The organism is Streptomyces sp. NPDC056373 (assembly GCF_042262425.1).
Classification (GTDB): Bacteria; Actinomycetota; Actinomycetes; order Streptomycetales; family Streptomycetaceae; genus Streptomyces.
This window is the reverse complement of record NZ_JBHJPX010000015.1, coordinates 162,561-220,231: the sequence shown is the minus strand read 5'-3', so window position 1 is coordinate 220,231 and position 57,671 is coordinate 162,561. Positions and strand designations below refer to the sequence as shown.

Below are 57,671 nucleotides of genomic sequence, written 5' to 3'. Positions count from 1 at the left end.
CCCTACCCGCAGTTCGCCAAGGGCTCGGCCTGGGTGAAGCTGCTGGACGCCTGCGGCAGCAAGGCCGGTGTGAAGGTCAAGCGGACCGGTTTCGACACCAGCGACCTGGCCAACAAGACGCTGCTCGCGGCCCAGCAGGGCAACTCCCCGGACGTCCTCATCGTCGACAACCCGGTGGTGTCCACCCTCGCCGAGGCGGGCGTGCTCACCACGACCGACGAGAACAAGCTCGACACCTCCGCCGTGGACCCCAACCTCCTCGCAGCCGGCCAGTCGGACGGCAAGACCTACGGCACCCCGATCGGCGCCAACACCCTCGCGCTCTACTACAACAAGAAGGTCCTCGAAGAGGCCGGTGTCGACATCGCCTCCGTCAAGGACTGGAAGTCGCTGACGGCAGCCCTGGAGAAGACGAAGAAGGCCGGCAAGAAGGGCATCACCTTCTCCGCGATCGGCACCGAGGAGGGCAGCTTCCAGTTCCTGCCGTGGTTCTGGGGCTCCGGCGCCGCCCTGACCGACCTCGGCTCACCCGAGGCCGTCTCCGCGCTGTCCCTGTGGAAGGGCTGGCTGGACAAGGGCTACGCCCCCAACTCCGTGCTCAACAACACCCAGACCACCAGCTGGCAGGAGTTCGCGAGCGGCGACTACGCCTTCGCCGAGAACGGCACCTGGCAGCTCGCGGCCGCCAAGAAGGCCGGCTTCGACTACGGCGTCCTGCCCATCCCGGCCACCGGCGGAGGCAGCGCCGCGGCCCCGACGGGCGGCGAGTTCGTCACCGTCCCCGTCCAGAGCGACACCGCCCGCTACGCCACCACGAGCAAGCTCACGGCCTGCCTGACCAGCACCACCAACCTGTACGACACGGACACCACCCTCTCCTACGTCGCCCCCACCGAGGAGGTCCGGAAGAAGCAGGTGGCGGCAGACCCCGCGCTGAGGCCGTGGGTCGAGGCGGTCAAGGCGGCCAAGGGCCGTACCAGTGACGACCTGGGCACCAAGTACCCCAAGATCTCCGAGCAGCTGTGGAAGGCCGTGCAATCCGCCCTCAGTGGATCCAAGTCGCCCAAGGACGCGCTGACCTCGGCGCAGGCCGCGGTCAAGTGATGTGGGTCCGATGAAGCAGACCGTCCGTCCGCCGGACCACCGGTCGGTGCGTCCGCGGAGCGGGGCGGCCCACGCCGCCCCACCCCCGGCCCGCACCGCGGAACGCCGCCGGCCCGTCTCCACGCAGTGGGCCGCCTGGGCCTTCCTCACCCCGGTGACCCTCTATCTCGCCCTCTTCTACGCCTATCCGCTCTACCGCAATCTCGACCTGAGCCTGCGCAACTACACCGTCCGCTCCTTCGTCCAGGGCAACGCGCCGTTCACCGGCCTGGAGAACTACCGGAAGGTCTTCGACGACCCGGCCTTCGCCCCGGCACTGCTCCACACCGTGGTCTTCACCGGCGTGTGCCTGGCCTTCCAGTACGCCATCGGCCTGGCCCTCGCGGTCTTCTTCAACCAGCACTTCCGGCTCTCGGCGACCCTGCGGGCCCTGTTCCTCGTCCCCTGGCTGCTGCCGCTGATCGTGTCGGCCTCGACCTGGTCATGGATGCTCAACAGCGACTCCGGCATCGTCAACGCGGCACTGCACGCCCTCGGTATCGGCCCCGTCAACTGGCTGACGTCGCCGTCCTGGTCGCTCACCTCGGTGATCATCGCGAACATCTGGATCGGCGTCCCGTTCAACCTGGTCGTGCTCTACAGCGGCCTGCAGTCCATCCCCTCCGGCCTGTACGAGGCGGCCGCCCTCGACGGGGCGGGAGCCTGGCGCCGCTTCTGGAGCATCACCTTCCCGCTGCTGCGCCCCGTGTCCGCGATCACGCTGCTCCTCGGGCTGGTCTACACACTGAAGGTCTTCGACATCATCTGGATCATGACCAAGGGAGGCCCGGCCGACGCCTCCACGACCTTCGCCACCTGGTCCTACCAGCTCGGCTTCGGCAACCTGCTGCCCGCCTTCGGTCCGGGCGCGGCCGTCGGAAACCTGCTGGTGGTGGCCGCCCTGGTGTTCGGCCTCCTCTACATGAGGGTCCAGCGAAAGCAGGCGTACTCATGAGAAGCCGACGCACCTGGGGAAAGACGGCCGTCGGTGTCCTGCTGACCGCGATCATGCTCTTCCCGGTCTACTGGATGCTGAACGTGTCCCTCACCCGCGACCAGGACATGCGCAAGTCCCCGCCCGGCCTGTTCCCCGTGCACGGCACCCTGGCCGGCTACCGCACCGTCCTCGACGAGCAGTTGCCCTACCTCGGCACCAGCCTGGTCATCGGCCTGGGCACCGTCGCACTCACCGTGGCCCTGTCCGCGCCCGCCGGCTACGCCCTGGCCAAACTGCGCCCGCGCGGCGGAGGAGTGCTGAGTTTCCTGCTCCTCGCGGCGCAGATGATCCCCGGCATCATCATGGCGATGGGCTTCTACGCCATCTACCTGCAACTGGGCCTGCTCCAGTCCGTCCCCGGACTGATCGTCGCCGACTCCACCCTGGCCGTTCCCTTCGCGGTGCTCATCTTCACCGCGTTCATGTCCGGCATCCCGGGCGAGATGCTCCAGGCGGCCCGGACCGACGGCGCCGGGCCCGTGCGCACCTTCTGGTCGATCGTCCTGCCGATGAGCCGCAACGCCGTGGTCACGGTCTCGCTCTTCGCGTTCCTGTGGTCCTGGTCCGACTTCGTCTTCGCCGGCACCCTCGTCAACGGCGGGGCGCACGAGCCGATCACCCTCGGCATCTACCACTACATCGGCAACAACAACCAGGAGTGGAACGCCATCATGGCCACCGCCGTCGTGGCCTCGCTGCCCGCCGCGGTCATCCTCGTCCTGGCCCAGCGCTACGTCGCCGCCGGCGTGACGGCCGGCGCGGTCAAGGACTGACCCTCCCCCCTGCTCGAGAAACGAGTGACACCTCATGACCGCCGACCGCTCCGGCCCGGCCTTCTCCGTCCAGGACATCCCCTTCAGCACCTACGGATCCTGGTTCGGCATCTCGCCCGTGGTGGCGGAGAAGACGTACGCCGAGGATCTCCACCTCGTCTCCCACCAGAACGGCATGCACGCCGTCCTGAGCCTGACACCCCTGGACCCGGTCACCGGAGACCGGGCGGAGACCCGCGTGGAGGCGAGACCGGACCTGCTCAGCTGGATCGGCACGCAGGGGCGTGTCGACCTCGCCTACGAGTCGCCGGACACCGTGCGACTGCGGGGGAGCGGCCTGGGCATGGCCGTAGGGGCGGCCGCCCCGGTCCTGACGCCGTTCAGCGGGACCTACTTCTTCCACGACGCCGCCGCAGGCGGCCATGTGTTCACGTCCTACGAGACGGGACGCCGGTACCGCGTCACCGCGCTGTCCGGCACCCTCCACGCGACCGGCGCCCAGACGCTGGGCAGCGCCGAGCGGGGCCTTGCCACGGCCGCGGCGGCCGACGGGGCCTGGGAGATCGCGATCGAGGAACTCGACGCCGCCCGCCCGCCGTACACGTCCGCGGCGGCCTTCGACGGCATCGCGGCATCCGCGCAGGCCTCGTTCGCCCGGTTCGTGGACAGGGTGGCTCCCTGGCGCTCGTCCGCCACCCCGGCCGCCGAACTCGCCGCCTACGTCGTCTGGTCGGCCACCGTGAACCCGACCGGCCTGGTCACCCGGCCCGCGGTGCTGATGTCCAAGCACTGGATGGACAAGGTGTGGAGCTGGGACCACTGCTTCAACGCCCTTGCCCTGGCGCCCGGTTGTCCGGAACTGGCGCGGGACCAGTTCGCCCTGCCCTTCGACCACCAGGACGCCGGCGGCGCCCTGCCCGACTCGGTGACCCACTCCGAGGTCCTCTACAACTTCGTCAAACCGCCCATTCACGGCTGGGCCTTCGGCCACCTGCGCCGCCGCCTGCCGACACCCCCCGGCCCGGCCGAACTGGGCGAGACCTACCGGCGGCTGGAGCGCTGGACGAACTTCTGGCTCACCGCCCGGCGCGCACCCGGCGCCGCCTTCCCCCATTACCAGCACGGCAACGACAGCGGCTGGGACAACGCCACCACCTTCGACCCCGAGCGGGTGGTCGAGACGGCGGACCTGTCCGCCTTCCTCGTCCTCCAGCTCCACGAACTCGCCGATCTGGCAGGGGAACTGGGCCGCGAGGAGGAAGCCCGCCGCTGGGCGCGGGCCGCCCGGGAGACCCAGGCGGCACTGCTGGACCAGCTCTGGAAGGACGACCGGTTCGTCGCCCGGGGCGTCGGCACGGGGGACACCTGGAGCAGCGCCAGTCTCCTCGACCTCATGCCCATCGTGCTCGGCGAGCATCTCCCCGCCCACGTCAGCGGCGCCCTGGCCGACCACATCAAGGCCCACCTGACCCCCTACGGCCTCGCCACCGAACTGCCCACGTCGCCCCACTACCTCGACGACGGCTACTGGCGCGGACCCATCTGGGCTCCCGCCACCGTCCTCGTCGAGGACGGTCTGCGCCGCGCCGGACACCACCGGCTCGCGGACGACATCAGCAGCCGCTTCCGCGCGCTGTGCGAGGCCCACGGCTTCGCCGAGAACTTCGACGCCCTCGCCGGAACGGGCCTGCGCGACCGCGCCTACACCTGGACCGCCAGCAGTTATCTCCTTCTCGCGGAGGCGTACGTGCTCCGAGGCGACCATGACCTGACGTGAACCCCGTGGGCGTGCTCAGGGCCGGGCGAGACGCGCCACCCGGTCATGGAGGCGCCGCACATGGTCCTCGGACTCCGGCTTCATCAGGACACTGCGCAGGATGCGGGCGCCGTCGGCGTCGGCGGTGACCCGCGGGTGGCGCGCCGTGAAGGCGTCCCGGTCGGCTTTGAGGGTGCTCAGGAAAACGGGATCGGGGCCGGTCATGCCGTCCGTCAGGACGCGTGCCGATGCCGCGTCGACAGCGCTGAGGGTGGCGGGCTCCACCGCGGGGAAGTAGCCGACGATGTCCAGCTCCGGCTGCTGGTAAAGCTCCAGCTCGTCCGAAGCGGCGATCAGTTCGGCCCAGCGCAGGGCGGCCCGTCGCCCGGCCCCGAGGACACGGCCCAGTCCGTCGGGGGTGGGCGGGAGCACCTGGAAGGTGAGCCACAGGGCCGCGGCCGAGGCGCCGGCCCGCGAGCACTCCAGGCTGATCTCGCCGAGGTGCAGTTCGCCGGAGGTGAAGTAGGTGTAGGGCGAGTCGTGCAGGTAGAAGCGGCCCACCTCGGGGTCGCGGAAGAGGACGGCACCGCAGCCGTAGGGCTGGAGTCCGTGTTTGTGCGGGTCGACGACGACCGAGTCGCACCGGGCGATCGCCCGCCAGGGCTGCGGGGGGAGTCCCTCCGGTCCTTCGGCGCCGGCGAGCAGGGTGAAGAAGCCGCCGTACGCCGCGTCGACGTGGAGCCGGACGCCGTAGCGCTCCTTGAGGGCGAGGGCGTCGTGGACCGGGTCGACCGCTCCGAGGCCGGTGGTGCCGGTGGTGAGCACGACGGTGCCGACCTCTCCCGTGCGCAGGAGGTCCTCGAGCGCGTCGAGGCTGATGCGGCCGCGGTCGTCGGTGGGGATCGGGTACCCCTTCATGCCCAGGACGTGGCACATGCGGCCATGGGTGTAGTGGGCGTCGGCGCTGTAGGCGATGCCGCGGCCGGGGTGGAGCTCGCGGGCGACGAAGAGGGCCTCGAGGTTGGCGATCGTGCCGCTGGTGGTGAGGTGGCCGAGGTGGGTGTCGAAGCCGAACATCGTGGCCAGTTGCGCGACGGCCTCCCGTTCCATGCGGGCGGTGGCGGGGCCGCCGTCCAGGGCGTGGTTGTTGGGGTTGATCAGCATCGTGGTGAGGTGGCCGACGATCGCCGCCGGGTGCGGGGGCTTGAGCATCTGCCCCGCGTAGCGCGGGTGGAAGAAGGGATAGTTCTCCTTCAGCCTCCCGGTCAGCTCCTCGAAGGCGGCGGCGAAACGGTCGTCGTCGACGAGGAGGGACGGGTGCTGCTCATAGGGGCCGAAGGTGTCGGCCCACTGCTGTATCGCGTCGTCGGCCCGGCCGAGCCAGTGCTGAAGGTCCACTGACTTTCCCTCTCTGTCGATGTCCCGTGCGGTGGGTCCGTGCGGTGGTTCCTCACTCCAGGAGTTCGTTGACTACTCAGCAATTGATTGCTCAGTAATTGAGATGGCAGTAGGTGAAGAAGCAGTAAAGTCGGCCGGGTGAACACCGCGAAGCACGAGAACGACGAAGCCGCACGAGCCGCCGGCAGCCCGCTCGTCCACGACTTCGGCCTGCTGATCAAGGCCGCCACCCGCCTGGAGCGGCGGATCGACACGGCGCTGCGCAAGGAGTGCGAGATCAGCCACACGATGTTCGAGGTCCTCATCCGGCTCTGCCGGCATCCGGACGAGGAGATCTCGCAACGCCGCCTCGCCGACGACCTCACGCTCACCAGCAGCGGCGTCACCCGCCTGATCGACCGTATGGAGGGAGCCGGCCTCGTGCGGCGCGTGCAGGCTCCCGGGGACCGCAGAAGCGTCCTGGTCGAACCGGCCGAGCAGGGTCGTGCGGTGTTCCTCCGGGCGGCCGCGGTCCATGCGTCGGTCGTCGAGCGGTACTTCGTGGCACCCCTCGCCCCGGCCGACTACGGGACGCTGACCCGCTCGCTCGGCGAGATCGAGCAGGCGCTGCGCGACGCCTGACCGGTCGGGGCCGTCACGGTTGCGTGATTACGCAATCGATGAACTTTCGTGATGTGATCGGAGGAGGGATCCACCGACACGTGACGAAGTAAGAGGTGTTCTGGTCTGTCCGGGCTGCAACCGCAAGGAAACGCCGGATCGCGCACGCTGCCCCCGCGCGGCGACCGAGAGACACGGCACTCGCCACCAGAAGTCCCCCGCGCCGCGCGCGGCCGGGCGACCGGCGACCGGCCGGCGGCCCCCGCGGCCAAGCCCAGAGACTCGTTCTTCGACAACGCCAAGTACCTGGCCATCGTCCTGGTGGCCGTCGGACACGCGTGGGAGCCGCTGCGCGAGGGCAGCCGCGCCGTCACCGCGCTCTACACCCTCGTCTACGCCGTCCACATGCCGGCGTTCATCATCATCTCCGGCTACTTCTCACGCAGCTTCGACGCCGGCCCGGAGCGGATCAAGCGCCTGGTCACCACCGTGGTCGTGCCGTACGTCGTCTTCGAGGTGGCGTACACCTACTACACCCGCTGGACGAGCGGCGACCCCGACCGCGCCATCAGCCTGCTGAGCCCCCTGTACCTGACGTGGTTCCTGGCGGCCCTGTTCATCTGGCGGCTGACCACCCCGATCTGGAAGCTCCTGCGCCGGCCCCTGCCGGTCGCCCTCGTCGTCGCGGCCCTGGCCACCCTCTCGCCGTCCATCGGCGACGACCTCGATCTCCAGCGCGTCCTGCAGTTCCTGCCCTACTTCGTGCTCGGTCTGCTGCTGAAGTCCGAGCACTTCCGGCTGGTGCGCCGACGGGAGATGCGCCTGCTGTCCCTGCCCGTCTTCGCCGGCGCCCTCGCCGGGGCGTACTGGATCACACCCGGCTTCGACTACGCGTGGCTCTTCCACCGCTCCAGCGCCGAGGAACTGGGCGCACCCGGCTGGTACGGGCCCGTGATGACTCTGGCCCTCTTCGGCTGCTCCCTGCTCCTCGTCGCCTGCTTCCTCGCCTGGGTCCCGGGACGGCGCACATGGTTCACCGCCCTCGGCGCGGGCACCCTGTACGGCTACCTGCTGCACGGCTTCGCCGTCCAGGGGGCCAAGCACCTCGACTGGTTCGGCCCCGACTGGATCCATGGTCCCGTCGGCGAGATCACGGTCACCCTCGTGGCAGCCGGTGTCATGACCGCCCTGTGCACCCCGCCCGTGCGGCGCATGTTCCGCTTCGTCCTGGAGCCCCGCCTGGAGTGGGCGTTCCGGCGGGACGCCGCCGGGACGCCGCGCGCCGCACCGCACGAAGCGTGACCCGAAGCCGGTGCCCGAGACGGTCAGGCCCGTGCCTCCCCGGCGCGGATCAGCCGTCTTCCAGTCGACGACGATCGCGCCGAAGGCCACGCCGATACTCAGGATGTTCAGCAGCGCGCCGACCGCCGGAATGAGCAGACTCCGGAAGGCGACCGTCAGCAAAAGGAAACCGAGCACGGCGATCACCAGCACGAACACCGGCAGCTTGGCCATCAGGACCGACGCGAATCCCGGCACACCGCAACGCTCGCAGCCCGCCGGCCTCTCGTCGTTGGCCGAACGCAGACACTTGCCCCTACTGCGATCGCAGCAGGGGCAAGTGCCCGAGACGCAGGGCGGGTCAGGGTGTGTAGACCGTCGGCCGGGGCGCCGTCGGCATCGCGTTGCCGATGAAGAAGCTCGGGTGCGGGGGCTGGTTGTAGGCGGTGTTCTGCCAGGCCAGGGCTGTGCGGTACTGGGTGTCGTGGAGCAGTGTGGTGATCTTGGTGCTGGTCTGGTGCGGGGTCGAGTAGATTCTCAGCGCCCGGTTGTCGCCGGTACGCCAGACGACCTCCTCGCGCCAGTCGCCGAGGATGTCACCGGACAGGACCGGGGTGGACTTGGTGCCGTTGTTGGAGGCCACGCCGGAGCCGGTGAGCAGCCGGGTGTCACCGGAGGTGCCGTACTTGTCGATGCGGGTGCCGTCCAGCAGCTCGCGGACCGGGTCGCCGTCCCACCAGGACAGGAAGTTGACGCTGGAGGGCTCCCGGCCCAGGGAGGCGCCGGTGGCGGAGCGCAGGGTGGTGTCGGAGGCCGACCAGGCCTCGGCACCCGGACTGCCGGCGTAGATGTCACCGGCGACTCCGCGGCCGTTGTCGCCACCGGACGCCGTCTGCCACAGCCGCGCACCTGTGCGGGCGTCGGCCATCCAGGAGCCGGGCTTGCTGGAGTCCTCCGAGACCTTGAAGTACTCCAGGCCCGGGCGGGAGGGGTCGAGGTCGCCGACGTGGCCGGCGTCGCCGTGGCCGAGCCTGGTGGTCCACAGGCCGTTGCCGTTGTCGTCGACGGTCATCGCGCCGTAGACGATCTCGTCCTTGCCGTCGGCGTCGACGTCGGCGACCGAGAGGCTGTGGTTGCCCTGACCGTCATAGCCCTTGCCGCTGTTGGTGGAGGACGTCGTGTCGAAGGTCCAGCGGCGGGTGAAGGAGCCGTTCCGCCAGTCCCAGGCGGCTATCACCGTACGGGTGTAGTAGCCGCGCGCCATGATCAGGGAGGGGCGGGCGCCGTCGAGGTAGGCGGTCCCGGCGAGGAAGCGGTCGACGCGGTTGCCGTAGTTGTCTCCCCAGGAGGACACGGTGCCGCGGCCCGGGACGTAGTCCACGGTCTGCATCGCCTTGCCCGTCTGGCCGTTGAACATCGTCAGGTACTCGGGCCCGGACAGGACGTAGCCGCTGGAGTTGCGGTGGTCGGCGGAGGAGGAGCCGATGACCGCGCCGGTGCCGTCGCGGGTGCCGTCGGCGGTCTTCATGGCGACCTCGGCCTTGCCGTCGCCGTCGTAGTCGTAGACCTGGAACTGCGTGTAGTGGGCGCCGGAGCGGACGTTGCGGCCCAGGTCGATGCGCCACAGCCGGGTGCCGTCGAGCTTGATGCCGTCGACGATGGTGTTGCCGGTGTAGCCGGACTGCGAGTTGTCCTTGGCGTTGGTGGGCTGCCACTTCAGGACGAGGTCCAGGGCGCCGTCGCCGTCGAGGTCGCCGACCGAGGCGTCGTTGGCGTCGTAGGTGTAGGCCGAATTGCCGGGGGCGGTGCCACCCGCGGGCGGGGAGATCGGCACGTCCTTGTAGCCCGTGCGGAACTGGACCGCGGGCGCGGACGCCGCCTGCTCCGTACCGTTGACCACCGCGCGCACCGTGTAGTCGGCTGATGCCGCGGCCCCCGAGTCGAAGAAGTTCGTCGAGGCGGTGACGGGCGAGGAGTTGAGTCTGGTGCCGCCCCGGTACACGTTGAACGCCACGTCGTTCGGGTCTGTCGCCAGCCACCGCCAGGACACCAGGTTTCCGCTTCCGGTGTACACGCTGGACAGGCCGCGGTCGAGCTTTTCGACCTGCCGGGCGGTCGCCGCCTGGGCGGTCTGTGGCAGTGCGACGAGCGCGGAGACGGCGAGCGCGGCGGCGGAGAGACAGCCGGCGAAACGGCTGCCCGTCCGGTGGGGTGATCGCCATGGTCGTGGCGCGGTGCGGGGACGCCGGTGCGGGTCGTTCACGGTGGCCTCCGGTGCGTGGGGGGTATGGGAACGCTCCCATGAGGAGGGAGCGTAGGAACGGGCTGATGCCTCGTCAAGGATTGTGTCCAGTCTGCTGTTCGGCGCTGTTCGGATCCGTGAGTTTCTCGCGCGTCATGGATTGACAGTCCGGCGACGGCGCGAGAACACTGCGTGGGACGCCTTACGTCCGACCATGGCCGAAGGCAGTCGGCCAGGTCGAGCCGCCTGTGAACCCAAGGGCGGGTCAAGGCAGTTCACGGATCCCCCGCACCCGCAGTCATCCCCCGTCGAGGAGGGAGCGTCCCGTGACCGGATGACAGGTTGTGAACGCTCCCAGCACGGCAGGCGGATCACCCCAGTCCCGGAACATCCCCCCACGACCCGCTGCCCGCCGGCCGCGGCGCCCCATGCGCGCCCGGCGGGCAGGGAGGAGCGACCATGCCCCGGACCCCCGCACGCGCTCGGATCAGCCGCCGGACGCTGCTCGAAGCCACCGCGACCGCGAGACCCCCGGCCGCGGGAGCTGCCGGCGCGGCCGCGGCCACGTTCACCGCCCTGAAAACACCGGACACGCCATCAGGGCGCCGCGCCGGACGTACCCCCCGGCTGGCGACGGCGGGCCTGCTGACCCTCGCGACCACGGCGGCCCTGGCCGGCGCGGGAACGGCTCAGCGCGCGGCCGCCACGCCGCAGGCTCTGCCGGCCGGCTGCTCCGGCACTTCGGCGATCACCTGCCACTACGACGTCGCACCTGGCAACTACGACGTCACGGTCTCCATCGGCGGTGCCGCCGCCGGACAGACCGGGATGTGGGCCGAGTCCCGGCGGCTGATGCTCCCGGCCACGAGCACGGCCGCCGGAGCCGTTGCCACCTATGCGTTCACCATCAACGTGCGCCGGCCGGAGGGGCAGCCGACCGGTCAGGGCGGCACCGGGAACCCGGGCCTGGACCTCCGCTTCACCGGCTCCGGCGCGCAGGTCTCGGCCGTCTCGGTGAAACCGGCTGCCCAGCCGCTGGTCGCCTACCTGGCCGGTGACTCGACCGTGTGCGACCAGCCCGCCGCTCCGTACACCGGCTGGGGACAGATGATCACGTCGTCGGTACGCCCCGGCGCGACCATCGCCAACTACGGGGACTCCGGCGAGAGTTCGGGAAGCTTCGTCAGCAACTCGGCGCTCCTGCCCGCACTGCTGGCCAAGGTCAAGGCGAACGACCCGGTCTTCATCCAGTTCGGCCACAACGACAAGCAGACCAGCGCGTCCGCCTACCGGAACAACCTCACCACCATGATCTCGCGGGTCCGCGGCAAGGGCGGTGTCCCGGTCCTGGTGACGCCTCCGGTCCGCCGGCTGTTCGACGGCAACCGGCTGACCTCCACGGCACTGCACGTCAACGGCGTCGGCGTGGACCTGCCCGCCGAGATGCGCGCGGTCGGCGCGGCACAGCGGGTCCCGGTGATCGACCTGACGGCCCGGAGCAAGGGACTGGTCGAGTCCCTCGGGCCGTCCGCTTCCGCACAGCTCTTCCTCCGCTCCTCCGTGGACGGCGTCACGGACAACACCCACTTCTCGCAGTACGGAGCGACCCGGATGGGCGGGCTGCTGCTCCAGGCCGTCCGTGAGCAGAACCTGCCTCTCGCCGCCCACCTGCGCTGACCGACGCGCCGGACGCCAGTTCTCTGGAGGAAACAAACCGGTGAAGAACTTACGGACCGTCATCACCGCCGTGCTGGTGCTGGCCCTGTCGACCCTCGGACTCGACGCCGCCTCGGCGGCCGCCGGTACCGCGACGCGCTGCTCCGGGACCACTGCCCCAGCCGCCCGGGCGGCCGCCCAGCCGGTCACGGTCTGGCTGGCCGGCGACTCGACCATGGCCGACCCGGGATCCGCCCGCTGCCCGGTCGGCTGGGGCAGCCAGTTCGACGCCCTGTTCAACGCCGATGTCACCGTCAGGAACCAGGCCGTGGGCGGCCGCAGCATCCAGACCTGGATGTACGAGGGGAACGTCAGCAGCACCAAGGGCTCGGACGGCGAGTGCCGCCTCACGTCCACCGCGTACTCCGCACGCTGGCAGGCGATGCTGAACGCGAGCACCGGGATGAAGGCCGGCGACTACCTGTTCATCCAGTTCGGCATCAACGACTCCTCCTCGACCTGCCCCCGGCATGTCGGCCCCGCCCGCTACCGGCAGCTGATGACGGCGATGGTTCAGGCCGCCCTGGCCCGGGGAGCGCACCCGGTGCTGCTCACCCCGGTGGCGGCCATCACCTGCTCCGGCGGCACCGCGACGAAGAACCGCGGCTTCGTGAACGAGACCTTCGCCGTCGGATCCACCACCGGGGCGCCGGTCGTCGACCTGCAGTCGCTGAGCGTCTCGCTCTACAACAGCCTTCGCTTCTGCCCGCACAACGGCGACTTCGGCTCGGGGCCCGTGGGCGCCTTCTTCTGCAACGACCACACCCACTTCGAGACGTACGGCGCACAGCGGATCGCCGGGCTCGTCGCCGGGGACGTGCGCAGGCAGAACCTCCCCCTGGCCGCGTATCTGAGGTAGCCCGGGCCGTTCACCCCGGGAGGCGCCGCGGCCCGGGGTGAACGGACACGGCTCGGTGGGCGGACCGCCCTGAAGCGGCAGTGACGCGCTGACTAGCATGGCTGCTGACATCCGATGGCCGCGCCGGCCTGCCTGCCGACCGGCTCCGGCACGCGACGGGAAGGCGCAGCAGATGACGGGGCCCGGCGACGCCGCCGCACTCGACGACCCGGTGGGCGCATCGCTCCGCGGGCACCACACGCACCTCGCCCGCCGGCTCGGCGGTGCCGCCACCTACGTACCCGGGGTCGCGACGTTCTGCGCGGTGCCGGCCGAGCCGGACGCGCAGGCATGGGCCGACCTGGCGAAGCTCCTGGGCCCGGGCGAGTTCGCGGACATGTTCAGCTGCCCGGCGCCGCCGCCGGCCGACTGGGAGCCGGTCTTCGTGCTGGAGGGCCGCCAGCTGATCTGGGCTGGTGACGGCGACCCGGACCTGCCTGCCGCCGCGTCCGGCTACGGCGTGGTCGAACTCGGTACGGAGGACGTGCCGGAGATGCTCGACCTCGTCGAGCGGACCCGTCCGGGACCCTTCCGGCCCCGGACGCACGAGCTCGGCACCTACCTCGGCATCCGCGACGGTGGTGCACTGGTGGCGATGGTGGGGGAGCGGCTGAGGCCTCCCGGGTGGACCGAGATCAGCGCCGTCTGCACCGCACCCGAGGCTCGCGGACAGGGCCATGCGGTCCGCCTGATCCGCGCGCTCGTCGCGCGCGTCGCCGCCCGCGACGACCGCCCCTTCCTGCACGTCGCCGAGGCCAACACCGGCGCGCTCGCGCTCTACGAACGGCTCGGCTTCGAGACCCGGAAGCACGTGACGTTCCGCGGGTTCCGCACGCCGTGAGGGGCCGGTGCGTGGAGCGCCGTCAGGTGGTGACCGGCCGCGGGCAATCGCAAGGAAGTACTCCGGTTGCCGAACGTCCGTACGCACCCTCTGCTCCTGAAGTGACCGACTGACGACCGGACTCACCAGGGCGCGTCCTCCCACTGGTCCAGCAGGGTCTCGGCCGGCACCTCCTCGGGTTCGCCGGCCGGGACACGGGTGGACTGCTCGGTCCAGATCACCTTGCCGCGGGCCATGTAGCGCGTACCCCACCGTTGCGCGAACCGGGCGACCAGGAACAGCCCACGCCCGCCCTCGTCGGTGGTCGCGGCCCGGCGCAGGTGGGGCGAGGTGCTGCTGCCGTCGGCGACCTCGCAGATCAGGCTGCCCCGGTCGTGCAGCACCCGCAGCCTGATCGGTGCGATGCCGTAGCGGATGGCGTTGGTGACCAGCTCGCTGACGATCAGTTCGGTCGTGAAGGCCATCTCCTCCAGTCCCCAGGTCCGCAGCCGCCCGGTGACCTCCGACCGCAGGCCCGCGACGACCGACGGATCGCCGGGCACGTCCCACTCGGCGACCTGGGAGCGGTCCAGCAGCCCGGTGCGGGCGACGAGCAGGGCGATGTCGTCGCTCGCCCGGGCGGGAAGCAGTGCGTCGAGGACGTCGCGGCAGGTCTCCTCGGGGGTACGGCCGGGGTGGGCCAGAGCGTGCCCGAGCGCCTGGAGACCGGCGTCGAAGCCCCGCTCCCGGTCGTCGACCAGGCCGTCCGTGAAGAGGACCAGCCGGGAGCCCTCGGGAAGGGTGACCTCGGCGGTCTCGAAGGGTTCACCGCCGCCCAGGCCGAGCGGGGGTGAACCCGGCACCCGCAGGAACTCCACGGTCCCGTCGGGACGCACCAGGGCCGGCTCCGGATGCCCCGACCGGGACAGGGAGCACAAACCGGAGGCCGGGTCGTAGATGGCGTAGAGGCAGGTGGCGCCCGAGACGCCCTCGTCGTCCCGCTCGCCCTCCTCCTCGCTGTCGATCCGCGCGACCAGCTCGTCCAGATGCCCGAGGAGCTCGTCCGGGGGCAGGTCCAGGGCGGAGAAGTTGTGCACCGCGGTGCGCAGCCGGCCCATCGTGGCCGCCGCGTGCAGGCCGTGTCCCACCACGTCGCCGACCACCAGGGCCACGCGCGCCCCGGGCAGGGGGATCACGTCGAACCAGTCGCCGCTGACGCCCTCCAGGGCCGGCAGGTAGCGGTGGGCGACCTCCACGGCCGAATGGTCGGGCAGGGAGCTCGGCAGCAGGCTGCGCTGCAGTGTCTCGGCCAGGCCGTGCTCACGGGTGTAGCGGCGGGCGTTGTCGACGGCGACCGCGGCCCGGGCGGCCAGCTCCTCGGCGAACGCCAGATCCTCCCCGCCGAAGGGAACGCCGTCCGAACGCCAGAAGCTCGCCATGCCCAGCACCACACCGCGGGCCTGGAGCGGCACCGTGATCAGCGAGTGGAAACCGAGGTCCAGCACACGCCGGGCCCGCTCGGGATCCTGCGCGCTCATCCAGCCGTCGGAGGCCGTCAGATCGACGTCCAGGACCGCACGCCCGCGCTCGGCGCCCAGGGCCACCGGTGACGTGGGAACGAAGCGGATCAGCTCGCCCACCGGATAGAGGGACCGGGCGCCGTCGACGCCGTGCACCGCCACCCGGCGCATCTCCGGACCGGGCCCCGCCGACACCGCACCGCGCAGGATGGGATCCAGCAGATCGACCGTCGCGGTGTCGGCGAACCGGGGGACCGCCACCTCGGCCAGTTCCTCCGCGGTACGCACCACGTCCAGCGTGGTCCCGATCCGCACCCCCGCCTCGTACAGCAGCCCCAGTCGCTCCCGGGCCACCTCCGCCCGGCCCGCCAGCGCACGCAGCTCCGTCGTGTCCCGCAACGTGGCCACACTGCCCGCGGGCCGGTCGTCGGGATCGACCGGCCGTACGTTGACCGCCAGCAGCCGGTCGCCCGCCAGGTGCACCACGTCCGTGACCGGCCGGCCCGAGGACAGCAGCTCGGCGGTGCCCTTCTCCAGGCCGAGGTCGCCGACCCGGCGCGCCTCGGCGTCCGCGGGCAGGTCCAGCAGCCGTCGCGCCTCGTCGTTCGCGAGCAGCAGCCGCCCGTCGCTCCCGGTGATCAGTACGCCCTCCCGCACCGCGTGCAGCACCGCGTCGTGATGCTCGTACATCCGGGTCATCTCGGACGGATCCAGGCCGCGGGTCTGGCGCCGCAGCCGCCAGGAGACCAGCGCCGTCCCGCCCGCCGCCACGGCGAGGGCGCCGCCGGCGAAGCCGAGCAACTGCGGCAGCTGGTCCATCACCACGGCGTCCACGCTGGCCACGGTGACTCCGACCGACACGAAGCCGACGATGGTGATCCCGTTGGTGTCGTAGACCGGAACCGTCGTGTCCACGGCAAGGCCCAGACTGCCCTCGAACGTCTTGGTGAACGGCCGGTCGGCGGCACCGCCCTCGCGCACCGCGTAGATGTGCTTGCCGATCAGCTTCGGGTCGGGGTGGGTCCAGCGAAACCCCTGGGGATCGAACGCCACCACGTAGTCGACCCCGGTGTGCTTCCGGGTGTCCTCCGCGCGCGGTTGCAGCAGTGCCGTGGGCCGGCCGGACTTCATGGCGGTCAGCGTCCCCGGGGCCCGTGCGAAGGCCTGGGCGACGCCCCTGGACAGCTGCCGGGCCTCCTGCGTGCTGGAGTCCCGGGCCTGCACCACGAGGGCGGCTCCCGCGGCGGCGGCGAACAGCACCATGATCGCCAACTGCAGCAGGAACACCTGGCCGGCGACACTGCGTACCCTCGGCAGACCTCCGAGCCGCGATCCCGGCGCCGGACCGCCGGGATCCTGACGCGCCTCGCGCTCCCCGCCCCGTCGCGCGGCCGACCGACTGCGCCCGCCACGGTGCGCGGGGAAGCGGAAGACCGGGAATCGACCGAGGTGCCGGGCCATACGGACTCTTTACCATGCACCTCCATATTCAGCCATATGGCCGCATTCGGCAGATCAGGTGCGAGCCCACTCCCGCCAGCGCCTGGTCACGGCGTCCTGGTTCTCGAGCCACCACTCGATGTCCATGTCGAAGCCCGACAGCAGATTCCCCGGAGTGCTCGCCAGATTCTTGGCGGTGGCCTCGGTGAGATACCCGTAGGCGGCGGGCACCACGGGGCCGTCGGGGTAGATCCGGGCCATGTGGGCCTGCACCTCGGGCCGCAGCGCGAAGTCGATGAGCCGGTAGGCGGCGTCCGGGTTCGCCGAGCCCTTGGGGATCCCGTAGCCGTTGCTCTGCCTGCGGGCACCGTTCCATTCGTACGCGAGGGGTGCGCCGCGCTTGATCGGCTGCTGGAGTCTGCCGTCCCAGGTGCTGCAGGCCACGACGCTGCCGCGCGACAGCAGCTCACCCGGTTCGGCGCCGTACTCCCAGAACGTCCGCACGGAGCCCTTGATCTCGTCGAGGACCTTGAAGGCGCGGTTCACGTCGAGGGGGTAGAGCCGGTCGAGCGGCACACCGTCGGCCAGCAGGGCGAACTCCAGCTCGGGCCAGTCCACCTCACCCTGCAGCGCCCGCTTGCCCGGGAAGGCCCCGAGGTTCCAGAAGTCCGCCCAGGACTCGGGCCTCCTTCCGTCGAAGGCGTCGGTGCGGTAGGCGAGCACACTGGCCCAGTAGCTCTTGCCCACGCCGTTGGGGGTGAGCAGGGACTGGGCGATGCCCGCGTTCCGCACGTTCTTCAGCCGGCCGTAGTCCAGGGGCTCGGAAGCGTCCTCGTGCTCGAAACGCACCAGGTTGGACATGTCGATGTCCATTACGTCGAACTGCGGACGGTCGTCCTTGATCTGGGCCAGCATCTGCTCGTTCGCGAAGTTCACGACCTTGATCCGGATGCCTGTTTCCTTGCTGAAAGGGTCGTAGACGGCTTCGCGGTTCGCCTCGCTGTAGGCGCCGCCGAAGTTGCGGACGACGAGCGTCTTGCTGCTCCTGGCGGCCCTTCGGTCGTCGCGGTTCTCGCACGCGGTGAGCGAGGCGGCGGCTGCGCCGACCCCGATCGCGCCGACGCCGCTCAGGAAGGCTCGGCGGTCCATCCCGACGTCTCTCACGGACTGCCTCCAGAGTTTCTTCCGGATGATCCGCAACGGAAGACGGCTGCCTGTTTCAGCTTAAATGCTGATTCACGGATGACCTCGGTCCGGCAGCGCCGAGCTGTCGGCGCTCCCGCCCCTTACCGGAACATTTCCACGGAGACGTGCGGGGACAGCGCGCGGAGGAAGTCGGCCGCGTCGAAGATCTCGCCGGCCGAGACGACGCCGACCGACCTGGTCCGCCCGGCGAGGATGCGGTGGACCGCCTCCACGGCCAGCGGCGCCGTGACGGCGTAGATGTCCTGCCCCTTCGCGACGGCGCGCCGCTCCGAGCCGCCGGAGCGCACGACGACGTCGACGAGGAAGGTCTGGGCGGACCGGCCGTGCTCGTCGACCGCGGCCGGTGTCGGCGTGTCCGGGGCCGTCACACCCCGGGCGGCCTCGGCCGTCATGTGGGTGCGCACGTCGGGGATGGGCAGATGGCTGGGGATGGTGACGACGTCGGCCATCGTGAACTCCCCGATGACCTCCCGGGACCCCAGCGGTTCGGGGAAGGGCCACTGGAGGACCGTCGTCTCGTCGTGGCGGTAGTCCAGCCGCCCGTTGCGGTACACCACCCGCGCGCCGCCCCGGCGCTGCCGGGAGACCGTGCCCGCGGCCCGCGTCCCGTTCGTGGGCTGCCAGTCGCTCAGCGCGTAGGCGACGTGCGCCTCGTCGGCCGCCGTCCAGTCGCCCATCGCCGCGGTGGCCAGCAGGTCGCCGAGGCCGCCGAAGAAGGCCATCGCCGGGACGACCACCGCTCCCGCGGCGCGGGCGCGGTCCGCGAAGCGCGCGAACGTGTCCACGTTCGCCTCGATCTCGGCCGCCACGTCGACGTACGGGATGCCGGCGCGCAGGGCCGCCTCGATCACGGGGGCCGCGGTCGTGGCGAACGGCCCGGCGGAGTTGACCACCGCCTGCGCCCCGGCCAGCGCACGGTCGAGCGACTCCGGATCGTCGACCGACGCGGGCCGCACCTCGAGGCCCGGGTGCGACGCCGCCAGCGCCTTCAGCTTGACCTCGTCGCGGCCGGAGAGAACCGGGACGAACCCTCGCCTCAGCAGCTCCGCCACCACGAACCGCCCGGTGTGCCCGTACGCACCGAACACCGTCACTGCACGACCCGCTCCCATGAGCTCTCCCCTGTGCTCGAACGATCAACTGCGCCCATCCTGACGGCGCTGAGCACCCGAACGTGAGTGTCTGGAACGACACGCCCCATACAATTACGGACATGACCACTGTCGCGCTCGCCGCCACCGACGGGATGCTGCACTTCGAACTGTCCCTGGCACACGAGGTGTTCGCCGCCGCCCCGGCCGGAGTGACGGCCCCCTGGTACGACCTCACCGTCTGCGGATCGGCCGCCGTACAGGTCGGCCCGTTCCGGCTGGAGCCCGACGCCGGGCTGGACGGCCTACGGCAGGCCGACACCGTGATCGTCCCCGGCTGGGCGGACCTCGACGAGGAACCGCCCGCGCAACTGGTCGACGCGGTACGCGAAGCCCATGAGGCGGGCGCACGTGTGGCCTCCCTGTGCACGGGTGCGTTCGTACTCGCCGCGGCAGGGCTTCTCGACGGGCTGCGCGCCACCACGCACTGGGCGCACACCGAGGTCCTGGCCGCCCGCCACCCACGGGTGGCGGTCGACCCGGACGTGCTCTACGTGGACAACGGCAGCGTGCTCACCTCCGCCGGCAAGGCCGCCGCCCTGGACCTGTGCCTGCACCTCGTCCGTCTCGACCTCGGCTCGTCGGTCGCCAACGCCGTCGCCCGCCGCCTGGTCGTGCCCCCGCACCGGGCGGGCGGCCAGGCCCAGTTCGTCACCGCCCCGGTGCCCGAGCAGGACGACCACCCGCTCGCCGCCCTGTTTCCCTGGATCATCGAACGGCTCGGCCGGCCGCTGACCGTGGAGGACCTCGCCCGCCAGGCGGGGATGAGCTCCCGTCACCTGGGTCGCCACTTCAGGGCGGTGACCGGCACGACCCCCCTGCAATGGCTCCTGACCCAGCGGATCCGGCACGCACAGGAACTGCTGGAGAAGACCGACGACGGCGTCGAGACCATCGCGGCGGCCACCGGCATGGGGACCGCCACGACGCTGCGCCGCCACTTCAACCGCACGGTCGGGGTCCCCCCGGACGCCTACCGCAGGACGTTCCGCTCACGGACTCGCTGACTCCGGGGGAGCTGCGCCCGGCCGGCACTCCGGGGGAGCCAGGCCCGGCCGGCGCCGTACAGGACGGCGAACGCCCGCGGCGCGGGCGCCTCCGGCATCTCCCAGGTGCCGCTGACCTGGCCGACGGCTCCCTGCGGAGCGCAAGGGGGGGGAGCCCGTGCGTGGTTCCCGAAAGCCGGCGCCGTGCGTGCTGCCGTGGAGCCGCGCGGCAGACGCCGCGTACGCATCGAGTCCTGGGGAGTCGCGAGGCACCCCCCCGGGGTGCACAACGCCCTCGACGGCAGGCCCGCGCGGGCAGACGCCCTCAGGGAAGCGACGTACCCGGGCCGTGTCCCAGCCCCGAGAAGATCACCCCCGGGTGGGACGGCGCCTCGTTCAGCACCCACAGTCCGATCACCGTGGCCAGTGCGAACACGACCGTGATGAGCACGGCGAGGACCAGCCGGCGGCGGCGCTCGCGGCGCAGCCACTCGCCACGTGCCGTGCGGTAGGCGTCCGGCGCGGCACGCACGCCGCCGGCGAGGGCGGCCAGGGCCTCGGCGAGCTCCTGCTCCGTGCGGTCCGGTTCGGTGCGGTCCGGTTCGGTGTGGTTCATCGCCGGGCCTCCATCGCCTGGGTCAGTGCGGCGAGGCCGCGTGCGGTGTGCGTCTTGACCGAGCCGGAGGAGATGCCCATCGCGGCGGCGATCTCGCTCTCCTTCAGTCCGAGCCAGTGCCGCAGCACGAGCGCCTCGCGCTGCCGGGACGGCAGGTGCTGCAGCGCCTCGATCAGCACGCGCTGGTCGTCGCGGAGCAGCGCCGCGCTCTCGGCGGAGACTACGGTCTCCTCGGGCGGGCTCTCCACGTGCTTGCGGGCGACCTGGAGGTGCCGGATGCGCATCCGGGTCAGATTGCACACCGTGGAGCGCAGATAGGCCTCCGCCGCCTCGACGTCCCTCAGGCGCCGCCACTTGCGGTAGATCTGGTAGTACGCCTCGGCCACCACGTTCTCCGGGTCGTCCGCGCCCAGCAGCACGGCCAGGCGCAGCATCGAGGCGTAGTGCAGCTCGAAGAGCCCGGCGAGTCCGGCCTCGCGCTCCAGTTCCGCCGGGTCGGCCGGCGCGGGCGTCAGCCTCTCGACGTCGGGCTCCGGCACGGGTATCGGGTGTCTGTGTCTCACTGCTGGTTCGCTCCCGTCTCCGGACGCCGCCCGACGGTCAGGCGGGACGGCAGGTCGGTCAGATCGGCGGCGCGCGGGACGCCGAGACGTTCGAGTACGGCGGTGCCGGCCACCGCGACGATCAGGTTGAGCGCGAGCGCGGCGAGGCCGGCGTAGATCTCCAGCGGCCCGGATCCGAGGCTCACCACGGAGGAGAACCCCTCGTGCACGACCAGGAAGGTCCCGGACACCATGCCCACGCCCCACCCGGCGAGCAGGGCCCGCGGATGCAGTCGCGCGGTGTACAGGCCGACGGCGACGGCGGGGACGGTCTGCAGGATCCAGACCCCGCCGAGCAACTGGAGGTTGATCGCGTCCTGGTCGCGCAGCCCGAAGACGAACGCGACCGCCCCGGCCTTCGCGATGAGTGACACGGCCTTGGCGATGCGCACCTGCCGTTTGGGCGTGGCCGTGGGGTGCACGTACTCGACGTACACGTTGCGTACGAAGCTGGTGGCCGCCGCGATCGACATCACCGCCGCCGGGACCAGCGCCCCGACGGTGATCGCGCCGAACACCAGCCCGGCCAGCGGCCCCGGCATCAGCCGGTCGACCAGCATCGGCACCGCCGCCTCGGCGCCGCCCTCCGGCGCCCGCACCCCGGCCGCGAGGGCCGCGAAACCGAGGACCCCGAAGAGCGCGAGCAGTCCCGTCCAGGCGGGCAGCGCGACGGAGACCTTGCGCAGGGTGCGCGGCCCGTCGGCGGCGAAGCCCGCCGTCAGCACGTGCGGGTACATCAGCAGGGCGAGCGCGGAGCCGAGCGCGAGAGTGGCGTAGGCGGGCTGCTGGGCCGGGGTGAGGACCAGCGCCTGGCCGCCGAGCCGCCGGGCCGCTCCGTCGAAGACGGCGCCCGGCCCGCCGAGCCGCTCCAGGACCAGCCAGGTCACCGCCGTGAGCGACACGAACACGGCGACGCCCTTGAGCGCCGAGATGACCGTGGGCGCGCGCAGCCCGTGCCGGTAGGTGGCCACGGCGAGTCCCGCGAACAGCGCCACCATCACCAGGTCCCCGGCCGCACCGCGCGGATACACCCCGCCGGCCGTCAGCACAGCCCGTATGCCGAGCAGTTGGAGCGCCAGGTACGGCATGGTCGCGAGGATCCCGGTCAGCGCCACGACCAGCGCGAGCGGCGGTGATCCGTAGCGCCCGCGCACGAAGTCGGCGACGGTGACGTAGCCATGGGCACGGGCCACCGACCCCAGCCGGCTGAGCAGCACGAAGGCGAGAGGCCAGACGATCACCGTGTACGGCACGGCGAAGAAGGCCGCGGCGCCGTTGCCGTAGGCCAGCCCCGGTACGGCGGTGAAGGTGTACGCGGTGAAGATCGTGCCGCCCAGCAGGAACCAGGTCCACACCGGTCCCAGGCTCCGGTCGGCCAGCGCCCAGCCCTCCAGGGACGGCAGCCGGTCGCTGGGGTGCAGGCGCCGCGCGGTGACGGCGAGCAGCGACGCTCCGCCGATCACGGCGAGGAACGTCGCGGTCATGGTGCCGTCGGCCATGGGTCACCGTCCTTGGTGTGCCTGATCCTCACGGGGGAGTTGCGCGGCGGCCCCGATCGGAGGACACGGAACCGGCGGGAAATCCTCTGGAAATTCGCTGTCAACCGGGTCCGGGAGGTGGGCAACTCTTGCACAGACCGACAGCGAGCGGGAGAGCCGCCGTCTCGCCGATCACCGGGCATCTCGTGTCACGAGGTGCCTCGCACCCCCTGGTGAGGAGCCGCCATGCCTACGTCCACCCTGCCCGAAACCGGCCGCCCAGTGCCCGAAAAGTCGCGTATATCACCTCGATCCGTCCTACTGTGGACGGTTGTCGCCCTGCTCGGGGCCGTCGCCTGGGGTGTCCTCGCGCTGGCCCGGGGCGAGGAGATCTCCGCGGTCTGGCTGGTGGTCGCCGCGCTCGGCTCGTACGCCATCGCCTACCGCTTCTATGCGCGCTTCATCGCCCGCCGGGTGCTCCGGCCGGACGACCGCCGGGCCACGCCCGCCGAACGCCTGGAGGACGGGGTCGACTTCCAGCCGACCGACCGCAGGGTGCTGCTCGGCCACCACTTCGCCGCGATCGCCGGCGCCGGGCCGCTGGTGGGGCCGGTCCTCGCGGCGCAGATGGGCTATCTGCCGGGCACACTGTGGATCGTCGCCGGGGTGATCTTCGCCGGGGCGGTCCAGGACATGGTGGTGCTGTTCCTGTCGATGCGCCGGGACGGAAAGTCGCTGGGGCAGATGGCCCGCGACGAGATCGGCCGGGCGGGCGGTGTCGCCGCCCTGGTCGCCGTGTTCGCCATCATGATCATCCTGCTGGGCGTGCTCGCCCTGGTGGTCGTGAACGCGCTGGCCCACTCCCCGTGGGGCACGTTCTCGGTCGCGATGACGATCCCCATCGCCCTCTTCATGGGCCTCTGGATGCACCGCGTCCGCCCCGGCAGGGTCGTCGAGACCAGCCTCATCGGGGTCGCTTTGCTCCTCCTCGCCATCGTCGGCGGCGGCTGGGTGCAGAACTCCTCCCTGGCCGGCACGTTCACCCTCAGCCCCACCACCCTCGTCTTCTGCCTGACCGGCTACGGCTTCATCGCCTCCGTGCTGCCGGTGTGGATGCTGCTGGCGCCGCGCGACTACCTCTCCACCTTCATGAAGATCGGCACGATCGCGCTGCTCGCGGTCGGTGTGGTCGTGGCCGCGCCCGTGCTCAGGGCGGACGCGGTGAGCGACTTCGCGACCTCGGGCACCGGGCCGGTCTTCGCGGGCTCACTCTTTCCCTTCCTCTTCATCACGATCGCCTGCGGAGCCCTGTCCGGCTTCCACGCCCTGGTCTCCTCCGGAACGACACCGAAGCTGATCCAGAAGGAGTCGCAGGTCCGGCTGATCGGCTACGGCGCCATGCTGATGGAGTCGTTCGTCGCGATCATGGCGCTGATCGCCGCGGCGACGCTGGAGCCGGGGCTGTACTACGCCATGAACGCACCGGCGGGCCTGCTCGGCGCGACGGCCGAGTCCGCCTCCCACGCGGTGGCGGGCCTCGGCTTCACCATCACCCCCGACCAGCTCGGCCAGGCCGCCAGGGCCGTCGAGGAGCACACCCTGATCGCCCGCTCAGGCGGGGCCCCGACCCTCGCGGTCGGCATGTCGGAGATCTTCTCCGGAGTCTTCGGCGGATCCGCCATGAAGGCCTTCTGGTACCACTTCGCGATCATGTTCGAGGCGCTGTTCATCCTGACCACCGTGGACGCCGGCACCCGGGTCGGCCGCTTCATGCTCCAGGACATGCTGGGCAACGTCTTCAAGCCGCTCGGCCGGGTCAACTGGAAGCCCGGCATCTGGCTGTGCAGCGGCCTGGTCGTCGCGGCCTGGGGCTACTTCCTGCACACCGGCGCCACCGACCCGCTCGGCGGAATCAACCAGCTCTTCCCGCTCTTCGGCATAGCCAACCAGTTGCTCGCCGCCATCGCGCTCGCCGTCTGCACCACGATCCTGATCAAGTCCGGCCGCCTGCGCTGGGCCTGGGTCACCGGTGTCCCCCTGGCCTGGGTCACCGCGATCACCTTCACCGCCGGCTGGCAGAAGATCTTCTCCGCGGACCCGAAGATCGGCTTCTTCGCCCAACGGGCCCACTATGCCGACGCACTGGACGCCGGGCAGGTCCTCGCCCCCGCCAAGTCGACGGCCGACATGCACACCGTGATCACCAACTCCACCGTCGACGGCGTCCTCATCGCCCTCTTCCTGCTCCTGGTCGCCGTGGTGATCGGCAACGCGGCGGTGGTCTGCGTACGCGCGATGCGGTCCGCGACGCCGCTGCCGACCACCGAGGCGCCGTACGTCGAGTCCCGCATCGACGCGTCGGGCAGTCCGGTCGAGCCCCTGGCCGGAGCCGGAGCTGAATCCGCGGCCGGAGCCCGCTCGTGAGGATCCGGCGCTGGGCGCGGGCCGTGCGGTGGTACCTGCGCGAGCTGACCGGCGAGACCGAGTACGACCGCCACTGCGAGCGGCACCGGCGCCACGACCCTCTCGCGCCGGTCCCGACCCGTCGCGAGTACCAGGTGCTGCGTCTGCGGCAGAAGGAGACCCGCAGTCACAGCCGCTGCTGCTGAACGGCTCAGGTCACGGGCGGCGTGCACTCGGCGCCGCACGCTCCGGAGGCGGCCCGCGAGGGGGTGCCGTCGGGCTCGGAGACCGTATCCGGACCACATCGGGCCACACCGGACCACACCGGGCCGCGCGGGCAGGAGCCCGCGCGGCTCAGCTGCCCACGACACCGCGGAAGTCGCGGAGTGCGAACGAGAAGAGCGGCCGGTGCCGGCCGAGGACGGACAGGGGGTCTTCGAGCCCGGTGGTGACACGGCCGCGGCCGAGGGCAGGTCGTCCGCTGATCCGCATGGGGACGCGGCACCGCGTACCGTCGGACGACTGCTGGACCAGGTGGCCACGGGCCGGCAGCCGGCAGGGCAGCCGCAGGACGTCGCGGTACGTCAGGCGGACGGCCGGAGCCCCCGGAGCGGTCAGCTCGCCCCGGGTGCCCCGGCCCTGCGTGCGGAGTGTGATCGCGCCCAGTTCTTTCGGGATGCCCCACAGGGCGCGCCCTCCGGCGAGGGACCGTTCGTCGTCGACCCAGGCGGCCACGCTGGTGGCGACGAGGCGGCGTCCGTGGTGCACGACCAGCGCGATGAGGAACTCGCGGTAGGTGAGCACGCCCCCGGGCCGGTAGTCCACCCAGAAGGTGACCAGGGTCGCGCGGCGCCGCATGATCCACGGGCGGACCCCGGACGGCAGGGAACAGGGCGGCAGCTCGCCCACGGGGACGCGCCACAGCGAGACGATCATGTCACCGGTGAGGTGCCACGGCGCAGGAGGAAAGGGGACGGCTGGAGGATCCACGGTGAGATGACCGACTTCCTCGGTTCGGACTCGTACGGCTGATTGTTCCATCCGGCACGGCGGGGACGGGCCCGCGGCGCGACGCCACCGGCCCGCCCCGGCCGGGGTCAGCGGTCGTCGGCCAGCGCGACGAGTTCGGCGAACAGGCCGCCGGCGTGGACGAGCTCGTCGTACGTGCCCTGCTCGACGACCCGGCCCTGATCCATGACGAGGACACGGTCGGCGAGGCGGGTGTTCGCCAGTTGGTGAGTGACGACGATCGTCATGCGTTCGGCGGCGATTCTCTTGATCTCCAGAAAGATGGCGTGTTCGCCGCGCGCGTCCATCTGGGACGTCGGCTCGTCCAGGATCAGCAGCGGAGTCCGGCGGTACAGGGCCCGGCCGCACACCAGCCGCTGCCACTGCCCGCCGGAGATCTCGGCGCCGCCCCACAGCTCCTTGGCGAGCAGCGTGTCGAGCTGCCGGGGCAGCTTCTCGACGGCTTCGCGCATGCCGACGGCGTCGACGACATCCCACACGGGACCGTCGTCGAAGCTCTTCGGCTGCCCGAGGGTGATGTTCTCGCGGGTGCGCAGCGGCCAGCAGGCGAAGTTCTGCGGTACGAGCGCGGTCCGTTTCCACACGGCGTCGGGATCGGCGTGCGCCAGGTCGACGCCGTCCCAGAGCACGCGTCCCTTGTCGGCGAGGAGGATGCCGGTGATGAGCTTGGCGAGGGTGGACTTGCCCGAGCCGTTCTCGCCGACGACCGCCAGGATCTCGCCCCGGCGCAGGGTGAGCGACACCCCCGCCACGGCCGGTTCCTCCTTGTCCGGGTAGCGGTACACGACCTCGTCGAGACGGATCTCTTCGACGCGTTCCGGGATGGTCAGCTCACCGCGCCGCGGGGCGCGTTCGGCGGCCATGTCGAGGAAGGACCGCATGTCGGCCAGGTAGAGCGAGGTGTGGAACATCGCGGCGCCGTGGACGACGAACTGGCCGAGCGCGGCAAGGGTGGTCTGCACGGCGACGACGGCCGTGGCGGCGACGGGCAGAGCGACCCGGCCGCCGGCGGCCAGCCAGGCGAGCGTGGCCCAGGTGCACAGCAGGAACACTCCGCCCAGTGCGCTGGTGGTCAGCACGATGCGCAGCAGGCGCGGGGCGGCGGTGAGGGTGCGCTGGTCGATGCGGTCGGACAGGGCCCGGTACCAGTAGATGAGATAGCCGGTCATGCCGTTGGCGCGGACCTCGTCGCCGAATCGGGAGTACGTGGCCCACCAGCGCATCATGGAGCGCACGTTGCGGTCGCCGACGTTGAGGTAGTGGGTCTCGTAGTCGACGCGGGCGGCGAGGACGGCCCCCGCGCCGGCCGGGAGGACGGCCAGGAGCAGCAGTGGCAGCATCAGCGGGTGCAGTGCCGTGATGACTCCGCTCGCGGCGATCATGCGGATCAGTGCCGACACGAACCGCTGGGCGTCCTGGACCATCATCCGAGTACGGGTGACCCCGACTTCGGCCGCTTCCTGCCGGTCCGCGAAGCCGTCCTCGCCGTAGGCGGCGGTCTCCACCCGGCACACCGAGGCGACCAGGGCGATGTCGGCCTCGGTCGTCAGCAGCGGAGTGATGCGGCCGTCGGCGTAGGAGGACAGGGCGGCGCTGACCCGGCCGACGGCCGCGGCCGTCGTCACCACGATCAGGGCCGGCAGCGCGCCGTGCAGGCGTTCGGGAACACTGCCACTGCCGAGGATGTGCGTCATGGCCTGCGCGGTGAACGCGAGCACGACCGCCGCCGCGATGCCGGTGAGGAGCTGGCACACGAGGAGCAGCACGACGCCGGTCCGGTCGACGGCCCACGCCATCCGCGCGGTGTGTCCGAGGACGGACGGCAGGCGGCGGCACATCGCTCCGAAACCGGCGTCTGCCAGCGGGTTCTTGCCGTACTTCCCCTCGAACGTGATGGTCGCCGGCGGGGGAGGAGGCGGAGTGTTCTCGTCAGCGGTCGAGGCATGGGGCACCGTCACCTGAAGCCCTCCTGGGGTCCGTGCCGCGCCCGGACGGCACGGCGGTGCACGGCCTAACGACACGGCCTCTGATTCGAACGCGCTCGATTCCGGACGCGCCGGGTCCCTTGCCGCGCAAGGGATCGACAGGGGCGCCTCGTTGCTGGGGCCGCTCCCGGCAGCCCCGGGAATGGCCGAATCGCGGAGGCTTGAAACGCGTGGGGTGCATGGGGTTCCGCAACCTCGTCAGGGGCGTGAGGCAGACGGTCTTTCGCCGAAGGCCCTACCGGCGGCCCCGCCCCCCGGCTCAGGCCTCCTTCGCCCCGGCGGGCCCACTGCCGGATCTCACCGCCGGGGCCAGCGCCAGCACTTCCGGGCGGCCCGGACACCACGGCCACCGGCGGCGCGACCGCGGCGCCCTCGGCTGCCTCCCGCGCGAGAGCGCGCAGCTCGGTGAGTTCCGCCTGCCGGCCGACGAAGTCCCGCACGCCCCTCGGCAGCGTGTGGTGCGAGGCCCTGACCGGCTCGGCGGGCCGTGCCCCGGGCCGGGCCGCACGGGCGGCGGCGAGGAGGTCGGCGTGCGCCGCCTCGTCCAGGTCCAGGCCCTGGGCGAGCGCGGTGATGGTGCCCCGGTGCGGACGCCTGCTCCGGCCTCGCTCCATGTCGCCGATGGCCCGCCCCGAGACGCCCGACGCCTCGGCCAGCTCCTCGATCGTCAGCCGGCGGCTCTGCCGTAGTGCGCGCAGCAGCCGGCCGAACGGCGCCGTGATCCCCACCCCAGTGCCCACCGCGCGATGATACGGGGACGCCCGGCGCTCACGCGGCGAAGGGACGCCCGCCCTCGCCCGGGACTCGTGTCTGTCCCACTTCGGATCGTGGGACCGGCCCGGGCGTGATGATGGACGGGCGAGGTGATGGAGCGATGCAGGGGACGGACGGGGCGAACCGACGGAGGGATCCGGATCATGGACGTGGCAGCCGCCGCCGGGGAACTCCTGGCGTCCCTGGCCGTGCGGGGCGACGCGCACTTCGCGGCCGGAACGCAGCGGTACTTCCCGCAGGAGATCCGTGCCCTGGGGGTGAGCAACGCAGCCGTCGTCGAGGTCGCGGCCGGCTGCTTCCGTGCGCGGCCGGACATCCCCCCGGCGACGCGCCTGGCCCTGACGGAAGAGGTGCTGTCACGTGCCTCGTACCACGAGGAGGTCCTGCTGGGCTTCGCGCTGCTGCACAAGGTCGCAAGGGCCGGGCTGGGCGACGAAATCCTCGACCGCTGTGAGTACTGGCTCGAAACGTATGTCTCCAACTGGGCGCAGTGCGACGACCTGTGCCTGAAGCTGCTGTACCCGTTCTTCCGCGGCCACCTCGACCGGATCCCGCAGACGCGGCGCTGGGTCGCCTCCCCGTCGCCCTGGGCGAGACGCGCCGCCAATGTGGCCGTCGTGAAGTTCGTCCGGCGCACGGTGGGACGGACGGTGTTCGAACTGCCCCTGCCGCACGTCTTCGACAACTGCATCCGGCTCATGCACGACGACGACGTGTACGTGCGGAAGGGCTGCGGCTGGCTGCTCAAGGTCACCGCCGAGGTCCATCAGGAGGAGGTGGCCGCATTCCTGCGCACCTGGCACACCGAAATGCCCCGCGACACCTTCCGGTACGCGATCGAGAAGATGGACCCGCAATCGCGGGCTTCCCTGATGGCGCTCGGCAAGAAGGCCCACGGGTGAAGCCGGCGGCCCGGTATGTGACAGCAACCGTCCACAGAGGGAGAAATGAGTCGTGCCACTCCTCGACGAGCAGCCGTACATCGGCCGTCATTGCGAATCCACATCCCTGGTCAACCTTCTTCGGCAACACGGGATCGACCTGTCGGAGCCGCTCGTCTTCGGCCTCGGCAGAGGTCTGTCCTTCACCTACTGGCGTACCAGGCAGATGCCCACGCCGTTCCTCGGCGGCCGGATCAAGCCGGATCGACTGACCGCCCACCTCACCGAAGCGCTCGGTCTCCGACTGACCGTCAGGGAGACCTCCTCGGAAAGGCGGGCCCGCGAACAACTGCTCCAGGAGCTCGACTCGGGGACGGTGGTCGGGCTCAAGCTCGACCGCTACCACCTCGACTACTCCACGGACGACTACCGGTTCGCGGCCCACTACGTCGCCTGCGTCGGCTACGAGGACGACCGGTTCGCCCTCGTCGAGACCAGGCCGCTCGGGCTGAAGTGGGCCTCCGGCGCGTCCCTGGCGCGTGCGCGCAGCGCCCGGGGCCCGATGAGTTCACGCAACCTCTCGTTCACCATCGCCCCTCCGAAGGGCCCGCTGCCCGACCTCGGCGAGGCCGCCCGCCGGTCCGTCAGGGCCACAGCGGAGAGCTTTCTGAACCCACCGATATCCAATCTGGGGTCCAAGGGAATGCACAAAGCGGCCGACCTCATGCCCGGCTGGATCGACGACCTCGAATCCCCGGAGGAGGCGCTCGTCGAAATCTCCACGATCATGGAGGAGGGCGGAACCGGCGGCGGTTTCTTCCGCACCATGTGGGCCGACTTCCTGGCCGAGACCGCCGAACTGACGGGTGCGGGGGAGTACCACGGCCTTTCGGACGCGTACCGCGTGGTGTCGAGGAAATGGACCCGTGTGGCGGAACTCCTCCGGGAGGCGGGAACCACGGGGGAGCGGGAGCCCGTCGAGAGCGCGTCGAAGCTGGTGCATGAACTCGCGGAGGAGGAACACCGCCTGATGCGGCGGCTCTCGGCCCCTGTCTGACCCCTGGCAGCCCACCTCGAGTCTCGTGGGAGAACGCGGTGGGACGAACGGGGGCACCCCGAGAGACACTCAGGCAGCCTCGCCCGTGGGGTCCCGCAGGGCCTGGTAGCCCTCGATCTGGCCGATCACCACGATCAGTGCCACGACCACCAGGGCGACGAGCGGCCCCTTCGACGCCGGCGCTACGACGGCCGCGATCGCCAGGGCGATGGGCGAACCGATCAGCGGGATGAACGCCGCCAGTAACTCCAGCAGGGCCAACGGCACGGCGAGCGGCACCCCGAGGGCGAACAGCGTGATGCCGACGAGGACCGCGTTGGCCGCCGCCACCAGCAGAATGCCGTGCGTGTAACCGGTGAAGGTCCGCCACGCGGCACCGGCCCCGGCCGCGAACCGCTGCCGGGCCCTCCTAGTCGCTCCCGCGTTCCAGGACGCGGCGGGCTGCCTCGGCCTCGGCCGCCGCCGGTGACAGTTCGTCGAGGGTGTCGAGCTCGTCGTCCGCTTCCAGTTCCCTTTCCCAGGCCGCCGCGAGACGTTCCTGCTCCTGGCGGGGCCTGGCACCGACCGCTTCGCGGTGCTCGGGGTCCAGAGCTGCCAGGAATCGTCCGAGCGGGTCCGTGGGCATACCGGGCTCCTTGTCGTGGAGAGGGGGCGCGACCTGCCCAGCATGGCCGAACCGCTGCGACCCGGCCGCTCGACACAGCCGGGGGGACACCGCGTTGGCCCTTTCGCCCGCCCGCGCCGGGCCCACAGCCCGCTCCGGGCAGGTCAGGGAGCGAACGCGGGCGGCGGCAGGCCGAGGGGGAGCAGAACGGCATCGCCTGCCCCGGCAAGGGCGTACTCCGGATCGCTACCGGCACCGGTGCCCCGGCCCGCCCGCCGACCGCGTCGAAGCCTCTCCTCAGCCCACCCGGATCGCCATGTAGCTCTCTCCGTCCCCGGGCGGCCGCGTCCATGAACGGGTGACGAACGTGTGCAGCCGTCCGTTCACGAGGGCATGGCGCGGCAGACCGGCGCCGAACTCCTCGGCCACCGTCTCCAGCAGCGACCGCTCCACTCCGGCACCGCCCCCCGGGTCACCGAAGAAGCGGTTCGGGTCCAGCGCCGCCGGTATCGCCCCGCTCGACCGGACCTCTCCGTCCGCGTAGGTGAAGGAGTACTGCTCGGCGCCGTCCCGCGCCACCGAAAGGTGGAAGAACTGCCCCCCGCGCGTCGCCCTCAGACCGCTCCACACCACCACGGCGCGGGCTCCGGCGGCGGCTGACACGGCCGGGGAGACGAACCGCCGAGCATCGAACGGGGCCGGATCCCTGTCGAAGGCGAAGCTCCACCCCGCACCGGCCCGGCCGACCGCCATGAGAGCTTTGTCGTCGTAGGAGGAGAACTCCCTGCGGCCGCCCAGCCATGCCCGGCGTGCCTCCCACCAGGTCATGGGTGCGCTCAGCACGCTGCCGTCCCCGTCCCCGTCCCCGTCTCCGCCCTCGTCCCTGACTGCGAGGCGTCCGGGCATTTCCTCGGGCTCCACCCCCTCCACCAGGACGAACCGGTAGGACGTGCGGTTGTTGCCGAAGTGGGGCTCCGCGAGCCACGCCAGGCCGCCCGGGTCGAGCCCGGCCGACGGACCCGGCGTATCGCCCGACTGCCCGCCCCTCGGCGTGGACAGCAGCTCCCGGCCCCGCTCCGGGGTCAGCAGCGGCCCGAGCACGGGGTCCGCCACCCAGCCCAGCGGTGCCAGGTGATCCTGCCCCAGCGGCTCCCACAGGGGCAGCGCGTCGATCAGAGTCCGCCACGCCCCGTCGGTGTCTCCCCACCGCGCCGACTGCCGGGCCCGCTCGACCGCCTCCCCGAACGGTCCCGTCGGCGCGTACCGGTAGGTGCCGCTGCGTATCCGGTCCACCATCGCGTGAGCCGACGCCACCACGTCCTCGTCGCCGCCCCGCAGGGCGAACCTCAGGTCGGCATCATCCCGGTAGGAGTGCGCCGCGTGCTCGGCGATCAACGGCGGCAGCAGCTCGGACGCGTACCGCGCATCCGTCGCCAGGCCGTCGAAGCCGACCAGGTAGGTCTGCCCGAGCAGGCGGCGGATCTGGTCACCCAGCCCGGCGGCCCGCGGTCTGCCGTACCCCTTGGCCTCGTCCAGCATCTCCAGCGCCCGCTCCCAGCCGCCGCGCAGAGCCTCGATGCGGGACTCCTCCAGCCGCGCGTCCAGCGTGCGCGTCGTGTCGTTCGCGAACACCGGCTGCTCCGCGCCCCCGTGCGAGCGCAGGCTGTGGAACTCCCGGTACGCGTCCCGCATGAAGGCGGCGAAACTCGCGTGCCGCCCGGGCGACTCGGCACGCCAGCTCGCCCACGTGTACACGGCCCACTCGCCGTCCTCGTCCACGTCCTCGGGGTCCATGAGGACATAGGTGGCGTCGGACTCGACGTCGAGCTGCAGCCCCCGCCGCCAGATGTCCGCCTCCCGCCGCTCCTCGGGCCCTGCGTCCTCGCCCAGATACTCCTCGAACATGCCTGCGAGCCCGGACGCGTCGGCGTGCCAGTGCGCGGACTCGGTCCCCGCCAGCAGCCACACGAACCCGCCCGCGTGCCGCCACCCGTCGGTGACCGCGAGGAACTCCCGGTACGACGGGGGCATTCGCCTGCCCAGGCGCCCCTCCAAGGCCGCGATCCGCTCCTCGGACGCGGGTGGGAACCCCAGCCACCGGGTCTGCCGCGCCGCCTCGTCCTCCGCTCCCCGGGTCGTGTCCTCCGTCAGGGAATCCGCCCACTCCCCACTCCACCGGAGCAGGAAGGACCGCCAGTCGAACGCCGTGGTCTCCGTCATGGGCCCGATGCTGCCACCCGCCACTGACAACGCCGCGCCGGACACCGCGGCGGGCGGTGGGTGCCTGCGACAGACCTGTTCGACCTGCCGGACATTGTTCGGAACCTCTTGACGCTGCCCGGGCCGTCGGCTGAAACTCTCGCCACACGTGTTCACCTGCGCGTAACACCAGGCCCGCGGCAAGAAGTTGCCGTCGCCTCGTCATCTCCGCGCCCACCGCTCCGCCCTGTCCGTCATCAGCCATGCCTCAGCAGAGGACCCCACACATGACGCACGTCGCACGACCCAGCAGCCGCGCGAGACGTTGGGCGGGCTCCCTCGCCGGGCTGACCGCCGCGTCGATGCTGCTCGCCCTCGGCGGCCCCGCCGTCTCCGCACAGGCGGCCCCACAAGCACCGGCGCCCGAAGCGGCCGACCTCACCGAGGGCCTGGCCCTGTGGTACAAGCTCGACGCCGGCACCGGCGCCACCGTGACCGACGCCTCCGGCAACGGCCGCGACGGCACGCTCAGCGGCACCGCCGACTGGTCGGCATCCGGTCAGGGACTCGCCTTCAACGGATCGGACACCTACATCAAGGTGCCGGACGACATCATGAAGGGCATGGACTCGATCACCGTCTCCATGGACGTGCTGATCGACTCCGCCCAGAGCACGCCCTACTTCCTCTACGGCTTCGGCAACACCAGCGCGGGCACCGGCAACGGCTACCTGTTCACCACCGGCAACTCCTTCCGCACCTCCGCCGCGACGGGCAACTGGTCGACCGAGCAGACCACCAAGCCGTCCGACTCCCACAACCTGACCCGCGGCGTGTGGAAGCACGTCACCTACGCCCAGACCGGCTCCACGGGCGTGCTCTACGAGGACGGCGTCGAGGTCGGCCGCAACACCTCGGTCACCACCACACCCGGCGCCATCGGCTCCGGCACCACCAGAGCCAACTACATCGGCAAGTCCGTCTACGACGGCGACAAGCTCTTCAAGGGCCGGATCCGCGACTTCCGCGTGTACGACAGGGCCCTGGACGGCTCGGAGGTCGAGCAGCTCTCCCTCCCCGTCGCCGCGCAGGGCGTCGCCGCAGACAAGGACGCCCTCAGTCTCGGCGACACCAGTGGCGTCACCGCCGACCTGGACCTGCCGAAGACCGGCCCGGCGGGCGGCTCCGCCGTCAGCTGGGCCAGCGACAACCCGTCCGTGGTGTCCGGCACCGGCAAGGTGACCCGCCCCGAGGCCGGCTCGCCCGACGGCCACGCCACGCTCACGGCGACCCTGAAGAAGGGCACCGTGACCGGCACCAAGACCTTCGACGTCACCGTCCGGCCCGCACTCGACAACGCGGCCGCCGTCCGGCAGGCGGCCGAGCAGCTCACGGTCCACAACCTCGACGACGCCCGCGGCAACCTCACCCTCCCCGGGAGCGGTGCCCTCGGCACGGCCGTCACCTGGTCCTCCGCGAAGCCGGACGTCGTCTCCGCCGACGGCGAGGTGCACCGCCCCGCGCACGGCGACGGGGCCACCACGGTCGAACTGACCGCCACCGTCACCAAGGGCGAGGCCCGAGCCACGCGAGTGCTGACGGCCAAGGTGCCCGAACTCCCCGCCACGGCGCCCCTCAAGGGCTACATGTTCAGCTACTTCACCGGCGAGGGCACCTCCGACGGCGAGCAGCTCTACGCCGCCCTCAGCAAGGGCGACGACCCGCTGCACTGGCGCGAACTGAACGACGGCAAGCCGGTCCTCACCTCCACGCTCGGCGAGAAGGGCCTGCGCGACCCGTTCATCATCCGCTCCCCGGAGGGCGACAAGTTCTACCAGATCGCCACCGACCTCAGGATCTACGGCAACGGCGACTGGGACGCCTCCCAACGCACCGGCAGCAAGTCCATCATGGTCTGGGAGTCCACCGACCTGGTGCACTGGACGAACCAGCGCCTGGTGAAGGTCTCACCCGACAGCGCGGGCAACACCTGGGCGCCGGAAGCGTTCTACGACGCCGAGCGCGGCGAGTACGTCGTCTTCTGGGCGTCGAAGCTGTACGACAACGCCGACCACTCCGGCGACACGTACAACCGCATGATGTACGCCACCACCCGCGACTTCTACACCTTCAGCGAGCCCAAGGTCTGGATCGACCGCGGCTACTCGGTCATCGACTCCACGATGATCCGGCACGACGGCACGTACTACCGCCTCTCCAAGGACGAGCGGAACAACAGCTCCTCCACCCCCAACAGCAAGTTCATCTTCCAGGAGAAGAGCGACTCGATCCTGAACCCGTCCTGGACCCCCGTCGCCGAGGGCATCGGCAAGGGCGCGATGAACGCCGCCGAGGGGCCGCTGGTGTTCAAGTCCAACACCGAGGAGAAGTGGTACGCGTTCCTCGACGAGTTCGGCGGCCGCGGCTACATCCCGTTCGAGACGACCGACCTCGACTCGGGCACCTGGACCCCTTCCACCGGCTACGACCTGCCCGCCAGGCCCCGGCACGGCACCGTGCTGCCGGTGACGCAGGCCGAGTACGACCGGCTGCTGCGCGCCTACCAGCCCGACCAGATCGTGAAGAGCGTCGAGGACGTGTCGGTGAAGACCCGGATCGGCGACGCCCCCGTGCTGCCGGCCACGGTGATCGCCGAGTACGCCGACGGCGTCGAGCGGCCGGTCTCCGTCGACTGGGAGGACGTCCCGGCGTCGAAGTACGCCCAGGCCGGCACCTTCACCGTCACCGGCAGCCTGCCGGGCGGCGCGGCGATACCGGTCCGGGCCGAGGTCACCGTGTCCGAAGAGGGACCGGACGTCCCGGCCGACCTGCTCCTGCACTACGGCTTCGACGAGACGAACGGCACCATCGCCCGTGACTCCAGCGGACACGGCCACCACGGCACCTATGTGCGCCCACCCGACTTCGGCACCGGTGTCGACGGCGGCTCGTTCAAGATGTCAGGCGGCTCCGACTCGCCGTACGTGAAGATCCCCAACGGGGTGCTGAAGGACGCCGGCAGCGTCACGGTGTCGACGTACGCCAAGTGGAAGGGCGGCAGCAGCTTCCAGTGGCTGTTCGGGCTCGGACCCGACAGCGACAAGTACCTGTTCGCCACGCCGTCCAACGGTGGCTCCAGCCTCTACTCGGCCATCACGAAGGCGAGTTGGTCGGCGGAGTCGAAGCTCACGGCCGGCTCGCAGCTCACCCCCGGCCAGTGGCGGCACGTCACGGTGACGCTGGACGGCGCCACCGGGACCATGGTCCTCTACGCCGACGGCATCGAGGCGGCCCGCACGACGACCACCATCAAACCGTCCGAGCTGTACAGCGCGGCCAAGGACTACAGCGGCTACATCGGCCGGTCCCTCTACGCCGCCGACCCGTACTTCGGCGGCGAGGTCGACGACTTCCGCATCTACGACCGTGCCCTCACCGGCACCGAGGTCATGCGACTGAGCGGCAACACGGCGGGCATCGCCAAGGCGACCCACCCGGCTCTCAAGGTCGACGCGCTCGTCGGCAACGCGGCCGGCACGATCACCCTGCCTATGAAGGACGGCACCGATCTCACCGCGCTGGCACCGGAGTTCGCCCTCGCCGAGGGTGCGGCCATCAGCCCTGCCTCCGGCAGCGTGCACGACTTCACCAAGCCCGTGACCTACGAAGTCACCGGGGCGGACGGCAAGAAGCGCACCTGGAAGGTCTCGGCACTGATCATGAGGACCCCGGTCCTGCCGGGCCTGAACGCCGACCCGAACATCGTGCGCTTCGGCGACACCTTCTACATCTACCCGACGACCGACGGTTTCGAGGGATGGAGCGGCACGCAGTTCAAGGCCTACTCCTCGAAGGACCTGGTCCACTGGAAGGACCACGGCGTCATCCTCGACCTGGGACCGGACGTCGGCTGGGCGGACAGCAGGGCCTGGGCACCGGCCATGACCGAGAAGGACGGCAAGTACTACTTCTACTTCTGCGCCGACGCGAACATCGGCGTGGCCGTCTCCGACTCGCCCACCGGGCAGTTCAAGGACGCCCTGGGCAAGCCGCTGCTCAAGGCCGGTGACTTCCGCGGCCAGATGATCGACCCGGCGGTCTTCACCGACGACGACGGCAAGCAGTACCTCTACTGGGGCAACGGCCGCGCCTACGTCGTCCCGCTCGGCGACGACATGACGTCCGTCGACACCTCGAAGGTCCAGGACATCACCCCGAGCGGCTACAACGAGGGCACCTTCGTCACCAAGCGCAAGGGCACCTACTACTTCATGTGGTCGGAGAACGACACCCGGGACGAGAACTACCGCGTCGCCTACGCGACCGGCCCCTCGCCCACCGGCCCGTGGACCAAGCAGGGCGTGATCCTGGAGAAGGACCTCTCCCTGGGCATCAAGGGGCCCGGACACCACTCCGTCGTCCACGTCCCGAACACCGACGACTGGTACATCGCCTACCACCGCTTCGCCATCCCCGGCGGAGACGGCACCCACCGCGAAACGACCATCGACAAGCTGGAGTTCGGCTCCGACGGCCTGATCAAGAAGGTCGTCCCGACCCTCGGCGGCATCGACCCGGTCACCGTCGTCCACGCCGGCCCGGACGCCACCGGCACCGAGGGCGAGGCGATCACGCTCGCCGGCACCGTGTCCGGGGCCGGCACGCCCGAGTGGACCGTGCAGGACGGCGCCCCGTGCACCGTCAAGGACCCGGCGGCGGCCCGGACGACCCTCACCTGTGCCGACGACGGCACCTTCCGGGTCACCCTCACGGGCGGACGCGGAACCGACACCGCTACCGTCAAGGTCTCCAACGCCGCCCCGTCGGTCACCTCCGCCGAGGGACCGGGCTCGCCCGTCCCGGTGGGCAGGACCGCCGTCGTCACCGCGTCCTTCGACGACCCGGGCACGGCCGACCGCCACACCTGCGCGGTCGACTGGAAGGACGGCGGCCGGCCGACGGCCGGCAAGGTCACCGACTCCGGCTGCCGCGCCACACACGTCTACGACGCGGCGGGCATCCACCGGCCCGTCATCACCGTCACCGACGACGACAAGGGCACGGACAGCACCACGCTCGCCGAGCTGATCGCCTACGACCGTGCCGCCGGGCCCGCCGCCGGCGCGGGAACGATCACCTCACCGGCCGGCGCCTACCCGGGCAGGCCGGGGCTGACCGGAAAGGCGGCGTTCACCCTGGCCGCCCAGTACCGCAAGGGAGCCACCGTCCCCACCGGCAAGGCCACGTTCGTCCTCGGCTCCGCCCGGCTCGCCTTCCGCTCGACCGGCTCCGACTGGCTCGTGGTGAACGGCTCCCGGGCCGTCTACCAGGGCACCGGCACGGTGGGCGGCAAGAGCGGCTACGCCTTCCGCGTCACCGCCACCGACGGCCCGGACACCTTCCGCATCAGGATCTGGAAGAAGTCCACCGGCGACGTCCTCTACGACAACAAGACAGGCGCCCGTACGAAGGGAGTCGTCACTGTAGGAAACCACCGGCGCTAGCCAGCCGCTGGTGAGGGCGCCTGACAGGGATCCGACCTGGTCAGGCGCCCTCGTGCTGTGCTCCGGCGTGGGATGCCGACGCGAAAGGCGCCCCGGCCGCCCGCAGAGCCCGGCCCGTCCCCTTCAACAGCGGGACGTCGGTCCGTACCCGGGCGCGGACCGATGCCGGCGCCGCCGGTTGAGCGAGGCGGGCCGCGGCGGGATGCTGAAGGCACCGCCCGTGACGGGTGGCACAGGCCGTGCCGGGCGCGGCGGGAACGAAGTCGGGACACCCCATGGACAACCAACCCGACACGAACACACCAGAAGGGGGCGCGCCGGCGTCCGAGGACGTCGCCGCCGTCATCGACGCCCGCGGTGCCGTGCTGGTGTGGAGCGCGGGAGCCGAGCGGCTGCTCGGATACGAGCCCGAGGAGGTGGTGGGCCGGCAGGCTTCCCACCTGCTGTCCGCGAAGCTGCCCGTGGCGATGCGACGCCACCTGGCCGCAGGCGAACCGTGGACGAGTGACGTGGGACTGCGCAAGCGGGACGGAGGACGCGTCAAGGCGCAGCTCCGGGGCACCCCGCTGGCGGACGCGCGCGGCAGGACCGCCTGGGTCGTCACCCCGGCGGCCGTGACCTACCCCGCCGGGCCGACCGAGGAGGAGCCCACGGAGCTGTGGCACCTCACCCTCGCGCAACTTCCGCTGCCGGTGGCCGTCTACGACCGTGAGGCGCGCTTCGTGACCTGCAACCAGGTGATGAGCCGGGCCATGGGTCTCACCCCGGACGAGATGAGGGGCAAGACCCTGTGGGAGATCTACCCCACCCCGCCGCTGGACGAGATCGACCGCCTGCAACGAGAGGTGGTGCGCACCGGCGAGATGATCGTCCGCGAGGAGCAGCCCTTCCGGGCCTCCGGCGAGATCCGCGACCACGCGTGGTCGGTCTTCCTCTCCCCGCTGAAGAACGGGGCCGGGCAGACCCTGGGAATGTCCGCCCTGGTCATCGACATCACCGAGCAGTACTGGGCCCGGCGCCGCCTGGCGGTGCTCAACGACGCCAGCACGCGGATCGGCAGCACCCTGGACGTGACCCGGACGGCCGAGGAACTGGCCGAGGTGGCGGTGGACGGGTTCGCCGACTTCGCCACCGTCGACCTGCTGGAGGCGGTCGCCCAAGGCCATGAGCCGCAACCGATCCCCTTCGGCACGCAGATCGTCTTCCGCCGCACCGCACAACGGTCGGTGCTGCCGGGATGCCCGGAATCCGTGGTCCCGGAGGGCGGCATCGACATCTGCCCGCCCAGCTCGCCACCTGCCCGGGCACTGACCTCGGGCCGGGGTGCCGTGTACCGGATGGGCGATCCGCTGCTGGGCGACTGGTCGACGGCCCACCCGGCCCGCGCCGAGAGCGTGCGGAGGTTCGGGATCCACGCGGTGATGATGGTGCCGCTGCGCGCCCGGGGCGTCACTCTGGGTGTGATGCACCTGGTGCGGCACCGCACCGCGGACGCCTTCGGCGAGGACGACCTGCTTCTGGCCGAGGAGATCGCCGCCCGGGCGGCGGTCAGCATCGACAACGCCCGCCGCTACACGCGCGAGCGCCACACCGCGATCACTCTCCAGCGCAGCCTCCTGCCGCCCGGGCCGCCCCGAGCGCAGGCCCTGGACCTCGCCCACCGCTACTTTCCCGCCGGTTCGGGCGACGAGATCGGCGGCGACTGGTTCGACGTCATCGCCCTGTCCGGGGGCCGGGTCGCCCTGGTGGTGGGCGACGTCGTGGGCCAAGGCGTGCACGCCTCCGCCGCGATGGGCCGCCTGCGCACCGCGGTCCGTACGCTCGCCGACGCCGACTTCGCGCCCGACGAGCTGCTCACCCGCCTGGACGACCTGGTCATCCGACTCGACCGGGAGGAAGGCCCGGACACCCGCGGGCAGGGCGAGGGGGCCTCGGCGGAGGTCGGCGCCACCTGCCTCTACGCCGTCTACGACCCCGTCGCCGGCCGGTGCGACATGGCCCGGGCCGGGCACCCGCCGCCCGTCCTGGTGAACCCGGACGGGACGGTGCAGGTCCTGGACCTGCCCGCAGGGCCACCGCTCGGCCTGGGCGGCATGCCCTTCGAGGCTGCCCGGATCGACGTGGGCGAGGGCAGCCTGCTCGCCTTCTACACCGACGGCCTCGTCGAGACCCCCGGCCGTGACATCGACGTCGGACTGGAGCTGCTGAGCGAGGCGCTGCGCCACCCGGCCGCCGGCCTGGAGGAAGCTTGCGAGGAGGTGCTGCGCAAGGTACGGGCCGAGCCCGCCGCCGACGACATCGTTCTGCTCCTGGCCCGGATCCGTGGTCTGGGCACCGACCGGGTACGCGTCTGGCGGCTGCCCGTGGATCCCGCGGCCGTCGCCGGGGCCCGCCGGATGGCCGGCGAACAACTGGCCGCCTGGGGACTGTCCGAGCTCGAGTTCCCCACGGAGCTGATCGTCAGCGAACTGGTCACGAACGCCATCCGCTACGGCCACGCCCCCATCGAGCTGCGCCTCATCCGCGCCGACGTCCTCGTCTGCGAGGTCTCCGACGGCAGCAGCACCGCGCCGCTCCTGCGCCGCGCCCGGGTCTTCGACGAGGGCGGCCGGGGACTGCTGCTCGTCGCCCAGGTCGCCGAGCGCTGGGGCAGCCGTCACACCGCGGAGGGCAAGACGATCTGGGCGGAACAACCCCTGCCGGACTGACCGCTCGCGAACAGTGCGCCCGGCGAATTCCCCCCCGGGGGGATCAGGTGCCCCTCCGCACCTGGAGGGCGGCAGATGGTGAGGCCGGGAAGCTCGCCTGCTTCCCGGCCTGCCTGTTTCTCGGACCGTCAGCGCTGCAGTGTCAGCAGGCCCGGACGGTAGGGGAGGAGACCGTAGTCGCCACCGGAGTTGGGGCTGCGACCCTGGTAGAGCAGCTGCAGCCGGCAGGGATCGACGGTCATGGTCTGATCGGGGCCGGTGCGGATCAGTTCGCCGTGGCTGATGTCGTTGGTCCAGGTGGCGCCACTGTTGGCCTTACCGGCGAAGGGATTGCCCTCGGTCGCGGCCTGCGGTGTCCACGAACCGTTCAGACTGGTGGCCGTGAACGAGCGGAAGTAGCGGTGGCCCTGCGCACCGATCGCCTCGACGATCATGAGGTAGCGGTTCTGGCCCTGCAGCTTGTAGACCTGTGGGGCTTCGAACAGGTTGTTCTTCGTGTCGCTCATCACCACGGTCGAGGTCGAGCCGAAGCTGCCCGGGAAGTTCCCGATCGGCATGCCGGCACGGTAGATCTTGCCGTTGTCACCGGCGAAGAACAGGTACATGTTCGTCCCGTCCCCGATGAGCGTCTGGTCGATGGGGCCTGTTCCGGAGTCGCCGATGCTGCCGGAGAACAGCGCCTTCTGGGACGACCAGCCGTTCGGGTTGGTGGGATCGCTCGACGTGCGGTAGGAGAAGGCGGTTCCGCCCCACTGGTAGGCGAGCACCCAGATGTTCTTGGGGGCGAAGTAGAAGAGCGTGGGCGCGACGGTGGAGGTCGACATCGTGTTCTGGCTCGCCGACGCCATGTCCGACCAGTTGGTGAACAGGCCGAAGTTCATCGACCCCCAGCGCGTCCCCGTGTCGTGCGTGGTCGCGTAGACGAGTTGCCTGCCGCTGTAGGGGACGACGGTGAAGTCCTTGAGCGAGACCCATCCCGGCTTCGGCTGCGCCAGCGCACCCGTCGATGTCCAGCGGTACGTGGAGGGGAGATCGCAGGGGGCGGGATTGGCGCCGCCGACCTTGACGAGCTGCCACTGCTGGTTTGTGCCGCCCCAGTCGTCGTACTGGACGACCTCGGCGTTGTCGGCGGTTGACGCGCCCTGCACTTCGAGGGCCTTGTCGCTGTGACGCGAGATGAGCCTCACGTAGCCGTCCGAGCTGTCGGCGAGCCGCCACTGCTGGTTGGTGCCGTTCAGGTCGGCCCACTGGACGATGGGGCCCCCGTTCGCGGTGGACCGGTTGTGGACGTCCAGGACCTTGCCCGAGTGGCGGGACTTGATGCGGTAGTAGCCGTCCCCGGCATCGACGAACTGCCACTGCTGCTGGTTCTGGTCGTTCCTGGACCACTGGGTGATGCGGGCGCCGTCACCGGTCGCCATGTTGTAGACGTCCAGGGCCTTGCCGCTGTTGCGGTTGACCAGCACATACGAGGCGTTGGGGTCTACGGTCGCCGCTGCGGCCGGCTGGGCACCGAGGAAGGCGGCCACGAGCAGCAGGGGCGCGAGAGCGGCGAGTAATCGTCTGGCACGGACCGGGGATTGAGGACGAAACCACATCAGAGGGCCTCCTTCTTCGGAGTGGGGGTGAGGTGACCCCGATGAACCGCGGAGCGGACGTGCCGGGAGAGGGCGGAGCAGCCTCGAAACATTTCGAGGAATTCCCGGAAGGTTCGACGCCACAAGCTAGGAATGCGGAGGCTATAGGTCAAGGCCTGTCGCCGATCTGTCCACAAACAGCGCCTCACGTCGGCTCCACAGCGGCCGCCGACGGCCACAGGAGGCGCCGCTCGACTCCCGGGGGCTCCGGAAGTTTCGGGCGAGAGAACGAAATCTTCTTCGGCCGGGAGTATTGACGACTCATCGTCAACGCCTCAATCATCCCTGCCTGAGGGCCGGTCGTAGTTCGACATGTCGAACCAACCGTTGCACGGGTGCCGTCCGGTCGAGATCGCCCCGGTCCTCCGACCGCGGTGTCCGGTGACTCCGTGCTGCCCTCTCCGTCCTTCCATGATTCCCACCCTGGAGGCACAGCCATGGGCTCGTACGTCCTTCCCAGACCCGCTGTCCGCCGGAAGGTCCGCGGCCTGCTGCTGGCGCTGGTCACCGGCGTCCTCGGCGTGGTCGCCGCACTGGTCGCGCCACCGTCCGCACACGCCGCCGAGAGCACCCTCGGCGCCGCCGCGGCGCAGAGCGGCCGCTACTTCGGCACCGCCATCGCCTCCGGCAGACTGGGCGACTCGGCGTACACGACGATCGCGAACCGAGAGTTCAACTCGGTGACGGCCGAGAACGAGATGAAGATCGACGCCACCGAACCGCAGCGGGGCCAGTTCAACTTCACCGCCGCCGACCGTGTCTACAACTGGGCGGTGCAGAACGGCAAGCAGGTGCGCGGCCACACACTGGCCTGGCACTCCCAGCAGCCCGGCTGGATGCAGAGCCTCAGCGGCAGCACGCTGCGCCAGGCGATGATCAACCACATCAACGGCGTGATGGCCCACTACAAGGGCAGGATCGCCCAGTGGGACGTCGTGAACGAGGCCTTCGCAGACGGCGGTTCGGGCGCCCGGCGCGACTCCAACCTGCAGCGCACCGGCAACGACTGGATCGAGGTCGCCTTCCGCACCGCCCGCGCCGCCGACCCGGCCGCCAAGCTCTGCTACAACGACTACAACGTCGAGAACTGGACCTGGGCGAAGACCCAGGCGATGTATGCCATGGTCCGGGACTTCAAGCAGCGCGGCGTGCCGATCGACTGCGTCGGCTTCCAGTCGCACTTCAACAGCGGCAGCCCCTACAACAGCAACTTCCGCACCACCCTGCAGAACTTCGCCGCCCTCGGCGTCGACGTGGCCATCACCGAACTCGACATCCAGGGCGCCCCGGCCACGACGTACGCCGACGTGACCAACGACTGCCTGGCCGTCCCGCGCTGCCTCGGCATCACCGTCTGGGGTGTGCGCGACACAGACTCCTGGCGATCGGAGCAGACGCCGCTGCTGTTCAACGGCAACGGCAGCAAGAAGCCCGCCTACACCGCCGTCCTGAACGCCCTCAACGGCGGTACTTCCACGCCTCCTTCGGGTGCTGGAACGATCAAGGGCGTCGGTTCGGGCCGCTGCCTCGACGTGCCCGGCACCGGCACCGCCGACGGCACCCAGCTCAACCTGTGGGACTGCCACAACGGCACCAACCAGCAGTGGACGTACACCGCCGCCGGTGAGCTCAGGGTCTACGGCAACAAGTGCCTGGACGCCGCCGGCACCGGCAACGGCAGCAAGGTCCAGATCTACAGCTGCTGGGGCGGCGACAACCAGAAATGGCGCATCGACTCGAACGGCTCCATCGTCGGCGTCCAGTCCGGCCTCTGCCTCGACGCCGTCGCAGGAGGCACCGCCAACGGCACCCTGATCCAGCTCTACACCTGCTCGAACGGCGGCAACCAGCGCTGGACCCGCACCTGAGGGGACATGCGACCTGCGAAAGAGTGAACCGACGCACCAAGGGTGGAGCCAGGACGGTCCTGACTCCACCCCGTCGACGTCCGCCTCGGACCGAGGGACGCAGAGGGCCGGTTCGCCGAAACGAGGGCGCCGGCGACCGTGCCGCCCGGACGAGCGCTACGCCGAGGTGGGCTGGTGCGGGGAGCGGAGTACGAGCAGGGTGATCTCGCTGGGGGCGAAGACACGGAACGGCGGGCCCCAGAAGCCGGTGCCGCGGCTGGTGTAGAGGAGGGTGCGGCGGCCGTGGTGGCTGAGGCCGGCGAGGACGGGCTGGTCGAGGCGCACGAGGTGGTGGAAGGGCCAGATCTGGCCGCCGTGGGTGTGGCCGGAGAGCTGGAGGTCGATGCCGGCGGCTGCCGCCCGGTCGACGAACTTGGGCTGGTGCGCCAGGAGCAGGACGGGCAGGTCGGGGTCGGCGCCGTGCAGGGCTCCGGCGAGGTGCGCGCGGTGGCCCGCCACACCGGAGGACTCGGCGGTGACGTCGTCCACGCCGGCGACCACGAGGGTGTCGCCGCCGCGGTCGAGCAGCAGATGGCGGTTGCGCAGGGGCTCCCAGCCCAGCTCGTCCATCAGGTCGACCCAGCCCTGGGCCTCGCTGTAGTACTCGTGGTTGCCGGTGACGTACACACGAGCCCGGGTGGCCCGCACGGTTTCGAGTGGTGCGGCCTGGGCGCGGCGGCGTTCGGCCGTGCCGTCCGCGATGTCGCCGGTGTGGCAGACCAGGTCGGCTTCCAGCGTGTTCACCGTCTCGCACACCCGGGCCGACCAGCGGGCGCGATCGAGGGGGCCGTAGTGGGTGTCGGTGATGAGGACGACGCGGGTGCCGTCCAACCCGGCACCCAGTCGTGGGAGTCGAACGTCGAGCCGGCGCACGCGCGGCACGCGGCGGGCCTCGGCGTACCCCCAGCCGAGCAGGGCGGCGCTCACGCCGAGAACGGCCCACGTGACGATGCGGGCCCGGTCCTGGCTCTCGCCGACGCCGGCCACGGTCAGGGCGAGCCGCAAGAGGACGCCGAGCAGAACGGACCAGGCGAACAGAACCCAGCTCGCGCCCAGCAGGGTGTCACCGGTGATCGCCGCCCGGTCCTGCTGACGCCGGCCGTGACCGCGCGCCATCGCGAGCGGCATGCCTACGAGGCCGAGGACGAACAGGGCGGTTCCGGCCGGCGCGACGGGCAGCGGCCAGTGCTGGCCGGTGTACAGCAGCACCCAGCAGGGCACGGCCCACAGCAGAACAGGGGCGATCAGGGGGATGAAGCGCATCAGCCGGTGCAGTCGGCTCTGCCGCGAGGCTCGCGCCTCACCCCCGGCAGGTCGGGCGTCGCTGGTGTCCGGCACGCTTTCCCTCTCTCACCGTGCTGCGGTCCCGCGCACTGTATCCGGTCGCCCTCGGACCGACCGGACCGGCGTTCCTGAGCGCGGCCCCGTGAGACGAAGGTTCTCCGCGGGACGGCGGGCGGGCGACGGACGGCCGGCGGCGGATCGGACACGTGTGAGTGCCTCACCGGGACAGCGGATCGGGGGCCGGCCGCCATGGGCGGCACAGGGCCAGGAAGCAGCCCGCCGCGGCCAGCGCGAGGCCGAGGGCCGACACCGCCATGGGCAGTGCGGTGGACCGGCATTCCGCGCCAGGACGTCAGTCGCAGCAACTGGGCGCCGAGTACGGGGGCCGGGATCGGCGCGGTACCGGAGACCAGCATCAGTGAGGACGGCAGGCGGGCGGCGGCGAGTCCGTCGTAGAGGTCCCGGACGACGGCCCGGGCATGACGATGCCCGAGGCGCCGCCCAGACCCTGGATCAGACGCATGCCGATGAGCACCGACGGGCTCGGGGCGAATGCGCACACCGCGCCTGCCGCCACGTACACGAGCAGTCCGGTCAGCAGCGGCCGTCGACAGCCGAAGGTGTGACGATCAAGGCGAACAGCTGACTCCCATGTGGATGAGCCGCCCTGCCGTGCGGCGCAGCCGGCGGTCGTGTGTGACGGTGAGGACCGGGCCGGGGAATTCGTCGAGCGCTGCCTGCAGGTCCTCGACGAGCGGCAGGCTCAGATGGTTGGTCGGCTCGTCCAGGAGCAGTACGTGAGGCTGGAGCCGCACCAGGCGGGCCAGGTCGAGCCGGCGCCGTTGACCCACACTCAGCGAACCCACCGGCACCCGCAGGTCCCCCTTCCGGAACAGGCCCAGGTCGAGCAAGTGCTCGGCGGCCTCGTCCTCCGAGGCCCTCACCCTCTCGGCGAAGGCCCGCAGCGTGGTGCGATGGCCGGAGCCGAAGTGGCTCTCCTGCGGCAGGTGTGCGATACGCACACCTGTCCTGCACCGGACCGTGCCCGAGTCCGGAGGCAACTCTCCCGCCAGCACTCGCAGCAGGGTGGACTTGCCCGCGCCGTTCGGGCCCACCACCACGACGCGGTCCTTGCCCCCGAGAGCCACCGGAGGGAGACGGATGCCGTCGAGCGCCACCGTGGCCTCGGCGTCGACGAGGAGACCGTCGTCGACGTCCGGTGCGCCGAGCCCGTCGGACTCGACGCCGCCGAGGCCGACCGCCCCAAAACGCAGCGGCGCAGGCGGCTTCGGGACGGGAGCGCCTTCGAGACGCCGGAGCTCCTCCCGGGCCGAACGAGCCTGCCGCGAAACGGCCGCCTGCGCGCCGACGGCCCGGGCGTCGTACTCCATTTTCCCGGTGTCGCGCGGGCCCCGGTAGGAGCGCGCCGACACACTGGCGCGGGCGAGCCGCTGCTGCGCGACGGCGCGCTTGTCCTCCCACTCCCGGTACCGGGTCCCCCAGCGTCGCCGTGCCGCGGCCTGTTCGGCGGCGTACGAGCCGTACCGTCCGCCGTAGCGGACGGCGGTGCCTTCGGGGCCGTCCAGGTCGATCAGGCCGGTGACGGCGCTGTCGAGCAAGTCCCGGTCGTGCGAGGCCATCAGGCACGGCCCGGGATACGAGCGGAGCCAACCGGCGAGCCAGTCCGCAGCCGCGTCGTCGAGATGGTTCGTCGGCTCGTCGAGAAGCAGCGCGGGCGGTCGGCGCAGGATGAGCAGGGCCAGGCTGAGGCGGGCCCGCTCGCCACCGGACAGGTCGCGGGCGAGCCGGTCGGGCGGCAGCCGGCGCAGACCGAGTGCCTCGAAGACCTCTGTGGCGCGCGCCTCGAAGCGCCAGCCGTCGCGTGCCGCGAACTCCTCCTGGAGTGTGGCGTATTCGTCCAGCACCGGGGACAGCCCGGTCTCGTCGTCCTCGGTCATGCGCCGCTCGAGCTCGCGCATCCGCCCGCCGATCCTGTCCAGGTCGGCGCGGGCCAGCTCAAGGCACCGGGACAGGTCCCAGTCGCCCGGCAGTTCGGGTTCCTGCGGCAGATGGCCGGGGTCTCCGTCCAGTGCGTACCGGACCTGTCCCCGGTCCGCGTCCTCGCCGCCGGCGAGGACGCGGAGCAGAGTCGACTTGCCGACCCCGTTCTCCCCGATCAAGCCGATGCGGTCTCCCGCGGAGACGGTGAGGGTGACACCGTTCAGCACCGTCCGGTCCCCGCGTATCTTGATGATGTCCTCGGCCACCAGGTGCGCGGCGCCGTCGGTGATCACCATGTCGTGGGTCATGACTGTTTCCTCCTGTCGCTACGGTGGCCCTGCTCGCCGTCACCGCCGACACCGGCAGGCTGCGTCGAGGTGGCACGCCCCTCGGTGTCCGGTCCCGACGAGGTGTCCTGGCCGCTGTCCGGCTGGACCGCGGTGGCAGCGGAGGCGGGCAGTTCACGGAGTCGGACGGCACCGAGGACGGCGGCCGTGATCACGATCAGGGTGGCCGCCGCACAGGCCAGAGCGAGGCCGTGGGCGAAGGCCGCACGGGCGGCGTCGGCCAGGGCGTCGCCGAGGTGGCCGGGGAGTTCCCCGGAGATCCGCAGCGCGCCGGCGACGGTATCCGCCGCACCGTCCGACGCCTCCGGGGGCAGACCGTCCGGCGCCGTGTGCGACAGCCGGTCCCGGTAACCGGCCAAGCCGAGGCTGCCGAGCACCGCGACGCCGAGCGCCACGCCCAGTTCGCCGCTGGTTTCGGACAGGGCCGATGCGGCTCCCGCTCGCTGTGGCGGCGCCGTACTGATGACGAGGTCGGTGCACAGGGCGATCATCGGGCTCAGGCCCAGCGCGACGATCACATAGCCGACCATGAGCAGCGGGAGGTCGTCACTGCCCAGCCGGGTCATCGTGCCGAAGCCCACGGCCGCCAGCAGGAGGCTGCCGCTGATGACGACGAACGGACGCAGCCGGCGTACGAGCAGCGGAGCCAGCAGCGAACCCACGATGGTGCCCAGCGCGGCGGGGACCATCCACGCCCCGGCGAGCATGGGCGACAGACCCAGGACCTCCTGGAGGTACAGGGCGATGAACAACTGGGTACCGCCCATGGCCAGCAGCCCCAGCAGGTAGATGCCCAGTGAGGCGTTGATGACCCGGTCGCCGAGCAGTCCGAGGTCCAGCAGCGGGTCGCTCAGCCGCCGCTGACGGCGGACGAACGCCGTGCCCACCGCCACCCCGAACGCGGCGGTCACCGCCGGCACCCACCCCACGCCGTGCTCCGCCAGCTGCTTGACCGCGTAGACCACAGGCAGTAGGGCGGCCAGCGACAGGGCGGCGCTGACCGGATCCAGCCGGCCGGCGTCGGGGTCGCGGTACTCGGGCAGCACGGTCGGCCCCACGGCCAGCAGAAGCACCATCACCGGAACGCCCAGCAGGAACACCGACCCCCACCAGAAGTGCGTCAGCAGGACGCCACCGAGCACCGGACCAAGGGTGGTGCCGACCGAGAAACTGGTCATCACCACGGCAACGGCGAAGCCCCGTTGGCGCGCGTCCTCGAACATCACGCGGACCAGCGACAGCGTGGAGGGCATCAGCGTGGCCCCCGCGAGGCCGAGCAGGGCACGAGCGCCGATCAGCATGGGTGCGCTCGTCGAGTACGCGGCGAGGACGGAAGCGGCGGCGAACAGGGCGGCGCCGGTCAGCAGCAGCCGGCGACGGCCCACCCGGTCACCGAGCGCCCCCATCGGGACCAGCGCCCCGGCGATGAGGAAGCCGTAGATGTCGGTGATCCACAGCAGTTGCGTGGAGGTCGGCCCGAGATCGGCGCTCAGTTGCGGCATCGCCAGATACAGGACGGTCATGTCCATGGAGATGAGCAGGGTGGGCAGGGCCAGGGCGGCGAGTCCGGTCCACTCCCGCCGTCCGGCACGGGGCGGGGCGGCTGTGCTCATGCGGCATTTCCTTCGTGTGTTCCGTGTGCTTCTTCGTCTGTTGCCGGTGTGCGGTGCCGACCGGCCGGCCGGTGCGCCGCAGGGGAGGGGAACTCCGGCACGGGAGCGGTGGCGTAGGCCTGGGCGACCCGGGTCAGGAACGCCCGCTCCTCGGCGAGGTCGGCGCAGCCCGGACCGGTGACAGTGGCGGCGTGGCGCTGTGGCGGGTAGCCGGCGAGTTTCGCCCGGCGTGCCTCCTTGAGGAGGTACGCCAGCGCGGTGGCGGCCCGGTCCGTGCCCTGGCCCCTGCACTCGCTCAAGTGCCGTGCCCTGGCGTGCGCTTCAGCGGGCGCGTAGTCGTGCAGCACCAGCATGGCGTCATGTATCTCGACGACCTGGCGGTAGAGCAGGAGCCGGCGTTTCGCCTTCGGGGAGAGGACTTCGAGGAGTCGTGGACGCGGCTTGGCGAGGGCGACGTTCGGGCATGCGTCCGTCAGCTCGCGCCACATCGGCCAGATCCGCCAGCAACTCCACGACTCCGTCACGGCTTGGCGGATCGCCGCCACGGACGGAACCGTCAGGGCCGCGGAGGTGAGCAGCCCGTGCAAGGCGAGGAAGAACGGCTTGAGCGACAGCGGCCAGGAAGGGCCTGCCGCGAGCTGGCAGAGGACCCCCAGCCAGAACAGACTGGCGAACAGGGTTCCGGATGAGAAGAGGATGACCGCCACGCGCAGTCGACGGCTCCCGCTGTCGCGCAGGTGCCTGAGACAGACCAGCGCGCACACCCAGTTGGCGGCCAGGTGCGTGAGGACGATGAGGAGCCAGTACGCCGTGGACGGCGTGGGCGGGCCCTGCGCCCCGATGCCGTGCGCGGCGTGCGGCGCGCTCGCGACGTCGAGGACGATCAGGGCCGGCACGACGGTGGCCGCCCCCACGCGCAGTCGGCGCCGCAGAGTCCGGTCGCCGGTGACGGAACCAATGAACTCCAGGAGGATGACCGCTGAGACGACCCCGCAGACGTTGCGCACAAGGTCCATGCCGTGTCCGTTCCAGCCCCACCCGCCGAGGAGCTGCCCGGTCTGCTCGAGGTCCAGGGAGTTGGCCACCGCCGCGGCCAGGATGATCAGCCACAGCGGCCGCTGGCGCTGTGACACCAGGGCATGGGGCGCTCGCAGCAGGATGGCGGCCCACATGGCCAGGGTGCCCAGGGCCTGTAATCGGTCTCCGGCCGCGACCGCTTCGCTCAGCACGGGCCGTCCAGCCCCAGCGCCTTCTCCAGTTTCCCCAGCGGTCCCTCGGAGGTGGACCGCTCCGGGCCGGAGGAGTGCAGCGCCGTGCTCCACATGAGGCTTGCGAGCGTCTCCGCTTCCTGCTCCTGGGGCGTGTCGTACGACGTACGGGCCAGCAGCTGCCGGACGAGGGCGGGGGAGAGGTCCGGCATGAGGGCGCTCGCGGCGGAGGCCGGGTCCAGGTCGGTGGAGTCGTGTTCGAGGAGCATGTGGCTGATCTCGTGCAGGATGATGTGCTCCTGGTGGAGACGGCTGGTCGCGGGCTCGACGAAGATGTGGTCGTCGGTGTCGGTGGCGAGCCAGACCCCGCAGGCACCAGGGGCCACCGGCTGGGTAGGCAGTGGGTGGACGTGCAGGGGGCGGTCGCGGTGCCGGGCCAGGCGCCGGCACAGTTCGTCCAGGGTGACGGGCCGGGACAGATCCAGGGTTTCCAGCAGTGAGTGGCAGCGCCGCCGCAGGGTTCTGTATCGCAGTACCAAGGTGTCCCCTTCGTTCGGGATCGCCCGCGGAGTGCGCCGGTGGCGGTCGGTGCCTGCCCGTCAGCGACCCGGCGCGGTGTCGTCTGTCTCTCCGGCGTCGCCCTCCCGCTGCCCGCGCTCGTCCGGATCCTGGTCCTCGACGAGGGGCAACCCCTGGAGCCTGCGGGCCTGGTTGACCATGGTCAGCAGGGCGTCCAGTGATTCTTCCGAGAGGCCTTCGGCGCGCAGGGCCAGGGAGCGGACCTTGGTCGCGCGCAGCGCGGTGGCCAGCCGGAGCTGGGAGTTGACGCGCTCGGTGACCTCCTCGTTGAGGAAGTACTCGGGTGGCACGCCGAAGAACTCGGCCAAGACGTCGAGCTGTTCGAGCGTCACATTGTGTTTCCTTCCGGAAGCCAGCTCCCAGAGATACGTGCCCGAGAGAGTGCCGCCCGTGGTCTCACGGATCTCCTTGGCCAGCCGCGTGTAGCCCGGCCGGGTGCGCTCGTCCGGGTAGAGCGCGTTGATGAGCCTGGTCAGATGCTGATCGATCCTCCGGGTGAGAGGGCGTCTGCGAGATGGCTCTGCGTCGCTCACGGGGCGCCTCCGCCGATGCTGCGTGGTGATGTCACGCCCATCCTCGGCTGTCCGCTACAGCGGATGCAAGTGCCGATAAGGCTGGTATCTCTGTTCGCTGTTGTTGACAGCCCTGACTTGAGTGGATAACCCTGATGGGGGCCGCCCACTATAGCGGACGGAGGCCTCTGTGCGTGACGGACATCATGCGCACCTCGACCCGTCGGAACCACCCCACGATCGAAGCGGGTCACACCCGGTCGTGCCAGAAGTGCTGAAACGTTCCGCTAGGGACAGTCCCGCAGCTCCCGCCCTCACGGACGGCCGACTGGAACTGACCTACCGCCAACTCCTGCACTGCGTACGGGATGTGGCCGGTGCGCTGGCCCGAGCGGTCGAGCCGGGTGATCGGGTCGCCCTGCAGGTCCGCCGCTCCGCCGAATACGTCGTCCTCTACCTTGCCGTTCTCGAACTCGGCGGCACCGTCGTACCGCTGGCCACCGACCTCAGCGAGGACGAGACCGCCCGCGAACTCGACGACTGCGAGCCCCGTGTGCTCATCCGGGACGCGGAGGGAACCCGCGCTGCTTCACCCGGGCCGGGTGCCCGCAGCGTCGTTCTCGGCATATCCGTGCGCGCCGGCGCCGAAGGGCATCTCCGTGGGCTGCGACCGTCCCTCGGCGCCCCGGGGCCGGTCCCCTCGCCGCCTCGGGACCCCGAGTCGCCCGCCGTACTGCTCGGCACGTCGGGCTCCTGCGGCCTGCCGAAGCGGGTCGTGCTCGCTCACCGGGCGTTGCTGGCGAGCGCCCGTGCCCACCGGGCCTCGCTCGGCCCCACGACCGTGCGCGACACCACGTTGGTGACCGTCCCGCTCGGCTTCGGCTACTGCAACACCGTCCAGCTCGTCGGGCAACTCGCCGCAGCCGGCCACATCGTGCTGCTGGACGGCGACTTCCTGCCCAGCCGCTTCGGCCGCCTCGTCGAACAGCACCGCGTGACCTCCACGCTGCTGGTGCCGGCGATGCTCCGGTTGCTCGGCCTGGGCGACTGGCACCGCGCCTACGACCTGTCGTCGCTGCGGCACGTCGTCTTCGGGGGAGCTCCCACCCCGGCCGAGGTGCTCACCGAGGTGTCGGCCCGGCTGCCGGGCACCGAACTGATCGAGACGTACGGCCAGACAGAGGCCGGCCCTCGCATCACCACCCTCCGCCAGTGTGACCGTACCCACCGCCCCCGAAGCGTCGGCCGGGCTGTACCGGGCATGCGAATCACCATCCGCGACCAGGCGTTCCGCAGCCTGGCGCCGGGTCGCGCCGGCGAGATCGTCGTCCGGGGGGACGGCGTCATGACCGGCTACCACGCGCGTCCGGAGGAGACCGCCGAGGTGCTGTGCGATGGCTGGCTGCGCACGGGTGACCTCGGCTGGCTGGACGACGACGGCTTCCTCCACCTGCGCGGCAGGCTCCGCAACATCGCCATCGTGAACGGGATCAACGTCTCCCTGGAAGAGGTGGAGGCCTGCCTCACCCGGCACCCCGCCGTCGTCGAGGCGGTGTGCGACACCGAACGCGACGAGCGGTCGGGCGAGTCGCTGACCGCCCGGATACGCCTGGCGGACGGGCCCGTCCCGTCCGACCGGGAACTGCTGGGCTTCTGCCGGAGCCGGCTCAGCCCGCACAAGGTGCCACGGCGCATCGTCGTGGTCGACGACTTCCCTCGCACCCGCACCGGAAAGATCGCCCGGCACCCCCGTACGACCTGATCCCGCACCCCGACCCGCACATGACCGAGCAAGCCGTCCCACCCCGCCCAGCACGGACGTCGAGGAGGCTGATGACAGCCATGAACGGCAACACCGCGGTCGGCAGCGCCGCGCTTACGGACGACACGACCACATCGGTGAGGGCCTGGATAACCGAGAAGCTGGCCGCGATCAGCATCCCGCCATGCCCCGCCGAAGAAGTCGACGACTCTCAGTCACTCACCGAGGACCTCGGCGTCGACTCGCTCGCCTTCATCGAGACGCTGGTCGCCTTCGAGGCGGAGTTCGGCGTGCGGCTCGACGAGGAAAGGCTGTTGCTCTTCTCGTACGACACCGTCGGCGACCTGGCCGACCATCTGACACGAACCTGCGCACGGTCCTGACCGGCCCTGCCGATTCTGCGGAGCGGAGAAACCCCAGTGGATCCGGACGAGTATGTGAAGTCGCTGGTGGAAACCGTCGAGGACCTCAGCGTGGCAGGGGTGAGATCGGCCGCCGATCGGCTGGCGGCCGCCTGGGCCCGGGGCGCGACGGTGTTCGTCGCGGGCAACGGGGGCAGCGCCGCCACCGCCTCCCACATGGCCTGCGATCTCGCCAAGACCGCGGCGCGGGGCCGGCCGGGGGGACTGCGGGTGGTACCGCTGCTGGACGTCTCCGCCGTGACGGCCTGGGCCAACGACGTCTCCTACGAGGCGGTGTTCGCCGCACCGCTGGCCGCCCAGGCCCGCCCGGGCGACGTACTGATCGTCGTCAGCGCCAGTGGCAACTCGCCCAACATCGTCGAGGCCCTCGCCTGCGCCCGTTCCGCCTCGGTCGAGACGATCGCACTGCTCGGATTCGACGGCGGCTCCGCACGCGCCCTCGCCGACCACGTCATCCTGGCGAGCGCCTCCCACTACGGCGTCGTCGAGGACGTCCACCTCGCCGTCAACCACATGCTCACCGACCTGTTGCGCGACCGCGCCGACATCGACGCGCCGGACGCGGCGTCACCCGCGGCCGGTCTCCCCGCAGCGACGGCTCCGGCCGCCGCCCGCCCCCTGCGGGAGGTGTGAGATGGACGTCTGGGACAGGCGTGCCGAGAACCCGGGGCTGTACGCGGTGCTCTCCAACCGCTGGAGCGAGGCCGAGTGCGCCGGCGTCGACGATGCCCAGAAGTCAATGATCGAACGTCTCGTGCCGAACCTCGACGGGCGGAGGGTCGTCGATCTGGGGTGCGGAGTCGGCCGGCTGACGAGCTGGGTGAGCCGCCGCGCCGGACTGACCGTCGGGATCGACCGGTCGGCCAGGATGGTGGACAGGGCCAGGCATGTGGTGGCCGGCCGGCCGGCGGTGGTGGTGCAGGCGTCCACGGCGAAGCTCCCGCTGCCGTCCGGAGCCTTCGACCTGGTGCTCGCGGTCTTCACCCTGCAACACGTCGTCGACGAGCAGGAGTTCAGGGCGTCCGTGCGCGAGATGGGGCGCGTGGCGGTCCGGCCGGGCGGGGAACTGCTGATCGTGGACGGCCACAACCCCACGCCCGCGGCACAGAACGTCTCCAGCCGCACGACCGCGACCGTGATCCGGCCCCTGGACGGGTACGGGGACCTGACCCGGTACGCCGACCGTGTCGCGGTCGAGGAGCAGGAGTACGTGGGCGACCGCTACCTCGCCCAGTTGTGGCGGACCCGATGACACGGCAGGGAGATCGGAGTTGAAGATATGGTTCCTCACGCCCACTTTCCCGCCGGTCCGCGGCGGATCGGAGACACAGGCGTTCACTCTGGCCGCCGGACTGGTCCGCGAGGGCCACAGCGTCTCCGTACTGACCGAGCGCTATCCCGGCTCGCTGCCCCTCGAAGTGCAGGCCGGCGTACGGGTGCACCGATCCCGCACCGATCCGGAGCGCTGGCAGTCGGCCGACTGCGTGCCCTGGGAGGAGCGCGTCTTCGGGCTGCTGCGCGACGCGCAGGACCTGATCACCCCGGACGAGACCGACATCCTGCAGACGTTCTGCCAGGTCGGTGCCGTGCTCGGCGCGATGATGAAGTCCTCCCTGCGTTGCCCCCTGGTGGCGACGATGAACGAGACCACCCCGCACACCGACCCCTTCGGAGGCTCCCGGGCGCGGCTGGTCTACGGTCACCTGCCGTACGACGCCGTCGTGACCGGCAGCGCCGAGTACCAGAGGCAGGCCAGGGAGTACGGCGCGGACCCCGCCCGGGTGCACCTGGCCCGCTACGGCATCGACGCCGACCTGTACGGCCCTGGTGACCGGAGTGAGGTCGACGCGGCCCGCCAGTGGCTCGGGGTGGCACCGGACGACCAAGTGGTGCTGCTGGTCGGACGGTTCAAGGAGCGCAAGGGGCAGCGCGAACTCGTCCGGGCCATGGCCCGGGTGACGCGACACCACCCCCGTGCCCGTGCCCTCCTGGTGGGTTCGCTGAACTCCGCGTCCGTCGCCTACCAGCGGCAGGTGGAGCGGGACATCGAGGACGCCGGCCTGTCCGACCGCGTGCTGCTGCGTACCTCCGCGCTGCCCTTCGGATCGCTGCGCGCGGTCTACTCCGCGGCCTCCGTCGTCGTCCAGCCAAGCCACAGCGAAGGGCTCGGGCTGTCCGCCATCGAGGCCATCGCCGCCGGACGGCCCCTCATCGCCAGCGCGGTGCCCGGGCTCTCGGAGGTGCTGGAGAGCTGCCCCGGCGCGGTTTCCGTGCCACCGAAAGACCCCGAGGCGCTGGCGGACGCGATCTGCGCCGTTCTCGACGACCCGCAGGCGGCGGAGCGTGGTGCCCGTCGCGCCCGGGCGGCGGTCCGCCGGGAGTTCGACGCACGGGACATGGTCGGCGGCTACCTCGAGGTCTACGAGCGGCTCCGCGCCACCGAGGAGGTGACGTGAACGTCCGGCTCGCCGGACCTGCCGGCCGTCGAACGCGCCGCGCGGCCCCGGCGCCCCCGGGGCGGGGGGGCCCGCCCCGGGCCGGAGCCCGGGGGGGCCGGGGCGCCGCCCGGGTAGGGGTGGTTGGGCCGGGCCCGGCGGGGGGGGCGGGCCCGGGCGGGGGGGGGGGGGGGGGG

42 protein-coding genes and 2 pseudogenes (1 of these 44 only partly in view) are annotated in these 57,671 nt (G+C 71.2%); 22 read left to right on the top strand and 22 right to left on the bottom strand.

Translation table 11 applies throughout. The annotated features are described in order from the left end of the window. The 4 genes in view from ACFCXS_RS29930 to ACFCXS_RS29915 are tightly spaced (at most 34 nt apart) and all read left to right on the top strand, a layout consistent with a single transcriptional unit that may run on beyond the window. On the top strand, positions 1-1,104 hold the 3' portion of the coding sequence (locus ACFCXS_RS29930; protein WP_376646463.1) for an extracellular solute-binding protein. Its footprint begins 138 nt before the window's first position; only the last 1,104 of its 1,242 coding nucleotides appear in the window; the start codon falls outside the window, past its left edge; its stop codon occupies positions 1,102-1,104. Positions 1,105-1,114: 10 nt separating this feature from the next. Further along, positions 1,115-2,098, top strand: coding sequence for a carbohydrate ABC transporter permease (locus ACFCXS_RS29925; protein WP_376646462.1), 984 nt, complete (start codon positions 1,115-1,117; stop codon positions 2,096-2,098). Next, positions 2,095-2,913 carry a carbohydrate ABC transporter permease gene (locus tag ACFCXS_RS29920; protein WP_376646461.1) on the top strand — a complete coding sequence of 273 codons (819 nt, stop codon included), beginning with the start codon at positions 2,095-2,097 and terminating at the stop codon, positions 2,911-2,913. Before ACFCXS_RS29925 ends, ACFCXS_RS29920 begins: the two co-directional genes overlap by 4 nt. Before the next feature lie 34 nt (positions 2,914-2,947). Further along, positions 2,948-4,690: an amylo-alpha-1,6-glucosidase gene (locus ACFCXS_RS29915; protein ID WP_376646460.1), complete on the top strand. Its 1,743-nt coding sequence runs from the start codon at positions 2,948-2,950 to the stop codon at positions 4,688-4,690. Between the two features lie 15 nt (positions 4,691-4,705). Here ACFCXS_RS29915 and ACFCXS_RS29910 read toward each other — a convergent pair whose 3' ends face one another. Next, positions 4,706-6,067, bottom strand: coding sequence for a pyridoxal phosphate-dependent decarboxylase family protein (locus tag ACFCXS_RS29910; protein WP_376646459.1), 1,362 nt, complete (start codon positions 6,065-6,067; stop codon positions 4,706-4,708). A 138-nt stretch (positions 6,068-6,205) separates the two neighbouring features. On the opposite strand from ACFCXS_RS29910, the gene ACFCXS_RS29905 reads away from it, so the two are divergent. Together ACFCXS_RS29905 and ACFCXS_RS29900 are read left to right on the top strand one after the other, a co-directional pair. Beyond that, the gene (locus ACFCXS_RS29905) at positions 6,206-6,688 is read left to right on the top strand and encodes a MarR family winged helix-turn-helix transcriptional regulator (protein ID WP_376646458.1); all 483 of its coding nucleotides are present in this window, start codon (positions 6,206-6,208) and stop codon (positions 6,686-6,688) included. A gap of 147 nt (positions 6,689-6,835) precedes the next feature. Continuing rightward, on the top strand, positions 6,836-7,969 hold the full coding sequence (locus tag ACFCXS_RS29900) for an acyltransferase family protein (RefSeq protein WP_376646495.1): 1,134 nt from the start codon (positions 6,836-6,838) through the stop codon (positions 7,967-7,969). Between the two features lie 340 nt (positions 7,970-8,309). On the opposite strand, the gene ACFCXS_RS29895 is transcribed toward ACFCXS_RS29900, so the two are convergent. Further along, entirely contained in the window at positions 8,310-10,211 is a 1,902-nt protein-coding gene (locus ACFCXS_RS29895) for a rhamnogalacturonan lyase (protein WP_376646457.1), read from the bottom strand. A 438-nt stretch (positions 10,212-10,649) separates the two neighbouring features. On the opposite strand from ACFCXS_RS29895, the gene ACFCXS_RS29890 reads away from it, so the two are divergent. From ACFCXS_RS29890 to ACFCXS_RS29880, 3 genes are all read left to right on the top strand, one after another. Then, positions 10,650-11,867: a rhamnogalacturonan acetylesterase gene (locus ACFCXS_RS29890; RefSeq protein WP_376646456.1), complete on the top strand. Its 1,218-nt coding sequence runs from the start codon at positions 10,650-10,652 to the stop codon at positions 11,865-11,867. Between the two features lie 40 nt (positions 11,868-11,907). Continuing rightward, entirely contained in the window at positions 11,908-12,765 is an 858-nt protein-coding gene (locus ACFCXS_RS29885; RefSeq protein WP_376646455.1) for a GDSL-type esterase/lipase family protein, read from the top strand. Between the two features lie 172 nt (positions 12,766-12,937). Next, positions 12,938-13,645 (top strand): GNAT family N-acetyltransferase, encoded by a 708-nt coding sequence (locus ACFCXS_RS29880; RefSeq protein ID WP_376646454.1) that lies wholly within the window; start codon positions 12,938-12,940, stop codon positions 13,643-13,645. 122 nt (positions 13,646-13,767) lie between these two features. Here the strand turns inward: ACFCXS_RS29880 and ACFCXS_RS29875 are convergent, their stop codons facing one another. The 3 genes from ACFCXS_RS29875 to ACFCXS_RS29865 all read right to left on the bottom strand — a co-directional run bounded on the left by ACFCXS_RS29875 (position 13,768) and on the right by ACFCXS_RS29865 (position 18,902). Beyond that, positions 13,768-16,605, bottom strand: coding sequence for a SpoIIE family protein phosphatase (locus tag ACFCXS_RS29875; RefSeq protein WP_376646453.1), 2,838 nt, complete (start codon positions 16,603-16,605; stop codon positions 13,768-13,770). Between the two features lie 54 nt (positions 16,606-16,659). Continuing rightward, a complete protein-coding gene (locus ACFCXS_RS29870; protein WP_376646452.1) occupies positions 16,660-17,748 on the bottom strand; it encodes an ABC transporter substrate-binding protein in 1,089 nt (362 codons plus the stop codon). Positions 17,749-17,870: 122 nt separating this feature from the next. Then, positions 17,871-18,902, bottom strand: coding sequence for a saccharopine dehydrogenase NADP-binding domain-containing protein (locus ACFCXS_RS29865; RefSeq protein ID WP_376646451.1), 1,032 nt, complete (start codon positions 18,900-18,902; stop codon positions 17,871-17,873). A gap of 101 nt (positions 18,903-19,003) precedes the next feature. Here ACFCXS_RS29865 and ACFCXS_RS29860 point away from each other — a divergent pair, with 101 nt between their 5' ends. Further along, positions 19,004-19,948: a helix-turn-helix domain-containing protein gene (locus ACFCXS_RS29860; protein WP_376646450.1), complete on the top strand. Its 945-nt coding sequence runs from the start codon at positions 19,004-19,006 to the stop codon at positions 19,946-19,948. A gap of 304 nt (positions 19,949-20,252) precedes the next feature. Here the strand turns inward: ACFCXS_RS29860 and ACFCXS_RS29855 are convergent, their stop codons facing one another. From ACFCXS_RS29855 to ACFCXS_RS29845, 3 genes are read right to left on the bottom strand one after another with little or no spacing between them, the layout of a single operon-like run. Further along, positions 20,253-20,543, bottom strand: a complete 291-nt coding sequence (locus ACFCXS_RS29855) for a hypothetical protein (protein ID WP_376646449.1) — start codon at positions 20,541-20,543, stop codon at positions 20,253-20,255. Continuing rightward, positions 20,540-21,082: a sigma-70 family RNA polymerase sigma factor gene (locus ACFCXS_RS29850; RefSeq protein ID WP_376646448.1), complete on the bottom strand. Its 543-nt coding sequence runs from the start codon at positions 21,080-21,082 to the stop codon at positions 20,540-20,542. The genes ACFCXS_RS29855 and ACFCXS_RS29850 overlap by 4 nt, the downstream gene beginning before the upstream one ends. Before the next feature lie 20 nt (positions 21,083-21,102). Continuing rightward, on the bottom strand, positions 21,103-22,644 hold the full coding sequence (locus ACFCXS_RS29845) for a sodium:solute symporter (protein ID WP_376646447.1): 1,542 nt from the start codon (positions 22,642-22,644) through the stop codon (positions 21,103-21,105). A gap of 225 nt (positions 22,645-22,869) precedes the next feature. Between ACFCXS_RS29845 and ACFCXS_RS29840 the strand changes: the two genes are divergently transcribed. After that, complete coding sequence (locus ACFCXS_RS29840; RefSeq protein ID WP_376646446.1) at positions 22,870-25,047, top strand: carbon starvation CstA family protein; 2,178 nt, start codon at positions 22,870-22,872, stop codon at positions 25,045-25,047. Further along, positions 25,044-25,232: a YbdD/YjiX family protein gene (locus ACFCXS_RS29835; RefSeq protein WP_376646445.1), complete on the top strand. Its 189-nt coding sequence runs from the start codon at positions 25,044-25,046 to the stop codon at positions 25,230-25,232. Before ACFCXS_RS29840 ends, ACFCXS_RS29835 begins: the two co-directional genes overlap by 4 nt. Positions 25,233-25,380: 148 nt before the next feature. Here the strand turns inward: ACFCXS_RS29835 and ACFCXS_RS29830 are convergent, their stop codons facing one another. The 3 genes from ACFCXS_RS29830 to ACFCXS_RS29820 form a co-directional block, all read right to left on the bottom strand. Then, positions 25,381-25,962 carry an acetoacetate decarboxylase family protein gene (locus ACFCXS_RS29830; RefSeq protein ID WP_376646444.1) on the bottom strand — a complete coding sequence of 194 codons (582 nt, stop codon included), beginning with the start codon at positions 25,960-25,962 and terminating at the stop codon, positions 25,381-25,383. A 161-nt stretch (positions 25,963-26,123) separates the two neighbouring features. Beyond that, positions 26,124-28,007, bottom strand: coding sequence for an ATP-binding cassette domain-containing protein (locus ACFCXS_RS29825; RefSeq protein ID WP_376646494.1), 1,884 nt, complete (start codon positions 28,005-28,007; stop codon positions 26,124-26,126). Positions 28,008-28,066: 59 nt separating this feature from the next. Next, positions 28,067-28,768 (bottom strand): helix-turn-helix domain-containing protein, encoded by a 702-nt coding sequence (locus tag ACFCXS_RS29820; RefSeq protein ID WP_376646493.1) that lies wholly within the window; start codon positions 28,766-28,768, stop codon positions 28,067-28,069. Between the two features lie 189 nt (positions 28,769-28,957). Between ACFCXS_RS29820 and ACFCXS_RS29815 the strand changes: the two genes are divergently transcribed. Further along, the gene (locus tag ACFCXS_RS29815) at positions 28,958-29,716 is read left to right on the top strand and encodes a DNA alkylation repair protein (RefSeq protein ID WP_376646443.1); all 759 of its coding nucleotides are present in this window, start codon (positions 28,958-28,960) and stop codon (positions 29,714-29,716) included. A 52-nt stretch (positions 29,717-29,768) separates the two neighbouring features. Next, positions 29,769-30,752, top strand: coding sequence for a BtrH N-terminal domain-containing protein (locus ACFCXS_RS29810; protein WP_376646442.1), 984 nt, complete (start codon positions 29,769-29,771; stop codon positions 30,750-30,752). 105 nt (positions 30,753-30,857) lie between these two features. Here ACFCXS_RS29810 and ACFCXS_RS29805 read toward each other — a convergent pair. From ACFCXS_RS29805 to ACFCXS_RS29795, 3 genes and pseudogenes are all read right to left on the bottom strand, one after another. After that, a pseudogene (locus tag ACFCXS_RS29805) lies at positions 30,858-31,154 on the bottom strand (AI-2E family transporter); the annotation flags it as partial. A 7-nt stretch (positions 31,155-31,161) separates the two neighbouring features. After that, positions 31,162-31,377 (bottom strand): hypothetical protein, encoded by a 216-nt coding sequence (locus tag ACFCXS_RS29800; protein ID WP_376646441.1) that lies wholly within the window; start codon positions 31,375-31,377, stop codon positions 31,162-31,164. A 276-nt stretch (positions 31,378-31,653) separates the two neighbouring features. Next, positions 31,654-33,576, bottom strand: a complete 1,923-nt coding sequence (locus tag ACFCXS_RS29795) for an SMI1/KNR4 family protein (RefSeq protein WP_376646440.1) — start codon at positions 33,574-33,576, stop codon at positions 31,654-31,656. A 266-nt stretch (positions 33,577-33,842) separates the two neighbouring features. Between ACFCXS_RS29795 and ACFCXS_RS29790 the strand changes: the two genes are divergently transcribed. Then, positions 33,843-39,059 (top strand): family 43 glycosylhydrolase, encoded by a 5,217-nt coding sequence (locus ACFCXS_RS29790; RefSeq protein ID WP_376646439.1) that lies wholly within the window; start codon positions 33,843-33,845, stop codon positions 39,057-39,059. A 275-nt stretch (positions 39,060-39,334) separates the two neighbouring features. Next, positions 39,335-41,767: a SpoIIE family protein phosphatase gene (locus ACFCXS_RS29785; RefSeq protein WP_376646438.1), complete on the top strand. Its 2,433-nt coding sequence runs from the start codon at positions 39,335-39,337 to the stop codon at positions 41,765-41,767. A gap of 128 nt (positions 41,768-41,895) precedes the next feature. Here the strand turns inward: ACFCXS_RS29785 and ACFCXS_RS29780 are convergent, their stop codons facing one another. After that, positions 41,896-43,365 carry a non-reducing end alpha-L-arabinofuranosidase family hydrolase gene (locus ACFCXS_RS29780; protein ID WP_376646437.1) on the bottom strand — a complete coding sequence of 490 codons (1,470 nt, stop codon included), beginning with the start codon at positions 43,363-43,365 and terminating at the stop codon, positions 41,896-41,898. Between the two features lie 476 nt (positions 43,366-43,841). On the opposite strand from ACFCXS_RS29780, the gene ACFCXS_RS29775 reads away from it, so the two are divergent. After that, the gene (locus ACFCXS_RS29775; RefSeq protein WP_376646436.1) at positions 43,842-45,272 is read left to right on the top strand and encodes an endo-1,4-beta-xylanase; all 1,431 of its coding nucleotides are present in this window, start codon (positions 43,842-43,844) and stop codon (positions 45,270-45,272) included. Positions 45,273-45,428: 156 nt separating this feature from the next. On the opposite strand, the gene ACFCXS_RS29770 is transcribed toward ACFCXS_RS29775, so the two are convergent. From ACFCXS_RS29770 to ACFCXS_RS29740, 7 genes and pseudogenes are all read right to left on the bottom strand, one after another. Continuing rightward, positions 45,429-46,649, bottom strand: a complete 1,221-nt coding sequence (locus ACFCXS_RS29770; RefSeq protein WP_376646435.1) for a metallophosphoesterase — start codon at positions 46,647-46,649, stop codon at positions 45,429-45,431. A gap of 257 nt (positions 46,650-46,906) precedes the next feature. Next, positions 46,907-47,214 (bottom strand): annotated as a pseudogene (locus ACFCXS_RS29765) (MFS transporter); the annotation flags it as partial. Between the two features lie 10 nt (positions 47,215-47,224). Continuing rightward, entirely contained in the window at positions 47,225-48,904 is a 1,680-nt protein-coding gene (locus ACFCXS_RS29760; protein ID WP_376646434.1) for an ABC-F family ATP-binding cassette domain-containing protein, read from the bottom strand. Further along, on the bottom strand, positions 48,901-50,556 hold the full coding sequence (locus ACFCXS_RS29755) for an MFS transporter (protein WP_376646433.1): 1,656 nt from the start codon (positions 50,554-50,556) through the stop codon (positions 48,901-48,903). Before ACFCXS_RS29755 ends, ACFCXS_RS29760 begins: the two co-directional genes overlap by 4 nt. Then, entirely contained in the window at positions 50,553-51,785 is a 1,233-nt protein-coding gene (locus ACFCXS_RS29750; RefSeq protein ID WP_376646432.1) for an MAB_1171c family putative transporter, read from the bottom strand. The genes ACFCXS_RS29755 and ACFCXS_RS29750 overlap by 4 nt, the downstream gene beginning before the upstream one ends. Beyond that, the gene (locus tag ACFCXS_RS29745) at positions 51,779-52,303 is read right to left on the bottom strand and encodes a hypothetical protein (RefSeq protein WP_376646431.1); all 525 of its coding nucleotides are present in this window, start codon (positions 52,301-52,303) and stop codon (positions 51,779-51,781) included. The genes ACFCXS_RS29750 and ACFCXS_RS29745 overlap by 7 nt, the downstream gene beginning before the upstream one ends. A gap of 60 nt (positions 52,304-52,363) precedes the next feature. After that, positions 52,364-52,876: a hypothetical protein gene (locus tag ACFCXS_RS29740; RefSeq protein WP_376646430.1), complete on the bottom strand. Its 513-nt coding sequence runs from the start codon at positions 52,874-52,876 to the stop codon at positions 52,364-52,366. A gap of 250 nt (positions 52,877-53,126) precedes the next feature. On the opposite strand from ACFCXS_RS29740, the gene ACFCXS_RS29735 reads away from it, so the two are divergent. The 5 genes from ACFCXS_RS29735 to ACFCXS_RS29715 all read left to right on the top strand — a co-directional run bounded on the left by ACFCXS_RS29735 (position 53,127) and on the right by ACFCXS_RS29715 (position 57,495). Continuing rightward, entirely contained in the window at positions 53,127-54,617 is a 1,491-nt protein-coding gene (locus ACFCXS_RS29735) for a class I adenylate-forming enzyme family protein (protein ID WP_376646429.1), read from the top strand. 71 nt (positions 54,618-54,688) lie between these two features. Then, positions 54,689-55,000 carry an acyl carrier protein gene (locus tag ACFCXS_RS29730; RefSeq protein ID WP_376646428.1) on the top strand — a complete coding sequence of 104 codons (312 nt, stop codon included), beginning with the start codon at positions 54,689-54,691 and terminating at the stop codon, positions 54,998-55,000. A gap of 36 nt (positions 55,001-55,036) precedes the next feature. Next, the gene (locus ACFCXS_RS29725; protein ID WP_376646427.1) at positions 55,037-55,672 is read left to right on the top strand and encodes an SIS domain-containing protein; all 636 of its coding nucleotides are present in this window, start codon (positions 55,037-55,039) and stop codon (positions 55,670-55,672) included. 1 nt (position 55,673) lies between these two features. Further along, positions 55,674-56,291, top strand: a complete 618-nt coding sequence (locus ACFCXS_RS29720) for a class I SAM-dependent methyltransferase (RefSeq protein ID WP_376646426.1) — start codon at positions 55,674-55,676, stop codon at positions 56,289-56,291. A 19-nt stretch (positions 56,292-56,310) separates the two neighbouring features. Next, entirely contained in the window at positions 56,311-57,495 is a 1,185-nt protein-coding gene (locus tag ACFCXS_RS29715; RefSeq protein ID WP_376646425.1) for a glycosyltransferase family 4 protein, read from the top strand. Positions 57,496-57,671 lie beyond the last annotated feature (176 nt).

Coding starts and splice junctions, on each gene's coding strand:
- ACFCXS_RS29720 (WP_376646426.1), top strand. CDS start 55,674: ATGGACGTCTGGGACAGGCGTGCCGAGAACCCGGGGCTGTACGCGGTG.
- ACFCXS_RS29760 (WP_376646434.1), bottom strand. CDS start 48,904: ATGACCCACGACATGGTGATCACCGACGGCGCCGCGCACCTGGTGGCC.
- ACFCXS_RS29785 (WP_376646438.1), top strand. CDS start 39,335: ATGGACAACCAACCCGACACGAACACACCAGAAGGGGGCGCGCCGGCG.
- ACFCXS_RS29845 (WP_376646447.1), bottom strand. CDS start 22,644: ATGGCCGACGGCACCATGACCGCGACGTTCCTCGCCGTGATCGGCGGA.
- ACFCXS_RS29755 (WP_376646433.1), bottom strand. CDS start 50,556: ATGAGCACAGCCGCCCCGCCCCGTGCCGGACGGCGGGAGTGGACCGGA.
- ACFCXS_RS29795 (WP_376646440.1), bottom strand. CDS start 33,576: ATGACGGAGACCACGGCGTTCGACTGGCGGTCCTTCCTGCTCCGGTGG.
- ACFCXS_RS29790 (WP_376646439.1), top strand. CDS start 33,843: ATGACGCACGTCGCACGACCCAGCAGCCGCGCGAGACGTTGGGCGGGC.
- ACFCXS_RS29840 (WP_376646446.1), top strand. CDS start 22,870: ATGCCTACGTCCACCCTGCCCGAAACCGGCCGCCCAGTGCCCGAAAAG.
- ACFCXS_RS29875 (WP_376646453.1), bottom strand. CDS start 16,605: ATGGCCCGGCACCTCGGTCGATTCCCGGTCTTCCGCTTCCCCGCGCAC.
- ACFCXS_RS29920 (WP_376646461.1), top strand. CDS start 2,095: ATGAGAAGCCGACGCACCTGGGGAAAGACGGCCGTCGGTGTCCTGCTG.
- ACFCXS_RS29925 (WP_376646462.1), top strand. CDS start 1,115: ATGAAGCAGACCGTCCGTCCGCCGGACCACCGGTCGGTGCGTCCGCGG.
- ACFCXS_RS29775 (WP_376646436.1), top strand. CDS start 43,842: ATGGGCTCGTACGTCCTTCCCAGACCCGCTGTCCGCCGGAAGGTCCGC.
- ACFCXS_RS29915 (WP_376646460.1), top strand. CDS start 2,948: ATGACCGCCGACCGCTCCGGCCCGGCCTTCTCCGTCCAGGACATCCCC.
- ACFCXS_RS29730 (WP_376646428.1), top strand. CDS start 54,689: ATGACAGCCATGAACGGCAACACCGCGGTCGGCAGCGCCGCGCTTACG.
- ACFCXS_RS29880 (WP_376646454.1), top strand. CDS start 12,938: ATGACGGGGCCCGGCGACGCCGCCGCACTCGACGACCCGGTGGGCGCA.
- ACFCXS_RS29830 (WP_376646444.1), bottom strand. CDS start 25,962: ATGATCGTCTCGCTGTGGCGCGTCCCCGTGGGCGAGCTGCCGCCCTGT.
- ACFCXS_RS29800 (WP_376646441.1), bottom strand. CDS start 31,377: ATGCCCACGGACCCGCTCGGACGATTCCTGGCAGCTCTGGACCCCGAG.
- ACFCXS_RS29855 (WP_376646449.1), bottom strand. CDS start 20,543: ATGAACCACACCGAACCGGACCGCACCGAACCGGACCGCACGGAGCAG.
- ACFCXS_RS29890 (WP_376646456.1), top strand. CDS start 10,650: ATGCCCCGGACCCCCGCACGCGCTCGGATCAGCCGCCGGACGCTGCTC.
- ACFCXS_RS29780 (WP_376646437.1), bottom strand. CDS start 43,365: ATGTGGTTTCGTCCTCAATCCCCGGTCCGTGCCAGACGATTACTCGCC.
- ACFCXS_RS29815 (WP_376646443.1), top strand. CDS start 28,958: ATGGACGTGGCAGCCGCCGCCGGGGAACTCCTGGCGTCCCTGGCCGTG.
- ACFCXS_RS29860 (WP_376646450.1), top strand. CDS start 19,004: ATGACCACTGTCGCGCTCGCCGCCACCGACGGGATGCTGCACTTCGAA.
- ACFCXS_RS29865 (WP_376646451.1), bottom strand. CDS start 18,902: ATGGGAGCGGGTCGTGCAGTGACGGTGTTCGGTGCGTACGGGCACACC.